The organism is Nesterenkonia rhizosphaerae (genome assembly GCF_039544555.1).
Taxonomy (GTDB): domain Bacteria; phylum Actinomycetota; class Actinomycetes; order Actinomycetales; family Micrococcaceae; genus Nesterenkonia; species Nesterenkonia rhizosphaerae.
This window is the reverse complement of sequence record NZ_BAABLW010000001.1, coordinates 1-57,671: the sequence shown is the minus strand read 5'-3', so window position 1 is coordinate 57,671 and position 57,671 is coordinate 1. Positions and strand designations below refer to the sequence as shown.

45 protein-coding genes and 1 pseudogene (1 of these 46 running past the window's edge) are annotated in these 57,671 nt (G+C 60.8%); 32 read left to right on the top strand and 14 right to left on the bottom strand.

Translation table 11 applies throughout. The features are described from left to right. The 5 genes from ABEA23_RS00225 to ABEA23_RS00205 all read left to right on the top strand — a co-directional run. Positions 1-331 carry the 3' portion of an OmpA family protein gene (locus tag ABEA23_RS00225; RefSeq protein ID WP_345476138.1) on the top strand. It extends 260 nt beyond the left edge of the window, so only the last 331 of its 591 coding nucleotides appear in the window; its start codon lies off the left edge, out of view; its stop codon occupies positions 329-331. A gap of 65 nt (positions 332-396) precedes the next feature. Continuing rightward, positions 397-1,152, top strand: a complete 756-nt coding sequence (locus ABEA23_RS00220) for a hypothetical protein (RefSeq protein ID WP_345476137.1) — start codon at positions 397-399, stop codon at positions 1,150-1,152. Beyond that, positions 1,145-1,738: an OmpA family protein gene (locus ABEA23_RS00215; RefSeq protein WP_345476136.1), complete on the top strand. Its 594-nt coding sequence runs from the start codon at positions 1,145-1,147 to the stop codon at positions 1,736-1,738. Before ABEA23_RS00220 ends, ABEA23_RS00215 begins: the two co-directional genes overlap by 8 nt. 64 nt (positions 1,739-1,802) lie before the next feature. Next, positions 1,803-2,561, top strand: coding sequence for a hypothetical protein (locus tag ABEA23_RS00210; RefSeq protein WP_345476135.1), 759 nt, complete (start codon positions 1,803-1,805; stop codon positions 2,559-2,561). Continuing rightward, the gene (locus ABEA23_RS00205) at positions 2,554-3,150 is read left to right on the top strand and encodes an OmpA family protein (RefSeq protein WP_345476134.1); all 597 of its coding nucleotides are present in this window, start codon (positions 2,554-2,556) and stop codon (positions 3,148-3,150) included. Before ABEA23_RS00210 ends, ABEA23_RS00205 begins: the two co-directional genes overlap by 8 nt. 52 nt (positions 3,151-3,202) lie before the next feature. Here the strand turns inward: ABEA23_RS00205 and ABEA23_RS00200 are convergent, their stop codons facing one another. Next, the gene (locus ABEA23_RS00200) at positions 3,203-3,781 is read right to left on the bottom strand and encodes a PDDEXK family nuclease (RefSeq protein ID WP_345476133.1); all 579 of its coding nucleotides are present in this window, start codon (positions 3,779-3,781) and stop codon (positions 3,203-3,205) included. A gap of 927 nt (positions 3,782-4,708) precedes the next feature. Here ABEA23_RS00200 and ABEA23_RS00195 point away from each other — a divergent pair. The 13 genes from ABEA23_RS00195 to ABEA23_RS00135 all read left to right on the top strand — a co-directional run bounded on the left by ABEA23_RS00195 (position 4,709) and on the right by ABEA23_RS00135 (position 18,496). Next, on the top strand, positions 4,709-5,680 hold the full coding sequence (locus ABEA23_RS00195; protein WP_345476132.1) for a hypothetical protein: 972 nt from the start codon (positions 4,709-4,711) through the stop codon (positions 5,678-5,680). A 65-nt stretch (positions 5,681-5,745) separates the two neighbouring features. After that, entirely contained in the window at positions 5,746-7,575 is a 1,830-nt protein-coding gene (locus ABEA23_RS00190; RefSeq protein WP_345476131.1) for a proline--tRNA ligase, read from the top strand. Between the two features lie 131 nt (positions 7,576-7,706). Next, positions 7,707-8,594 carry a TSUP family transporter gene (locus ABEA23_RS00185; RefSeq protein WP_345476130.1) on the top strand — a complete coding sequence of 296 codons (888 nt, stop codon included), beginning with the start codon at positions 7,707-7,709 and terminating at the stop codon, positions 8,592-8,594. Then, positions 8,522-9,070, top strand: a complete 549-nt coding sequence (locus ABEA23_RS00180) for a ribosome maturation factor RimP (RefSeq protein ID WP_345476129.1) — start codon at positions 8,522-8,524, stop codon at positions 9,068-9,070. The genes ABEA23_RS00185 and ABEA23_RS00180 overlap by 73 nt, the downstream gene beginning before the upstream one ends. A gap of 37 nt (positions 9,071-9,107) precedes the next feature. Further along, entirely contained in the window at positions 9,108-10,082 is a 975-nt protein-coding gene (gene nusA, locus ABEA23_RS00175) for a transcription termination factor NusA (RefSeq protein ID WP_044494262.1), read from the top strand. Positions 10,083-10,177: 95 nt separating this feature from the next. Beyond that, positions 10,178-10,420 (top strand): YlxR family protein, encoded by a 243-nt coding sequence (locus ABEA23_RS00170; RefSeq protein ID WP_044494264.1) that lies wholly within the window; start codon positions 10,178-10,180, stop codon positions 10,418-10,420. Between the two features lie 230 nt (positions 10,421-10,650). After that, positions 10,651-13,497: a translation initiation factor IF-2 gene (infB, locus tag ABEA23_RS00165; RefSeq protein ID WP_345476128.1), complete on the top strand. Its 2,847-nt coding sequence runs from the start codon at positions 10,651-10,653 to the stop codon at positions 13,495-13,497. A gap of 354 nt (positions 13,498-13,851) precedes the next feature. Next, positions 13,852-14,292: a 30S ribosome-binding factor RbfA gene (gene rbfA / locus ABEA23_RS00160; RefSeq protein ID WP_345476127.1), complete on the top strand. Its 441-nt coding sequence runs from the start codon at positions 13,852-13,854 to the stop codon at positions 14,290-14,292. Further along, positions 14,293-15,363 (top strand): tRNA pseudouridine(55) synthase TruB, encoded by a 1,071-nt coding sequence (truB, locus tag ABEA23_RS00155; protein ID WP_345476126.1) that lies wholly within the window; start codon positions 14,293-14,295, stop codon positions 15,361-15,363. A 269-nt stretch (positions 15,364-15,632) separates the two neighbouring features. Continuing rightward, complete coding sequence (locus tag ABEA23_RS00150) at positions 15,633-15,989, top strand: hypothetical protein (protein WP_345476356.1); 357 nt, start codon at positions 15,633-15,635, stop codon at positions 15,987-15,989. Then, on the top strand, positions 15,986-16,534 hold the full coding sequence (locus ABEA23_RS00145) for a hypothetical protein (protein ID WP_345476125.1): 549 nt from the start codon (positions 15,986-15,988) through the stop codon (positions 16,532-16,534). The genes ABEA23_RS00150 and ABEA23_RS00145 overlap by 4 nt, the downstream gene beginning before the upstream one ends. A gap of 8 nt (positions 16,535-16,542) precedes the next feature. After that, entirely contained in the window at positions 16,543-17,556 is a 1,014-nt protein-coding gene (locus tag ABEA23_RS00140) for a bifunctional riboflavin kinase/FAD synthetase (RefSeq protein ID WP_425577071.1), read from the top strand. A gap of 16 nt (positions 17,557-17,572) precedes the next feature. Further along, positions 17,573-18,496, top strand: a complete 924-nt coding sequence (locus tag ABEA23_RS00135; RefSeq protein ID WP_345476123.1) for a class I SAM-dependent methyltransferase — start codon at positions 17,573-17,575, stop codon at positions 18,494-18,496. Between the two features lie 154 nt (positions 18,497-18,650). Here the strand turns inward: ABEA23_RS00135 and ABEA23_RS00130 are convergent, their stop codons facing one another. Genes ABEA23_RS00130 through ABEA23_RS00120 form a run of 3 tightly spaced genes read right to left on the bottom strand, consistent with a single transcriptional unit; the run spans position 18,651 to position 21,470 of the window. Continuing rightward, positions 18,651-19,955 carry a TRAP transporter large permease gene (locus ABEA23_RS00130; RefSeq protein ID WP_345476122.1) on the bottom strand — a complete coding sequence of 435 codons (1,305 nt, stop codon included), beginning with the start codon at positions 19,953-19,955 and terminating at the stop codon, positions 18,651-18,653. Then, positions 19,955-20,428, bottom strand: coding sequence for a TRAP transporter small permease (locus ABEA23_RS00125; RefSeq protein WP_345476121.1), 474 nt, complete (start codon positions 20,426-20,428; stop codon positions 19,955-19,957). The genes ABEA23_RS00130 and ABEA23_RS00125 overlap by 1 nt, the downstream gene beginning before the upstream one ends. Positions 20,429-20,453: 25 nt before the next feature. Next, positions 20,454-21,470 carry a TRAP transporter substrate-binding protein gene (locus ABEA23_RS00120; RefSeq protein WP_345476120.1) on the bottom strand — a complete coding sequence of 339 codons (1,017 nt, stop codon included), beginning with the start codon at positions 21,468-21,470 and terminating at the stop codon, positions 20,454-20,456. A 693-nt stretch (positions 21,471-22,163) separates the two neighbouring features. Between ABEA23_RS00120 and rpsO the strand changes: the two genes are divergently transcribed. The 4 genes from rpsO (at position 22,164) to ABEA23_RS00100 (ending at position 27,413) form a co-directional block, all read left to right on the top strand. Then, complete coding sequence (gene rpsO, locus ABEA23_RS00115) at positions 22,164-22,433, top strand: 30S ribosomal protein S15 (protein WP_260072155.1); 270 nt, start codon at positions 22,164-22,166, stop codon at positions 22,431-22,433. Positions 22,434-22,697: 264 nt separating this feature from the next. Then, on the top strand, positions 22,698-24,953 hold the full coding sequence (locus ABEA23_RS00110; RefSeq protein ID WP_345476119.1) for a polyribonucleotide nucleotidyltransferase: 2,256 nt from the start codon (positions 22,698-22,700) through the stop codon (positions 24,951-24,953). 143 nt (positions 24,954-25,096) lie between these two features. Next, complete coding sequence (locus tag ABEA23_RS00105) at positions 25,097-25,741, top strand: trimeric intracellular cation channel family protein (protein ID WP_345476118.1); 645 nt, start codon at positions 25,097-25,099, stop codon at positions 25,739-25,741. Between the two features lie 94 nt (positions 25,742-25,835). Next, positions 25,836-27,413, top strand: a complete 1,578-nt coding sequence (locus ABEA23_RS00100) for a TIGR01777 family oxidoreductase (RefSeq protein ID WP_345476117.1) — start codon at positions 25,836-25,838, stop codon at positions 27,411-27,413. A gap of 40 nt (positions 27,414-27,453) precedes the next feature. Here the strand turns inward: ABEA23_RS00100 and ABEA23_RS00095 are convergent, their stop codons facing one another. From ABEA23_RS00095 to ABEA23_RS00085, 3 genes are all read right to left on the bottom strand, one after another. Next, positions 27,454-28,950 (bottom strand): FAD-dependent oxidoreductase, encoded by a 1,497-nt coding sequence (locus ABEA23_RS00095; protein ID WP_345476116.1) that lies wholly within the window; start codon positions 28,948-28,950, stop codon positions 27,454-27,456. A gap of 166 nt (positions 28,951-29,116) precedes the next feature. Next, a complete protein-coding gene (locus ABEA23_RS00090) occupies positions 29,117-29,779 on the bottom strand; it encodes a TspO/MBR family protein (protein ID WP_345476115.1) in 663 nt (220 codons plus the stop codon). A gap of 90 nt (positions 29,780-29,869) precedes the next feature. Beyond that, entirely contained in the window at positions 29,870-31,186 is a 1,317-nt protein-coding gene (locus tag ABEA23_RS00085) for an MFS transporter (protein WP_345476114.1), read from the bottom strand. A 275-nt stretch (positions 31,187-31,461) separates the two neighbouring features. Between ABEA23_RS00085 and ABEA23_RS00080 the strand changes: the two genes are divergently transcribed. Then, positions 31,462-33,045 carry an AbgT family transporter gene (locus ABEA23_RS00080; RefSeq protein ID WP_345476113.1) on the top strand — a complete coding sequence of 528 codons (1,584 nt, stop codon included), beginning with the start codon at positions 31,462-31,464 and terminating at the stop codon, positions 33,043-33,045. A gap of 75 nt (positions 33,046-33,120) precedes the next feature. Here the strand turns inward: ABEA23_RS00080 and ABEA23_RS00075 are convergent, their stop codons facing one another. Next, positions 33,121-33,600, bottom strand: coding sequence for a pyridoxamine 5'-phosphate oxidase family protein (locus ABEA23_RS00075; RefSeq protein ID WP_345476112.1), 480 nt, complete (start codon positions 33,598-33,600; stop codon positions 33,121-33,123). 139 nt (positions 33,601-33,739) lie between these two features. Between ABEA23_RS00075 and ABEA23_RS00070 the strand changes: the two genes are divergently transcribed. Genes ABEA23_RS00070 through ABEA23_RS00060 form a run of 3 tightly spaced genes read left to right on the top strand, consistent with a single transcriptional unit; the run spans position 33,740 to position 37,338 of the window. After that, complete coding sequence (locus ABEA23_RS00070) at positions 33,740-35,101, top strand: UDP-glucose dehydrogenase family protein (protein WP_425577070.1); 1,362 nt, start codon at positions 33,740-33,742, stop codon at positions 35,099-35,101. Positions 35,102-35,135: 34 nt separating this feature from the next. Continuing rightward, positions 35,136-35,855 (top strand): inositol monophosphatase family protein, encoded by a 720-nt coding sequence (locus tag ABEA23_RS00065; RefSeq protein ID WP_345476111.1) that lies wholly within the window; start codon positions 35,136-35,138, stop codon positions 35,853-35,855. Further along, the gene (locus ABEA23_RS00060; RefSeq protein WP_345476110.1) at positions 35,767-37,338 is read left to right on the top strand and encodes an N-acetylneuraminate synthase family protein; all 1,572 of its coding nucleotides are present in this window, start codon (positions 35,767-35,769) and stop codon (positions 37,336-37,338) included. Before ABEA23_RS00065 ends, ABEA23_RS00060 begins: the two co-directional genes overlap by 89 nt. A 24-nt stretch (positions 37,339-37,362) precedes the next feature. Here the strand turns inward: ABEA23_RS00060 and ABEA23_RS00055 are convergent, their stop codons facing one another. After that, complete coding sequence (locus ABEA23_RS00055; protein ID WP_345476109.1) at positions 37,363-37,782, bottom strand: hypothetical protein; 420 nt, start codon at positions 37,780-37,782, stop codon at positions 37,363-37,365. A gap of 681 nt (positions 37,783-38,463) precedes the next feature. Then, positions 38,464-39,348, bottom strand: coding sequence for a hypothetical protein (locus ABEA23_RS00050; protein ID WP_345476108.1), 885 nt, complete (start codon positions 39,346-39,348; stop codon positions 38,464-38,466). 262 nt (positions 39,349-39,610) lie between these two features. Here ABEA23_RS00050 and ABEA23_RS00045 point away from each other — a divergent pair, with 262 nt between their 5' ends. The 4 genes from ABEA23_RS00045 to ABEA23_RS00030 all read left to right on the top strand — a co-directional run bounded on the left by ABEA23_RS00045 (position 39,611) and on the right by ABEA23_RS00030 (position 47,494). Continuing rightward, the gene (locus ABEA23_RS00045; RefSeq protein WP_345476107.1) at positions 39,611-43,729 is read left to right on the top strand and encodes a glycosyltransferase; all 4,119 of its coding nucleotides are present in this window, start codon (positions 39,611-39,613) and stop codon (positions 43,727-43,729) included. Positions 43,730-43,805: 76 nt separating this feature from the next. Beyond that, on the top strand, positions 43,806-44,312 hold the full coding sequence (locus ABEA23_RS00040; protein WP_345476106.1) for a hypothetical protein: 507 nt from the start codon (positions 43,806-43,808) through the stop codon (positions 44,310-44,312). Between the two features lie 264 nt (positions 44,313-44,576). After that, the gene (locus tag ABEA23_RS00035; protein WP_345476105.1) at positions 44,577-46,481 is read left to right on the top strand and encodes a hypothetical protein; all 1,905 of its coding nucleotides are present in this window, start codon (positions 44,577-44,579) and stop codon (positions 46,479-46,481) included. Then, positions 46,478-47,494, top strand: a complete 1,017-nt coding sequence (locus ABEA23_RS00030; protein WP_345476104.1) for a hypothetical protein — start codon at positions 46,478-46,480, stop codon at positions 47,492-47,494. The genes ABEA23_RS00035 and ABEA23_RS00030 overlap by 4 nt, the downstream gene beginning before the upstream one ends. 235 nt (positions 47,495-47,729) lie before the next feature. Here the strand turns inward: ABEA23_RS00030 and ABEA23_RS00025 are convergent, their stop codons facing one another. After that, the gene (locus ABEA23_RS00025; protein WP_345476103.1) at positions 47,730-49,673 is read right to left on the bottom strand and encodes a hypothetical protein; all 1,944 of its coding nucleotides are present in this window, start codon (positions 49,671-49,673) and stop codon (positions 47,730-47,732) included. Between the two features lie 67 nt (positions 49,674-49,740). After that, the gene (locus tag ABEA23_RS00020; protein ID WP_345476102.1) at positions 49,741-51,015 is read right to left on the bottom strand and encodes a nucleotide sugar dehydrogenase; all 1,275 of its coding nucleotides are present in this window, start codon (positions 51,013-51,015) and stop codon (positions 49,741-49,743) included. A 920-nt stretch (positions 51,016-51,935) separates the two neighbouring features. Between ABEA23_RS00020 and ABEA23_RS14200 the strand changes: the two genes are divergently transcribed. Next, complete coding sequence (locus ABEA23_RS14200; RefSeq protein WP_425577069.1) at positions 51,936-52,154, top strand: ATP-grasp fold amidoligase family protein; 219 nt, start codon at positions 51,936-51,938, stop codon at positions 52,152-52,154. Positions 52,155-53,144: 990 nt separating this feature from the next. Here ABEA23_RS14200 and ABEA23_RS00015 read toward each other — a convergent pair. Both ABEA23_RS00015 and ABEA23_RS00010 read right to left on the bottom strand, forming a co-directional pair. Continuing rightward, positions 53,145-54,641, bottom strand: coding sequence for an O-methyltransferase (locus ABEA23_RS00015; RefSeq protein ID WP_345476101.1), 1,497 nt, complete (start codon positions 54,639-54,641; stop codon positions 53,145-53,147). 18 nt (positions 54,642-54,659) lie between these two features. Next, positions 54,660-57,095, bottom strand: coding sequence for a glycosyltransferase (locus tag ABEA23_RS00010; protein WP_345476100.1), 2,436 nt, complete (start codon positions 57,093-57,095; stop codon positions 54,660-54,662). Between the two features lie 190 nt (positions 57,096-57,285). On the opposite strand from ABEA23_RS00010, the pseudogene ABEA23_RS00005 reads away from it, so the two are divergent. Continuing rightward, positions 57,286-57,671: pseudogene (locus ABEA23_RS00005) on the top strand (glutamine--fructose-6-phosphate transaminase (isomerizing)); the annotation flags it as partial.

Sequence of the window (57,671 nt, the reverse complement as noted above, 5' to 3'; positions counted from 1 at the left end):
AGATCTGCTCTTCGCCGCCATGGAGTGGGAGCTGCCATCCCAGGCGGAATCCAGAATCAGCAGCCTGGTGGAGGACATACCAGAGGGTGCCGGTGTGGACGTGCATGGTCACACCGACTCCAACCCGGTACCTGAGGGCTACGACTTCGATAATCAGGATCTCTCTGAGAACCGAGCCCAGGCCGTTGCTGAGCTATTGGAACGGGAACGCCCTGATCTTGACCTGAGCGTCGAGGGCTTCGGGGACTCCGAACCTGCGATGGCAGAAGACCCAGATGATCCCTCCACCTACGCCGCCAACAGGCGCGTGGAGATCCGGTACGGCGAATGATGCAACTTTGTCCCTGATTGCTTCGACTTATAGATGACCACCCCACCAACGCCAAGGAGTGCGCCATGAGCTTCAAACTCTCCCACCAGACCATCATCGGGGCCGGAACCCTGAGCCTGCTGCTGCTCAGCGGCTGTTCCCCGGACGATTCCGCTGAATTCGCTGAGACCGGAAATGCCGAACCTGTCGATACTGCCGAGCAGGCCGGCACAGCTGAGGAGACTGGCGTCGCTGAAGATCAAGGCGCGGCAGATGAGGGCTCGGATCAGCCGGATGAACCGCAGGATGAGGACGATGCCGCCGAGGATGCTGCTGACTCCGCCACGAGCAGCGAAATGAGCCACTCGGACGCCCTGCAGACCATCACTTACCCGGCACAGGCCGTTGAAGGAGAAATCACCGCGGGTCTGCAGTCCCTGACTGTTGACGGTGAGACGATGCTCCTGGAGCTGACTTTCGTGGCTGATTACGACGATTCTTCCGGGACGATGACCTTCAACGAACTGCACGGTTTTGCAGATAGCCTTGGTAACGCGTACATCGCACCGGTTCTTCACGATCGGCAGAACACGAAGTCCTATCACGTGCTGACTACCGATAATCGCCGGATGGAGTCTTACCGGGCCAGCGCCTCCTTAGGAGACACCGCGTGGTCCTCTACCGTTAGGGATCGTGAGCTCTCTCCGGGAGAGACCTTGTACACGTGGGCCACCTACGCGGCACCCCAGGATGACATCGAGATGGTGAGCGTCTCATTCGACCGCACTGCCCCGGAGTTCCAGGATGTGCAGATCCAGCAGAAGGACTCCAGCGATGAGTAACCGCAACCTGCTGGCCCGCCGGGGTTTAGTCGGTCTGAGTGCGGGTGTCCTGGTTTTTGCCGCGACCGCGGGAGCCTCGGCAGATCCGGTGCAGGATCAACCTTCTGCCCCCGGAGATACCGACGGCGCAGACCACTCCAGTTTTGTGGTTGATATCAATGCGCCAGAGTTCGTCGTCGATATCAACCCGACTGACTTTGTCATGGAACTCGGCAACTCCGAGTCCGAGGATGAAGAGGTCATTGTCTTGGAGACGGACATTCTGTTCCCGGCCATGGAGTGGGAGCTTCCCGCTGAGGCCGGTTCCCGGCTGACTGAACTGGTCGAGGAAGTCCCCGAAGGTTCGCAAGTTCAGGTCCACGGTCATACCGATTCGAACCCGGTTCCAGACGGTCATGACTTCGACAATGAGGTGCTTTCGGGGAATCGCGCGCAGGCGGTTGCCGATTCGCTAGCGGAGTCTCGCCCTGATCTCACCCTGGAGGTAGCGGGCTTCGGTGAGGCTCAGCCTGCCGTCACCGAGGATCCTGAAGATCCCAGTACCTACGCCGCCAACAGGCGTGTGGAAATTCGGTACGGCGAATGATGCAACTTTGTCCCTGTTCTCCGCGACTTATAGATGACAATCCACCAAAGCCAAGGAGTGCGCCATGAGCTTCAAACTCTCCCACCAGGCCGTCGTCGGGGCCGGAACTCTGAGCCTGCTGCTGCTCAGCGGTTGTTCCCCGGATGATTCCGCTGAGTTCCAGGACGCGGACCCTGCTGCAGAGACTGCAGAAACCAGCGTGGAGCCAGACGAACCCAATACAGAGGCGGACTCCGAGGAAGAGCCTGGAGATGCCGCCCCAGGCGAGGACGAGGCAGAACAGTCCAGCGCCTCAACTGACTCGACCCTCAACCATGAAGACGCCGTTGACACCATCACCTACCCCATCGCCAGCAGCTCCGGCATCGAGGGCGAGATCTCCATGGGGCTTCATTCCTTGGAAGTCACCGACCAGGGCATGCTGCTGACTATGAGTTTTGTGCCGGATTATGACGACTCTGACGGGCCAGTACGATTCTTCGACGGACTGCACACCGCAGGAAACATCGACTCCTACCTGCTGCCGGCGGTCAACGACCGGCGAAACATGAAGGCCTACTACGTTCCCAACGCCGAGGGCGAGCACCTCAGCGGATGGACCTACTTCCGCACCGAACCGTGGGCCTCCTCTATGGATATCCACGTGCGTTCCGGGGAGACTGCGGTGCTCTGGGCTTACTACCCGGTCCCCGAAGACAAGGTCGACACTGTCGACGTCGCGGTAATGCCCGGCGTGCAGGACTTCCGGGACGTGCAGATCAACTGGGGCGACTACGAGCCGGGAGACTTCGGCAATGCTGCCGAGGTGGATGGTGATGAGTGAGACACGCGCAATCCGCCGTCTCCGGTCGGTGAGTGTGGGACTGCTCTCGGCAGCGCTGCTGATGGGCACCGTCGTGGGGGCCTCCGCTGACGACGAGCAGCCCTCTGGACCTCCTGAAGCGCCGGAGGGTATCGGCGCTATGGAAGATTTCGTCGCCCGCTACGACGGCGGGGAGTTCATCCGCCGCTTTGAGGGCGGCCCATTCATCGCCCGGCTCGGCTCCCGTGTGTCGGAGGAGACTGCGGTCATCGTTTTGGAGACAGACATCCTCTTCCCGGCGATGGAGTGGGAGCTGCCTGGGGGTGCTGGACCGGCGATCGCCGATCTCGCCGAGGAAGTCCCCGAAGGCGCGACTGTGGCGATCCACGGCCACACGGACTCCAACCCTGTGCCAGAAAGCTATGACTTCGATAACCAGGAGCTGTCAGAAAATCGGGCGCAGGCCGTAGCTGATGCATTGGCTGAGGAACGCCCGGACCTGCAGCTCACGGTTGAGGGCTTCGGAGACTCCAATCCGGCAGTGGAGGAGGATGAGGAGGATCCGTCCACCTTTGCCGCCAACAGACGTGTCGAGATTCGGTACGGCTGAGCAGCCTTGAGGTGAGAGGCGCCGTCGTCAGCTCCGGGTTGGCAGTACCGGGCTAGGCCAAGGACGCACAACGACGCCGCGGAACACCGGCCTCGTTGAGGATGCGGTCCAGCCGACGGGGATCCTGCAGGCTGGACCAATCCCAGCGGATGACGCGGTAGCCCAATCGGCGGATGGCGTCTTCGCGCTTCTTTTCCTTCAACACCGCCTCCTGAGCGGTCATTCCGAATGAGGCGGCTTTCAGGTACTTCTGATCGCCGTCGAACTCTCCTGCGATGCCGGCCGAGTCCCACATGAAGTCCACGTACGCGATTGTGCCGTCGTGGAGGGTCAGCTTGGTCTGGAGGTCCGGTGGATCGTAGCCCAGCTGATGGATCAGCACCCGAGAGAAGGACTCCCCAGGGTTTTCAGCCCGGGCGTCGGATAAGTCCCACGCGCGGCGTGTACGGCTGCGGGCCCGCATTGACGGCAGCACCTCCGCCCAGCGGTGAAGGTCTTCCTCAGTCCCGGCGCTGCGTAGGCGGTGACGGCCGGCGCGAAAGGCATCGATGAGCGCTACCGCTGCTGGCTGCGGCAGCCTGTGGATGGTGTCGAGCACCGCTAGGGTCAGCGGTTCCGAACGAAGCGTCATACCCTCGGTGCTAACGAGACTCAGCTCCGGAACGTCGAGCTCCACCAGAGCATCTGTATAGCGCTTGGCCGGCTGGTGTGGGTCTGAGATGCGATATGCCTGTGGGTATTGAACCGCACGGACAGGGAGACTCTGGAAGATTGAGGGGCGCCCCGCTGATATTTGGCTGGGGATGGGGAAGCCCGCAGCGGCGCAGAGTTCTCGAAGTCGACCTGATGGTGCCGACCCGGTCATTGATCGGGGCCGAGTCCTCCCGGTGCTGGAGTTTGTCCTCACCCGAACATCTACGTGTTGAGCAGGGTGGAGAAGGCTGATCCCGTGGAGCATAAGGGCCGTTTCCCGGCAGAACACGGTCCCGGGCTGCTGGAGGTTCTTGGCGGCAGCGGCAATGAGCGGCCGCTCCCAGGGCGGTGAACGCACCCATGCGAGTGAATCCAGGTACACACCACGCCTGATTCGGACCAGCTCGCCGTGGTCCACGGCTGCGCTGAGTGCATGTGAGTCAGGGGCATCGCCGTCGACTGCTGGGAGCAGGAGGGGAGACTTCTCAGTGACTAGACCCATCCTTCGACTATCGGGGAATAGTGGTCGGCGGAATAGATGCTTCTGGAATCTGTGGAAAACCACTGCGTCCATCGGCCTATTGAGGGAGTGCCAGGAATACCCGGGCTTCGGGGTTTTACCGCCCCGTATATGCCCGGGTAAATCTCCGAAGCTCGGGTAAAACGACCAGCATTGCGGCGACTGCGCCGCCGGCCGGTGCTGCACCCCTCACGCAGCGGAAACGGTGGAGGGGTGCCGTGGCAATCCGGCAGGGCGAGTGAAACGGTGGAGGGGTGCTGTGGCGGTCCGGCTGGGCGAGTGAAACGGCGGAGGGATGCCGTGCCTCCACCGGCAGCGGCGTCAGCCGCGCTACTGTGAGCGACGATGAAATCAACCCTGCGCGCCTCCACCGTGGCCCTGACCACTGCGGCCTTCACCGCCGCACTGCTGCTGACCTCCTGCGACGCCGAACGAGAGGCCCAGGAAGAAGCTCTCGGCGGGGGCCCAGTCAGCAATTCGGGCCAGATCCGCGCTTCAGCGCCGGAGCCCACCGGCAAGCAGCTGTCCCATGACCGGCTCCGCAGTGCGCTGGAAGAGCAGTTCGACGGCGCCGAGATCACTGACACCGACACCTACTGGGCCGACCAGCGCGACCTCAATCGTGAGCTGCAGAAACTCGCGGTCAGCCCCACCGACTGCAAGTCCTTCGTGATCACCTCCGCACTGCCGGTGCCCTCCGGATCGCTGACCGCAGTGGCCCGCAGTGAGAACCGGCAGCGCGCGGTCTACAGCTTTGAAGACACCGAAGCCGCGCAGTCCTACGTGCAGAATGAGCAGGAGGGACTAGCTGAATGCCGCGAGTACCGGGTGACCCGGGAACTCAACGATGAGCAGATCGAAGCCTCCACCACTCTGCGGCCCCTGGAAATACGCTCCGGAGCGGAAACCTCCTTGGCACTGCAGCGCCGGGTAGAGTCCGACGGCGACTCCGAACGCAGCGTCGGCGTGCTGCTGAGTCACGGCTCCCTGGTGGCGGTAGCTGTGGAGACCTTCGAAGAGGATCCCGACGAGGCAGAAATGGACCAGACCGTCGTCGAGCTGGAGGCAGAGGCCGCGGCGGTGCTCTCCCAGCTCACCGGAGAAGAGATCATCGCCCCTGAACCGGAACCCGAACCCGAGCCTGAGGAAGACGAAGACGAGACGGACGGTGCCGAGGAAGGCGGGTCTGAAGACTCCACCAGTGCAGAGGACTCCGCCGAGGAGAACGACGACGCCGCTGACCCGGATAGCAGCGAGCAGACAACAGATGAGCAGACAACAGATGAGACCGGCAGCGAAGAGAGCGGCGACGCCTAAGCCGTAGTACCACCGGTAAACTCGGACCCCAGAGACCCGCGCCACCGAAGAGAAGCGAGACCCCTGTGCCCACACGCCTTTCCCACCTGTTCCTGCGCACCCTGCGCGAGAGCCCCGCGGACGCCGAGGTGGCCAGCCACCAGCTGCTGGTGCGCGCCGGTTATATCCGCCGCGCAGCTCCGGGCATCTACTCCTGGCTGCCGCTGGGTCTGACCGTGCTGCGCAAGGTGGAGCAGGTGGTGCGTGAGGAGATGAACGCCATCGGCGCCCAGGAGGTGCACTTCCCTGCGCTGCTGCCCAAGGAGCCCTATGAGGCCACCGGCCGCTGGGAGGACTATGGGGACAACATCTTCCGTCTGCAGGACCGCAAGGACGCTGATTACCTGTTGGCTCCCACTCATGAAGAGATGTTCACCATGCTGGTGAAGGACCTCTACAGCTCCTACAAAGACCTGCCGGTCAACCTCTACCAGATCCAGACCAAATACCGTGACGAGGCTCGCCCCCGCGCCGGACTGCTGCGCGGCCGGGAGTTCATCATGAAGGACTCCTACTCGTTCTGCCTCAGCGACGAGGATCAGCAGGCCGCCTATGACGCCCACCGCGCCGCGTACCTGCGCATCTTCGAACGACTCAGCCTTGAGGTCGTCCCGGTTTCTGCGGTATCCGGCGCCATGGGCGGATCGGCCTCCGAGGAATTCCTGCACCCCAGCCCGGTGGGTGAAGACACCTTCGTGGAGTCACCGGCCGGATACCGCGCCAATGTGGAAGCAGTCACCACCCCGGCCCCTGAGCCCATCGACTACACCGACCTTCCCCCGGCCCAGGTCCATCTCACCCCCGGTACTGACACCATTCAAACGCTGGTCGACGCCGCCAACGCCAACCACCCGCGCAGCGACCGCGAGTGGACCGCGGCAGACACGCTGAAGAACGTCGTCGTCGCCGTGGTCACCCCCGAAGGTGAGCGCCGGCTGGCCATCATCGGAGTCCCGGGCGACCGCGATGTAGACCTCAAACGTGCAGAGGCCACCATCGGCACGCAGCTGAGCATCGCCGGAGAGGTGATCCTGGAGGCCGCCACCGAGGCCGATTTCGCTAAGAACCCGGGCCTGGTGCGCGGATACATCGGCCCCGGCCTGAGCCTGGAGGAACCTCAGCTCGGTGCTGCCAGCGACGACGAGCAGAAGCCTGCATCGGTCACCGGAATCCCGTACCTGGTGGACCCTCGCGTGGTCTCCGGCACCAGCTGGATCACCGGCGCCAACGAGCCGGACAAGCACGTTTTCGGGCTTGTTGCAGGACGGGACTTCAGCTGGGACGGCGTCATCGAATCCGTCGTCGTCCGTGATGGTGACCCGGCACCGGATGGCTCCGGACCGCTGGCTACCCGTCGCGGCATTGAGATGGGCCACATCTTCATGCTCGGACGCCGCTACGCCGAAGCACTGGGCCTGCAGGTCTTGGATGAGAACGGTAAGCGCGCCACCGTCACCATGGGCTCCTACGGCATTGGCGTGACCCGCGCGCTGGCCGCCATCGCTGAGTCGCATCACGATGACAAGGGGCTGATCTGGCCGGCAGCACTGGCTCCGGCCGATGTGCACCTGGTGGCCACCGGCAAGGGCACCGAGGTCTTCGACGCCGCCGAGCAGCTGGCCGCTGACCTGGAGGCCGAAGGCATCAGCGTGATCTACGACGATCGTCCGAAGGTCTCCCCAGGTGTGAAGTTCGGCGACGCCGAACTGCTGGGTGTGCCCACCATTATGGTGGTCGGCCGCGGCCTGAAGGATGGCAAGGTCGAGCTGAAGGACCGCCGCTCCGGTGAAGCCCAGGAGGTTGAACTGAGCGAGGCAGTCGCCGTCGTTGCTGAGCGCGTCAAGGCACTGCGCTGAGTACTGGGGCACCGCTGAGCACTGGAACAGAGCTCATTGCTGGAGCAGAGCTGATTGTTGAAGCAGGAACGATTACTGGCACAGGACTGAGCGCTGCAGTCGGGTTCGTCACTGATGCGGCACCACCAGCGATGATCCAGTCCCCCGGCGACCTGCTGAGTGTGGAGGTCGGCGGCGTCGCTCTGCTGACGCTGCTGCTGTTGCTGCTGGCCGGATTCGCCGCAGGCTGGGTGGACGCCGTCGTCGGCGGGGGAGGGCTGCTGCAGCTTCCTGCGCTGCTGATGGTCCCCGGGATCACCCCGGTGCAGGCGCTGGCGACCAACAAGCTCGGCTCCATCTTCGGCACCACCACCTCAGCCATCACCTATGCGCGCAGAGTACGGCCCAGTATGCGCACTGCACTGCCCATGGCCTTCGCCGCGCTGCTGGCCAGCTATGGCGGGGCGGTAGTGGCGGCCTCGCTGCCGGAGCAGATCATCCTGCCGCTGATCCTGGTGGCGCTGATCGGTGTGGGTGTCTTCACCGCGGTGAAACCCAATGTGGGGCAGCTGGAGAAGCTGCGGCACACCGGCATCAGCCACCTCTCGCGTGCGGTGCTGATCGGCATGATCATCGGCTTCTACGACGGCGTGCTGGGACCTGGCACTGGAACCTTCCTGATCATCGCGCTGGTCACCGTTCTGGGGTACAGCTTCCTGAACTCCTCCGCGCAGGCCAAAGTGGTCAATGTTGCCACCAACCTCGGGGCGCTGCTGTTCTTCGCCCCGGCCGGACATGTGATGGTGGTGTTGGGCCTGCTGCTGGGTGTTGCCAATATGCTCGGCGGCTACGTGGGCGCCCGGATGGCCATCGCCAAAGGCTCGAAGTTCATCAGAGTCGTTTTCCTGATCGTGGTTTTCGCTCTGGTGCTCAAACTCGGCTATGACGTACTGGCAGAATGGGGACCATGGCTGTTTCACCACGTGCAAGCTCTGACCGGCGCTTCCCAGATGAGCGCACCGCTGCCCTCGGCGCACTGATTGAACCGATTGCTGCCTCCCACGGGCTTTATCTGGAGGAACTGCAGCTGAAGCCCAGCGGTGCAGACACCGTGCTGCGCGTCGTCGTTGACTATGAGACCGGCACCGAACAGGTGGATCTGGACACTATCGCAGAGCTGTCCCAGGGTGTCAGCGAGGGGTTGGATAAGGATGATCCGCTGCCAGATGTGGACAGCTACGAGCTGGAGGTCAGCACCCCCGGGGCTACCCGCCCGCTGACCGAACCCCGGCATTTCCGCCGCAATATGGGGCGCCTGCTGGAGATCGAACGCGCCGGTGAACCGGTGCTCTCGGCGCGGCTGAAAGAAGTCGACGACGACGGCGTGACCGTGGCTGAGATCAAGCCCGCACCCAAGAAGGGGATGGTCCCCAAAACCGGCCCCGACACACACATTCCCTATGCGTCAATCACTCGTGCCAGAGTGCAGGTAGAGTTTTCACACACGGAAGAGTGACGTCTACAGGCGTAAACAGGTTGGACCGGAGGCACAAGTGGATATCGATATGAGCGCCCTGCGCATGCTCGTCAAAGAGCGTGACATTCCCCTCGAGAAGCTGATACCTGCCATTGAGCAGGCGCTCGTGCTCGCCTATCACAAGAGCCCTGGTGCGCTGCAGCATGCGCGCGCTGAGATCGACCAGACCACTGGGCACGTGGCGATCTGGGCCAAAGAGCTGGACGAAAACGGCCAGGTGATCGGTGAATTCGATGACACCCCGAACAACTTTGGCCGGGTGGCGGCATCCACGGCGCGTCAGGTCATCATGCAGCGCATCCGCGATGCTGAAGATGACCAGGTCCTCGGGGAGTTCAAGGGCAAAGAGGGCGAGCTGATCTCCGGCATCGTCCAGCAGGGCCGCAACCCGCACATGATCCAGGTGGACATCGGCGGGGTTGAAGCGCTGCTGCCCCCGCAGGAGCATGTCCCCGGTGAGCAGTACACCCACGGTTCGCGTCTGCGTGCCTTCGTGGTCGATGTCCACCGCGGTTTCAAGGGGCCTTCCATTACGCTCTCCCGCTCCCACCCGGGTCTGGTGAAGAAGCTCTTCGCGCACGAGGTCCCCGAGATCGCTGACGGCACCGTGGAGATCACCTCTATCGCCCGCGAGGCAGGACACCGCACCAAGATCGCCGTGCGCGCACACCAGTCCGGTATCAATGCCAAGGGTGCCTGCATCGGTGCCATGGGATCACGGGTGCGTGCGGTGATGACTGAGCTGAACGACGAGAAGATCGACATCATCGACCACGACGACGATCCGGCGACCTTCATCGCCAATGCGCTGTCCCCGGCCAAGGTGAGTTCAGTCACCGTCCTGGACGAGGCCACCCGGTCAGCTCGCGCCGTCGTTCCGGAGTACCAGCTCTCCCTGGCCATCGGCAAGGAAGGGCAGAACGCCCGCCTGGCAGCCAAGCTCACCGGCTGGCGCATCGACATCACCTCCGAGGGAGCAGATGCCGAATGAGGAGTATCGAGCCCAACGCGGCCGAAGCGAGCACTTCAGGCCTGAAGGCCGCATCACCGAGTGCCCGCCGTCGGACCTATCACTGGTAGACTCGTATGGTTCCTGTCCGGACCTGCATCGGCTGCCGCCAACGGGCCGAACAGGATGAGGTTGTCAGATTCGCTGCCGAGGGCGCCCAGGTTGTCCTGGATTCCGCCCGTCGCAAGCCCGGTCGTGGAGCGTGGCTCCACCCGCGGCGCGAATGCCTCGACGCCGCGCTGAAGCGGAAGGCGTTTAGCCGCGCATTCCGTCAGCAGGTGGCGACTGACCAGCTCAGCTTTGAGCAGCTGCAGCGCTGATATCCAGCGCAACAGCCGTCCCGAAGCTGAAACATAAATGTCCGTAAACGATGAAGGCGGGTTGGAAAGAGATGAACACCCGATGAGCACCGACGGATGAGCAGCCAGTGATGAACACTCTCGGCAACTCCGTCACGGAATCAAGCACGTATCACGGCCTGATCCGATGAGCCGCTGACATCAGCCCCGCTGATTCAGTGGGGCATCGCGCGGGCCAGACAAGGAGAACAGTGGCCAAGGCCCGCGTACATGAGCTCGCCAAAGAGCTCGGCATTACCTCTAAAGAAGCACTTGCAAAGCTCCAGGAAATGGGCGAATTCGTAAAGTCGCCCTCCTCAACTGTTGAGCCCCCCGTTGCGAAGAAGCTTCGCCAGGCATTCCCCCAGGCAGACAACAAAGCAGAGTCCTCTGCGCCGAAGCCGGCACCTAAGCCCGCTCCGAAGCCTGCCCCCAAGCCCGCGGCAAAGCAGGAGACCCCTGCGGCTCCGCAGGCCGAGAAGACCTCCGACGCCGCCCCGGCAGCTCCGGAGTCCACCGATTCTGCTCCGAAGCCTCCGGCTGCGAAGCCCGCGGCTGCCCAGGGTTCGGACTCAGCTGAGACCGATGCTCCTTCCGCTCCTGCGGAGAACACCGGTGCACCCAAGCCTCCGGCACCGAAAGCCCCGGCGCCGAAGGCTCCTTCACCGAAGTCCGCGGCACCGCGTCCCGGCGCCAAGCCCGGTGGTCCGCGTCCGGGGAACAACCCCTTCGGCGTCGGCCAGCAGTCGCAGCGTTCCGGAGGCTCCTCCGGTGGCGCTTCCGGCGGCGGCCCGCGTCCTGGCGGCCCCCGTCCCGGTGGTCCGCGTCCGGGCAACAACCCGTTCGCGCCCCGTCAGGGCATGCGCTCCGGTGAACGCACCGGCGGCCCGCGTCCAGGCGCACCGCGCCCAGGCGGCGGTGCAGGTGCAGGTGCAGGCCAGCGTTCCGGTGCTCCCCGCCCGGGCGCTTCTGAAGGCCGTCCCGGTCCACGTCCAGGAGCACCTAAGCCCTCGATGATGCCGGGCCAGGCTCCGGCACCAGCACCAGGTCGCGGCGGCCCAGGCGGCGGTCCTGCCCGTCCCGGCGGCGGTCGTCCCGGTGGCGGCGGCGGTCGTGGCCGCGGCGGCGCTGCAGGTGCCTTCGGTCGTGGAGGCTCCAAGTCCAAGGCTCGTAAGTCCAAGCGCGCCAAGCGCCAGGAGCTGGAGCAGAAGCACACTCGCGAGATCGGCGGTGTGCGCGTCCCCAAGGGTGACGGCACTACCGTTCTGCGGCTGCGCCGCGGCTCCTCCCTGGCAGACTTCGCTGAGAAGATCGGCGCAGAGCCGGCAGCGCTGATCACCGTGCTGATGAAGCTCGGTGAAATGGCTACTGCCAACCAGTCCCTGGACGAGGAGACCTTCGCGCTGCTCGGTGAAGAGCTGGGCTACCAGGTGCAGATCGTGTCCCCGGAGGACGAGGACCGCGAACTGCTGGAGACCTTCGACATCAACCTCGAGGACGAGGCCGCAGCAGAGTCCGAAGAGGACCTGTTCCCGCGTCCTCCGGTGGTCACTGTCATGGGTCACGTCGACCACGGTAAGACCCGCCTGCTGGATGCCGTCCGCAACTCGGATGTCACCTCCGGCGAGCACGGCGGCATCACCCAGCACATCGGCGCCTACCAGGTCCATGTGCCGCATGAGGGTGAAGAGCGTGCGCTGACCTTCATCGATACCCCCGGTCACGAGGCGTTCACCGCTATGCGTGCCCGTGGTGCCAAGGTCACCGATATTGCCGTGCTGGTGGTGGCAGCCGACGACGGCGTGATGCCACAGACCATCGAGGCGCTCAACCACGCCAAGGCGGCCAACGTGCCCGTCGTCGTCGCGGTGAACAAGATCGATAAGGAAGGCGCGACCCCGGATAAGATCCGCGGTCAGCTCACCGAATACGAACTGGTTCCCGAGGAATACGGTGGCGACACGATGTTCGTGGACGTCTCGGCGCGGAACAACGTCAACATCGATGCGCTGCTGGAAGCTGTCCTGCTGACCTCTGACGCTGCTCTGGAGTTGAAGGCCAACCCGGATAAGGAAGCCCGCGGTGTGGCCATCGAGGCCAACCTGGATAAGGGCCGCGGTCCTGTGGCCACCGTCCTGGTGCAGTCGGGCACCCTGAAGGTCGGCGACAATATGGTGGCCGGCACTGCTTTCGGCCGTGTGCGCGCCATGTTCGATGAGAACGGCGACACTGTGGAGTACGCAGAGCCTTCCCGTCCGGTTCAGGTCCTGGGTCTGTCCACCGTGCCACGCGCCGGTGACAGCTTCCTGGTCACCCCGGATGATCGCACCGCACGCCAGATCGCTGAAAAGCGTGAAGCTGTGGAGCGCAACGCTCAGCTGGCCAAGCGTCGCAAGCGCATCACTCTGGAGGACTTCGACCAGGCTGTGGCCGAGGGCAAGATCGACACCCTCAACCTCATCCTCAAGGGCGACGTCTCCGGTGCTGTGGAGGCCCTGGAAGATGCACTGCTGAAGATCGACGTGGGCGACGACGTGCAGCTGCGCGTCATCCACCGCGGCGTCGGCGCCATCACCCAGAACGACGTCAACCTGGCCACCGTGGACAATGCCGTCATCATCGGCTTCAACGTCCGGCCGGCGGAGCGGGTCACCGACCTCGCCGAGCGCGAGGGCGTGGACATGCGCTTCTACTCGGTCATCTACGCAGCCATCGATGACATCGAGGCCGCGTTGAAGGGCATGCTGAAGCCGGAGTACGAGGAGGTTGAGCTGGGCTCCGCGGAGATCCGCGAAGTCTTCCGTTCCTCCAAGTTCGGCAACATCGCAGGTTCGATCGTGCGCTCCGGTGTCATCCGCCGCAACGCCAAGGCACGCCTGGTGCGCGACGGCAACGTGGTGGGCGAGAACCTCACTATCGAGTCGCTGCGTCGCTTCAAGGACGACGCCACCGAGGTCCGCGAGGGCTTCGAATGTGGTATCGGCCTGGGCTCCTTCAACGACATCCGCGAAGGCGACATCATTGAGACCTGGGAGATGCGCGAAATCCCGCGTACCTAGCTGGTCCCGCCGGCGCGTGCACGCCGCGCTCGGCTCTCGGCTCACGCCGGACTTCACACCTAAAGCTGGTCCCGCGGGCGGGAGAAACCCCGCCTGCGGTCCTACTAGGTCGAGTGGTCACTTTGTCCGTCATAATCGGCTGAATACGGCGGTTTAGCGGACAAAGTGACCACTCACTTCTGGTCGTGGTGTTCTGGCTGCGCCGCCAGTATGAGGGTGGCGGAGATCCGCCCGCGTGGCCTCCGCCGGGACCTTCACCTAGAGATATTCGCCTTCACCACGTTCGGGGATCGCTACATGCGGTCCCCGAACGTGTTCTAGGCTGAGAACAGACGCTGACGAAAGGAGCGCACCATGGCAGATCCAGCACGCGCATCACGACTGGCCGCACGCATCAAGGTGATTGTGGCCGAGGCCCTTCGCCGTCGGGTCAAGGACGAACGCGCGGAGATGATCACCATCACCGACGCTCGCGTCACCAATGATTTACAGCACGCCACCATCTACTACACGGTGCTGGCCGAAGACGACGCCGCCAAGGCCGGTGCCGAAGAGGTGCTCGCCGCCAACCAGGGCGCGCTGCGTCACGAAGTGGGCCGCCAGCTGAGCATCCGGCTGACCCCCACCCTGGAGTTCATCGCCGATGAAATTCCGGAGTCCGCCGCACATCTGGAAGACATCCTGCGCAAGGCGCGCGAAGAGGATGAACGCGTCCGTAACCTGCGCGGGGATGCCGATCCGCTGGCTACTGATGCCTACCGCAGCCAGGGCGAGCCCGAGAACGAGGACCGCTGATTGGGCAAGCGGCAGAAGCCTGAAGAGCTGGAAGTCGGTTCCGGTCTTGTCCTGGTGGACAAGCCGGCCGGCTGGACCAGCCATGACGTGGTCGGCAAGATCCGCAAACTCGCCGGCACCCGCAAAGTCGGCCACGCCGGAACACTGGATCCCATGGCCACCGGCGTGCTGGTAGTGGGCATCAACCGGGCCACCCGACTGCTGACCCACATAGTGGGCGTGGACAAGACTTACACCGCCACTGTGCGGTTGGGGGAGTCCACCACCACCGACGACGCCGAGGGGGAGGTCCTCAGCACCCGCTTTGCCAATGCAGTGACAACTGAACGGATTGCTGAGGCTGTCGCTGCGCTGACGGGAGAGATCCAACAAGTGCCCTCCACGGTCAGCGCCATCAAAGTCGACGGCCGACGCGCCTATGACCGCGCGCGCAGTGGCGAGGACGTGGAGCTGGACTCCCGGCCGGTCACAGTTCACCGCTTTGATGTGCTCGATACCCGGCGCGTTGACGGTGGAAAGCTCGTTGATATCGATATTGAGGTCCGGGTCTCCTCCGGCACCTATGTGCGGGCTCTGGCACGTGACCTCGGTGAAGCGCTGGAGACCGGCGGCCACCTCACCGCCCTGCGCCGGACGGCCGTGGGTCCCTACAGCATTGATCAGACTCTGACCCTGGAGCAGCTGGGGGAGGACTTCGGCTATATCGGCCTGGCAGAGGCTGCCGCCCAGCTCTTCCCAGCCCGACAGATCTCTGCTGAAGAAGCTGAGCATCTGCGCCACGGACGCCGCATCACTGCCTCGGCCCAGTCCGAGGTCACCTACCCGGCACCACTGTTGCAGGACGCACCGGCCAAGCCCGACATCAAGGACACCCCCACTCCTGCGGTGCTGAAGTCCCGCCGCGAGGGACTCACCGCAGCATTCGACCCGGCCGGTGAGCTCATCGCCCTGCTGCGGGATATCCCGGCCAAACCGGGGGCGTCGTCGTCGCCGGATGCAGCCAAAGCGGCGGTGGCTGGACCCAAAGCCATGCAGGCCAAGCCCGAGCTGGTGTTCGCGCAGGCAGACTGAGCCCTCCGTGACGATGACGGCGCAGCGCAGCGCGGCAGCACAGTACAGGGCAGCGGAGCGGCTGAGCGCTGCTGAGCAGAGCAGCACAGCGTAGCGAATGCTCTTTACCATCCAGTTTTCACATTACCGCCCCGTATCCGGGATGGTTTTGTGAAAACCGCATGGTAAAACGAGACCACGGGGCACTGAGCGCGCGAGTGGTAGGAGTAGAATCTTGGGCGGCCCAATTCCGGGTCGGCCAATGCAACAAGGAGGCGCACGTGACCACGATGTTCATCATCGGGACCGTGATCTGCGCTCTCTCCACACTTATCTGCTGGGCCATGACCGCACTGCGCAGCCACCCGGCGGATTCCAGCATCATCAGCCTTGCCGCCGTCGAGCTCTACTTGGTGGTCTATTCGATCTACGCCGGAATCCGGCAGGCCACCGGAGCCTCCATCACTGGTGAGGCGTGGGAGTTCTGGGGCTATATTCTCACCGCGCTCTTGCTGCCGGTGGGTGTTTTCGTCTGGGCGATCATCGATAAAACCCGGTGGTCGAACCTGGTGATGAGTTTTGTGGGACTTGTGGTGTTTGTGATGGTGTATCGATTGGAAGAGATCTGGTGGGGGAGCGCCCTGTGAGCAGTGAGAATTCAGCGTCCCGGCAGCCCAACGAGGACGAACGCGTCCTCCCTCCGGTAGAACCGGGCTTCGACGGCGACCCCGATTCAGCTGAGCTGACCCCGCGCAATCGCGGCATCGGAATGCTCATCATCACCGCCTACGGCATCTTCGCAGTATCCAGCTTCGCCCGGGCGTTGTATCAGATCCTCACCGATTTCGAGACCGCCCGGGTGGCCTACCTGCTCTCCGGATTCGCCGCCGGTGTCTACATCCTGGCCACCCTGGCGTTGGCCCGCACCAGTGCGAGAGCGTGGGTGGTGGCGCTTATCGCAGTGCTGGTGGAGATGGCCGGGGTCCTCGGCGTCGGGCTGTGGACGTTCCTGGACCCGGAGCTGTTCAACCGGGCCACCGTCTGGAGCCACTTCGGTGAGGGATACGGCTATATCCCGCTGATTCTGCCGTTCATTGGGCTGTTCTGGCTGCTGCGCCACCGGCCCGTGCGCGCTAAGAACAGCGCCGTCGAGCAGACGAGCCGCCCTCCCCAAAGCACCGACTCAGCGTGACACGTAGGATGAATTCCGTGCAGATTTTCTACGGCCTGGAGGAGCTTCCCCCCGGACTGGGTGCCACCGCGGTGACCATCGGCAATTTCGACGGCGTCCACCAGGGGCACCAGCATGTGCTGGCTCAGCTCACCGGCGAGGCCGCCCGCCGCGGCGTCCGCTCGGTGGTGGTGACCTTCGATCCGCATCCGGCGTTTCTGCACCGCCCTGAGGCAGTGCCCGAGCTGCTGACCGGTCTTGACGAGAAGCTCAGCCGACTGGCCTCTTTCAGCGATGAGAGCAGCGGTATCGACGCTGTCCTGGTCCTGAAGTACACCGCGGAGCTGGCCGCACACACTGCCGAGGCGTTCGTGCAGAAGTACTTCGTCCAAGCCCTGCAGGCCGCTGCTGTGGTGGTCGGCCACGATGTGCGCTTCGGCCGGGGGAACTCCGGTGACTTCAGCACAATGACCCAGCTGGGACAGGCCAATGGCTTCGCCGTCGTCGGTGTTGAGGATTTTGATGCCACCGGCCCCGACGGGCGCCAGCTCAGCGCCCGCTGCTCATCCACCGCCATCCGTACCGCCCTGGCTGAGGGGGATGTGGCTGCTGCGGCAGTGATGCTGGGCCGCCCCCACGCGGTGGTGGGCGAGGTGGTTCACGGAGAAGCCCGGGGCCGTGAGCTGGGATTCCCCACCGCGAATATCTCACGGGACTCCGAAGGGATGATCCCCGCAGACGGTGTCTACGCCGGATGGCTGACCGACACCCACGGTCAGCGCTGGCCGGCGGCGATCTCCGTGGGATCCAACCCCACCTTCGAGGGCGTAGCACGAGTGGTCGAAGCCCATGTCATCGATCGCGAGCAGGACTCCGTGGAGGACTTCAACCTCTATGGTCAGCGGATGCGCGTGGAGTTTGTGCAGCGCCTGCGCGGAATGGTCGCCTATGAGGGCGTGGAGAAGCTGATCGCTCAGATGCGCGAGGATGTGGACCAGACCCGCCAGATCCTGCGCACTGCCGGGACCCCGATCACCCAGTAATGCCTGAGGCGCTGCGGTGACTGAAAGCCCTGACCCGGGCGCTGAGCCCGGGCATATGCCGAATCAGCCTGTACCTAACAGGCCGAAGCAGCGGCCGGTCGGTCAGGATCTGCTCACCGACCCGCAGCGGCGTCGTCGTCTGGGTGCCGCCTTTGACCAGAACCAGTCGTTGACCCAGGCAAGGGAGTACGACGCCGTCCGCCCGCGGTATCCGCATCAAGCAGTCACCGCGATCCTGCAGCTAGCGGAGGCTTCAGCGCATTCGGCCCCGGTGATTGCCGATCTTGGCGCAGGCTCAGGGATCCTGACGCGCGAGCTGCTTGCTGCCGGTGCCCACGTGCATGCGGTGGAGCCCGGCGCGACCATGCTGCAGGTGCTGATGGAAACGGCCGCCGATACGGCTGAGACTGCAGCTGTCGGCGAGTTCGACGGCCCGTTTTCGGGCCGACTGTTCACCCATCAACGACCGGCAGAGGACACCGGACTGGCCGCGGCCAGCTGCGACGTTGCCGTCGCCGCCCAGGCGTGGCACTGGTTCGACCCCGAGCGGATCCAGGACGAACTGCGGCGGATTCTGGTTCCCGGCGGGGCGGTGGCCGTGGTGGGCAATTATCTGGACACATCCGATCCCTGGGTGCACCGGCTGACCCGGATCATGCGCGCCGGTGATGTCTATCGCCCGCAGTGGCAGCCTCGGCTGGAGGCCCCACATTTCAGCCCAGTGGAGACTGACACGTTTCGGCACAGCCGCAGCATCACCCCGGAGGAGATCCTGCGACTGGCCACCACCCTGAGCAGTTGGCTGGCCGCCGATGACGCGCAGCGGGCTAGGCGTCGGGAGAACCTGAACTGGTACCTCTTCGAGCACCTGGGGCACAGCCAAGGGCAGGAGCTGCAGCTGCCGTATCTGACCACGCTGCATACCGCCCGGCTGCGCTGAGGTGGCGAACGTGGAGCAGGCGGGGAGATCTGCGTTCGGTGGCGCAGTTGGACTATATCTGCAGCGCCTAAGCGCTTGAGATGCGGTCAAACTGCGCCACCGTAAGAGGTCCGCTGACATCACGGACTTATTCGCACACTTTGTCCTAGCTGGGCTATTCAGCCCCGAGGACCCCGGGCAGCCAGAGTGAAAGCTCCGGGATGAAGACGATGACCAGCAGCGTGACCACCAGTGCCGCGAAGAACGGCAGCAGGCGGCGCACCAGCGGCTCAATCGGAGTATCGCCCACCTTGGAGCCGACGAACAAGGTCACGCCCACCGGCGGTGTGATGGTGCCAAGTGAGAGGTTGAAGGTGACCATGATGCCGAAGTGCACGGGGTCCACGCCGAACTCGGTGACAATCGGCAGCAGGATCGGCACGAAGATCAGGATCGCCGGGGTGGGATCCAAGAAAGTGCCGATGATCAGCAGCGCCACCATAATGATCAGCAGAATTACTGTAGGGCTGTCGGTCAGACCGAGCATCAGATCCGCCAGCGCGCTAGGGATGCCGGAGATCGCCATGGCCCAGCTGAGCACCGCGGAGACGCCCACCAGCAGCAGCACAATGACCGTCGTCTTAGTGGCCGTCAGCAGAATCTCCGGCATATCGCGTACCTGCACGGACCGGTAGATCATCGACAGCAGCAGGCTGTAGACCACGGCGATCGCCGCTGATTCGGTGGGGGTGAAGAAGCCCACAAGGATGCCGCCGATCACCACCACCACCATGAAGATCGCCGGCAGCGCCCGGGCCAGTGTGGCCACAGCCACCGGCAGGCTCAGCTTCAGGCTCTGTTTCAGCTCCGGATCCCGCCGGGTGTAGAGCCACACGACGACGGCGCAGGTGAGCATCCACAGCAAGCCCGGAATGTAGCCTGCGGTGAAGAGCGCAGCGATCGAGGTGCCGGAGACAAGTGAGTAGATGATGAGCGTATTGCTCGGCGGAATCAGCATGCCCGCAGGCGCTGAGGCCACATTGACCGCTGCGGCGAAGGCGGGGGTGTAGCCCTGTTCCTTCTGCCGCGGGCTCATCACGGTTCCGACTGCTGCAGCAGAGGCCACAGCTGCACCGGAGACTGAGCCGAAGAGCCCGTTGGCCACCACGTTCGTCTGCGCCAGGGAACCGGGCATGCGGCCCACCATGACCTCAGCGGCGTCGATCAGCCGGCGAGCAATACCGCCGTTGTTCATGATGGTGCCGGCCAGGATGAACAGCGGGATCGCCAGCAGCGTGGTGGAGTTCATTCCCGCAGTGAGACGCTGGGCGGCCACGAAGGTCGCCGAATCCAGGCCGATCACCACAGCAATGGCCAGGAATGCGGCCAGACCGATAGTCACCGCGATCGGCACTCGGGCCAACAGCAGCACCGCAATGAGGACAACCAGGACCAGGCCTGAGACAACTGCAATATCCATCAGATGGCCTCCGTCGATTCGTTGTCGCCGGCGGTCTCACCGGTGCGGATGGCTTCCACCGCGTGACGCAGCGAGATCAACGCGATCAGGACGCCGCTGATGGGCACCACCAGGAACATCTGCCCGGTGGAGAAGGGCAGCCCCGGAATGGCCTGGGTCCAGGTGATCTCCACAGCACGCACACCACCCCAGATCAGCAGCAGCACAGCGAAGGCGAAGCTCATCAGGTTGACGAAGACCTCCAGGCTGCGGGTGCGGTCAATCTTCAGCAGCTTGGTGAAGAAGTCGATGGCGATGTGCTCGCGCTCCGCGAACATCCACGCAGCTCCGGCGAAGACCAGCCAGATGAAGGCGTACTGGGCAGCAGGTCCTGTCCAGGCGGGGGCGTCGTTGAGTATTTGACGGGCGAAAACCTGCCACACCATGACGATGAGCAGAAAGGCGAAAAGCCCGGCGCAGACAGGCCTGAGCACAGAGTTCAGTATCGAAATCACGGGTTCAGCCCTCGTAGTTCTGGATGCGGTCGAAGAGCTCTCGCACCTCGGGATCTGCCAGCTCGTCCTCGAGCATCTCGGCAAGCCCGTCCGTGAAGGCCTGCTGGTCGACCTCGGTGAAGGTGCTGCCCTGGGCTTCGGCGTCGTCAGCGGCCTCCTCGGTCAGCTCCACCCACATCTGGGTGTGGTGATCCACCGTTGCCTGCCACTCCTGGAGGAAGGTCTGCCGGTCCTCTTCGGTCATGCCGGTGAAGACCTCGGAGTTGATGACCACATAGTCGGTGCCCACCTGATGAGCGGTCAGCGCCACATGCGGGGCCACCACGTTGTGGCCGGTGGTCATATAGGAGATGAGGTTGTTCTCGGCGCCGTCGAGCACTCCGGACTGGATGGCGGTGTAGACCTCGGCATAGGACAGCGGAGTAGGGTTGCTGCCCATTGCCGAGAGCATGTCGATCATCAGATCCGATTCCTGCACTCGAATCTTCTGCCCATTGAGATCATCGGGCTCGGTGAAGGGGCCGTTCTTGGTGTAGACATGCCGCTCACCCTGGGTGAAGCCGCCCAGCACCGTCAGATTATTGGGCTCCTCCAGGCTGGTGAACAGGTCACCGAGGATCTCTTCATCAGAGAGCACCGCCATCTGGTGATCGATGTCCTCATAGAGCAGCGGCAGGGCCAGGGTGCGGAAGTCACGGTTGAGGTTCTCCAGCAGCGTTCCTGACGCCACCACCATGTCCACCGATCCTTCGCTGACCAGCTGGACGGTCTCCTGCTGATTGCCCAGTGCAGCGTTGGGGTAGACGCGGATATCCCACCGGCCATCGGTGGCGTCCTCCAGTCGATCGGAGAAAGCCTCCAGCGCGATGTAGCTGGGATGGTCCTCAGCCTGGTCGAGGGCGAAGATCATGGTCTTGCCGGTCTCGGGGGTGCCCTGCAGCCCGTAGGTGCAGCCGGTGGCAGTCAGGCCCAGGGTGCAGGCGATGACCGCGGCTGCGGCAGTGAAGCGTGGTTTTGTCATATGGGGAATAAATGCCTATCTGAAATGTGCGACACCTCACGCTAGGGTGTCGGCTGTCACCTCGTCCAAGGCCCGAAGTGCATAGGTTCATGCGCCAGCGGCATATGACATTGTCCGAACGGTCAGTTCAGCCGTTTAGGCGGCACTGCGTCTCACCTTAGGTAGGGCATCTGGGCACATGGCTTGCCTGCCGCCTGCGCTGATTCTGCGAACGCGAAAGTGAGCGGTGAGGTCTGCGTTCGGTGGTGCAGTTGGACCATATCTACGGCGCTTAAACGCATAAGATGCGGTCAAACCGCGCCACCGTAAGAGGTCCGCTGGCATCGCGGCCTGATCCAATCGATCCATAGGGGGACGAGCGGTCGCGCTTCGATCTACGGTCACGCATTTTGACGCTAGTTTGGGCCGATTTCGGGTGAACTCGCCCTGAGATACCGTCGTAATGCGTGACCGAACGGGAGCGCGGCCACTGGGCTGCCTGGCCATAGCGGAGCCGCCGCGCCGTCGTACATCACCCGGGCATGGCCTGCAGCACCTCCCGCGCTGGCCTGCTGATGCTGCGGCGGTGTAGACTTGATCGTTGCTGTGCTGCAGTCCGCGGTGGCCGGCACCGGTCCCTGGCCGAATCTGTTGAATCAACGGAGGACGCAAAGCCCGGATTCTGAACGCGGCACAAGAATAAGGAGCTTTTCCATGGCTTTGGATCCCGCTGTCAAGCAGCAGATCATCGAGGAGTACGCCACTCACGAGGGTGACACTGGTTCACCCGAGGTTCAGGTGGCAGTGCTGACCCGTCGTATCACCGACCTGACTGAGCACCTGAAGATGCACAAGCATGATCACCACACCCGCCGTGGTCTGATGATCCTGGTCGGTCGCCGTCGTCGTCTGCTTAAGTACCTCGAGTCCAAGGACATCGAGCGCTACCGTGCGCTGATCAAGCGCCTCGGTATCCGCCGCTGATTCCGTCAAGGACAAGCTTCAGCGTCAAACGCTGAAACCAAGCATGAAACGGGCAGCTCCATACATTGGGGCTGCCCGTTTTGTATGCGAGACTAAGAACAGTGCCTATGAGAGCACCGATCATTGTGTCCGGTCCTCGGTAGTGGCCTCCGGAAGGCGTGAGACACCCGCGTCCGTGGGCTTCGATCGAAGACCGTCACATATGGCAACACCGCTCTCATGGGTACTGCGAAACAGCAATCAACATGAGAGGAATCCCTACCAATGCAGGGACCTGAGGTTCACTATTCCGAAGCTGTGATCGACAACGGTCGCTTCGGCACCTCCACTATCCGTTTCGAGACCGGCCGTCTGGCTAAGCAGGCCGCCGGCTCCGCACTGGTCACCTTTGACGAGGAGACCACGCTGCTCTCGGCCACTTCGGTGGGCAAGCACCCTCGTGAGGGCTTTGACTTCTTCCCGCTGACCGTGGACGTCGAGGAGCGCATGTACGCTGCCGGCCGCATCCCCGGCAGCTTCTTCCGCCGCGAAGGCCGTCCCACCACTGACGCCGTCCTGGCTGCCCGCCTGATTGACCGCCCGCTGCGCCCCGCCTTCAAGAAGGGCATCCGCAACGAGGTCCAGGTGGTGGAGACCGTGCTCTCCATCAACCCCGATGACCTCTACGACGTCGTGGCCATCAACGCCGCATCCATGTCCACCCAGCTCTCGGGTCTGCCGTTCTCCGGCCCCATCGGCGGTGTGCGTGTGGCACTGATCGACGACGGCAACGGCGCCCAGTGGGTTGCCTTCCCCAAGCACTCCCAGCTGCAGACCGCTGTGTTCGACATGGTGGTCGCCGGTCGCATCGTCGGCGATGACATCGCGGTGATGATGGTCGAGGCTGAGGCCACCGACGACTCCTGGAAGCTCATCAAGGAGCAGGGCAAGACCGCTCCCACCGAGGAGATTGTGGCTGAGGGCCTGGAGGCCGCCAAGCCGTTCATCAAGGTGCTGTGCGAGGCTCAGGCCAACCTGGCTGAGCGTGTTGGCAAGGAGCCCATCGAGGTTCCGTTCTTCGTGGACTACCAGGACGACGTCCTGGAGGCCGTGAAGGCCAAGGCCGAGGAGCGCCTGTCCAACATCTACCAGATTGCCGATAAGCAGTCCCGCGAGGCAGCTGACGCCGAACTGAAGGCTGAGCTGGTCGAGGAGCTCGCCGGTGAAGGCAAGGAGTTCGAGGGTCGCGGCGGCGAGATCGCCAAGGCACTGGGCTCAGTGACCAAGCAGGTCATCCGCCAGCGCATCCTGCGCGACCAGGTCCGCATTGACGGCCGCGGCCTGACTGACATCCGTCAGCTGACCGCCGAGGTCGAGGTGCTGCCGCGCGTGCACGGCTCCGCCATCTTCGAGCGCGGCGAAACCCAGATCATGGGTGTCACCACGCTGAACATGCTGAAGATGGAGCAGACCATCGACAGCCTGTCGCCAGAGACCACCAAGCGCTACATGCACAACTACAACTTCCCGCCCTATTCCGTGGGTGAGACCGGTCGTGTGGGTTCCCCGAAGCGCCGGGAGATCGGCCACGGCGCTCTGGCTGAGCGCGCCATGGTGCCGGTGCTGCCCTCGCGTGAGGAGTTCCCCTACGCGATCCGCCAGGTCTCCGAGGCGCTGGGCTCCAACGGCTCCACCTCCATGGGCTCGGTCTGCGCCTCCACGCTGTCCCTGCTCAACGCAGGTGTGCCGCTGAAGGCACCGGTGGCCGGCATCGCCATGGGTCTGGTCTCTGACGAGGTCGACGGCGAGACCCGCTATGCAGCCCTGACCGATATCCTCGGCGCCGAAGATGCCTTCGGCGACATGGACTTCAAGGTGGCCGGAACTTCCGAGTTCATCACCGCTATCCAGCTGGACACCAAGCTCGACGGCATCCCGGCCTCGGTGCTCACCGCAGCGCTGAAGCAGGCACGTGAGGCTCGTCTGCACATCCTGAGCGTGCTCAACGCCGCCATCGACACACCTGATGAGATGGCAGCCACCGCGCCGCGCATCATCTCCGTGAAGGTCCCGGTGGACAAGATCGGTGAGGTCATCGGCCCCAAGGGCAAGATGATCAACCAGATCCAGGAAGACACCGGCACCGACATCTCCATCGAAGATGACGGCACCGTGCTGATCGGCGCCACCGACGGTGACTCCGCTGAGGCCGCTCGCGCAGCCATCAACGCGATCGCTAACCCGCAGGTCCCTGAGGTCGGCGAACGCTACCTCGGCACCGTGGTGAAGCTGACCACCTTCGGCGCCTTCGTCTCCCTGACCCCGGGCAAGGACGGTCTGCTGCACATCTCCGAGCTGCGCAAGCTCAACGGCGGCAAGCGCGTGGACGACGTCGAGGATGTCCTGGGCGTGGGCCAGAAGGTCCAGGTGGAGATCACCAAGATCGACGACCGCGGCAAGCTCAGCCTCGCCCCGGTGGTTGAGGAGGACTCCGCGGAGACCACCTCGGTCAACCAGGTCAACACCGAGGAAGACGCCTGAGTCTTGCTCACCTAGTACCAGGCAGACACCGGATCACCGGAGTCTGAGCTGATAGGCCGATGGCCGGGTTCCTGTTTTCAGGGGCCCGGCCATCGGCGTGCCGGATGCGGTGACGCCTCGGGCGTGAGCTGGAAGGAAGAGAGATGACAGTAGCCCAGGTACTGCTGGCTCTTGAACTGATCGGCACCTTTGCCTTCGCAGTCTCCGGGGCGCTGCTGGCGGCGAAGAAGGGCTTCGATATTGTCGGCTCCCTGCTGCTGGCCGGGCTCGCCGGTCTCGGCGGCGGCGTCATCCGTGACCTCATCGTCGGGCAGGGAGTCCCCACCGCCTTCGCCGCACCGCTGTATCTGATCCCGGTGGCAGCCGCCGCACTAGCTGTCTTCTGCCACCTGATCCGCGAGGACCGACTGCGCCGGACCCTGCTGGTGTTTGACGCCGTCGGGCTCTCCCTGTTCTGTGTGATGGGCTCCACTATTGCCTATACCGCAGGCCTGAACCCGGTGGCAGCCACCCTGCTGGGTGTGATCACCGCCGTGGGCGGCGGGGCGCTGCGAGATATTGTGGCCAATGAGGTTCCGCAGATCTTTAATCCCGACGGCGTCTACGCGGCTCCTGCTTTCCTCGGGGCAGCTGCGACCACTGCGGCACTGTATTGGGAAGTCTTTGACGGATTCGCGGCAGTGGCCATCGCCTTGATGGTCTTCATCATCCGGATTCTGGCGCTGAAACTGCGCTGGCGAGTACCGCTTGCGGTACTGGGACTACCCCGAAAGGCCAGCGGCGAGTAGATTCAGCATAGGTGCAGCACATCTTGTCGCATCGGCGTAGTGAGTAACACTCGGGGTGTTGTGACGGGACTTCCCGGGTGGGAAGGAGCATGACATGCCGGTATTTGAACGCGAGACCTATCTGCCTTTCGCCCGGCATGACGTCTTCAGCTGGTACTGCCGCCCGGGCGCGCTGACCAGGCTGCAACCACCCTTTGCCGGCAGCGTTGTCCAGGAACCGCCCGAAGGGCCGGTGGACGGCGCAGAATCTGTGATCACGCTGAATCCCCCGGGGCTGATGGGCAACAGCGCCAAGGCCGGTATCGATTTACTGGGCACCCTGCTTCCAATGAGCCCGCAGGCAGCGGTGACCTGGCGATCCCGCCATGAGGATTACGAGCATGACCGCGGCTTCAGCGATGTCATGGTTGCCGGACCGCTGAAGTCCTGGCGGCACCAGCGACGGTTCGAAGACTCCGGTGAGGGAACCCTGCTGAAAGAGCGGATCAGCTATGAGCTGCCGGTGCTGAAACGGCTGCCACGAGCCGCCCGTCAGATGACCCAGCAGCGTTTTGAGAAGGAACTGGAGAGGATCTTCACGTTCCGGGAGCACCAGACCATCCAGGACCTTGCCTTCCACCAGTCTCACGGTTCACTGGCCACCCAGCAGCGGCATGAGCGCAGCGATACCCAGGCGTGGCTGGAACCTCACGAGGACTCCACCCACGCACGCATCAACGTGGTCGCTGTCTCCGGGGCTACCGGCATGATCGGCACCCAGGTCTGCGCGCTTCTGGGCGGTGCTGGGATTGAGGTGCGCCGACTGGTGCGCCCGGAGTCAACCGCAGGATCAGCCGAGCGCGGTGATAGCCAACCCAGTGACGACACCGCCATCCGCTGGGATCCCGAGGCCGGAACCATTGATGCGGAGGCGCTGGCGGAAGTCGACGCGGTGATCAACCTGGCCGGGGAGCCGCTGGCGGCGAAGTTCACGCCGGAGCATAAGCAGAGAATCCAGCGCTCCCGGATCCGCGGCACCCGACTGCTGGCCGAAACCCTGGTCCGCCTGGAACAGGCCGATGATCGGGGACGGGCACTGATCAGTGGTTCCGCCATCGGCTGGTACGGTGCCACCGGCGCTGACCGCACCCACACGCGTACTCCACTGCATGAAGAGGATCCCGCCGGCACTGACTTTCTGGCCAGCGTGTGTCAGCAGTGGGAAAAGGAAGCCGACGCCGCAGCCGGCGAAGGGGTGCGTGTGGTGACCGTGCGCACCGGCATTGTGCAGTCCCCCTCCGGTGGCGCGCTGGCGCGTCAGCTGCCGCTCTTCGCCGCGGGTCTGGGCGGGCCGCTGGGCCGCCGACAGGTCTTAAGCTGGATCAGCCTCGATGACATTGCCTCACTGATCGTGCACCTGACCCTGGACTCCCGCGCCCACGGTCCGGTCAACGCGGTGGCACCGCACCCAATCAACGGAGCCGACTATGCCCGCACACTCGGAGCGGTGCTGCGCCGCCCGGCGGTGCTTCCAGTGCCGAGCCTGGCGCCCCAGCTGCTGCTGGGTAAAGAATGCACCCGCGAGATGGTGCTGGCTGATCAGGACGTCAGCGCAGAGAAGGCGCTCAGCCTCGGCTTCGGCTACCGTCACCCGAGTCTGGAACAGGCGCTGCGGCATGTCCTGGGCCGCTGAGCCGCTCACCTGGAGGCACTGACGGCGGCCGTCGTCGTCGTTAGTCTCCGGTCTCCAGGTTGCTGACCGCCGGGCCCTCCAGCAGGGTGCCGTCCGCGGCGAACCGTGAGGCGTGCAGCGGGCAGTCCCAGCTGCATTCAGCATCATTCCAGTTCAGCACGCCATGCATATGCGGGCAGATCGCGGAGACCTTCCGTGTGGTGCCGTTCACCGTGGAGACACCCACCGGTTTGCCGTGAACGCGGCCGACGACGCCCTGACCTTCCTCTGGGGCCTCATCCGGTAGGGAGTGCAACTCCGCAGAAGCCCAGTCCCCGGCCATCCGGGCACCGATGGTGAGGTTGTCCTTGACCCCGGTGAGCACCCCGCTGACTGTGGCAGAGCGTTCGGTGAGCACCTGAGCCCACGACATATGGCCACCGAGAATCTCGCTGGAGATCGCCAACGCCGCGGCGACACCGTTGGTCATACCCCATTTGTTGTAGCCGGTGGCCAGGTAGATGTGCCCACCGCCGCGGGGCAGCTTGCCGAAGAATGGCACATAGTCAGCCGGCCGGTAGTCCTGAGCGGACCAGCTGTGGGTCAGTTCCGCGCCGGGGAAGTGCGCTGTGGTCCAGGCCCGCAGATCATCCACCGCCCCCTGGTGGTCACTGGTGCGCCCGACGACGTGGCCGTTTCCGCCTACCAGCAGCAGCTGCTCACCGTTGATATCGGCGGTGCGGGTGCTGCGGCTGGGGGAGTCGACGCTTAGGTACATGCCCATCGGGATGTCCTGGTCCTGCGGGACTCTGAACGCCATCGCATAGGAGCGGTGGCCTTTGAGCTTGGCGAAGTACCCGCCGCGGTCAAGCACAGGGGCTCCGGTGGCCAGGACCAGCTGATCGGCGTGTAAGTCTCCGGCGGTGGTCTGCACCTGGACGGGGGCGTCGTCGTCGCTGGTGGCATCAGTGACCCGCACGCCTTCGAAGATGACCCCGCCGCGTTCCCTCAACTCCACGGTCAGCGCATCGAGGACCTCAGTGGGGTGGATCTGGGCCTGCTCCGCCAGGGACACGGCCCCGGCTACCGGATGCGGCAGCTCGGTGTCATTGGTCCAGACGGCGTGAAGTCCGGCATCTTCGGCGGCCTGAAGTTCCTTCTCCAAGGCGCTGATGCCCTGCTTGCCGTTGGCGTAGATCAGCGAAGTCCGCCGCTGGTAGCTGATCCCGTTGTCCTCCAGGTGGCGCAGCAGCCAGGCCTGGCCCTCCCGGTTGGCTTCCACATAGGCCTGCAGCACCTCATCGGAGTGGTGACTGCGGATGCTGGAGAGGTTGGTGCCCTGCAGCAGCGAGACTTTCGCGGTGGTGTTGCCGGTGGCCACTGCACCCACAGTGCGGGCCTCAACCACCGCCACCTGATGACCTGCCCGGGCCAGCAGTACCGCCGTGGTCAGCCCGGTGAGCCCTGCTCCGGCTACCACGGTGTCATAGCGTGCCCCTGGGGTCAGGACATCTGCAGAGGGACTGACAGGATGGGTATCGAGCCACAGCGAACGCATGGTGGAGTTCCTTCGTCTTAAGGTGCAGACGGTCCGACGTCGTCGCGGACCTGTTTCAGTTGTCTCTGGCGCCGGCCTGGTGCAGGTCCGGGTGCCGCTGCTCCCATCCTGTGAGGCGGACCTGAGTATCAGCCGAGTGCGTGCCGCCTGCTGTCCAGGGACGACTTCAGTTCATCAGGGCGATGTAGAAGTTCAGTGTGGAGGCGTAGAGAACCCAGGCCAGGTAGGGGATCAGCAGGACCCCCGCTGCGCGGCTGATGGGCCAGAAGGCGCGGATAGTCAGTCCGATCATGATGATCAGCACCAGGATCAGTGCAAAAGCTGCCCATAGCGCTGCCGTCCCCCACAGCGGGTAGCCGCTGAAGAACAACGGCGACCACGCACCGTTGAGAACCAGCTGGACGGCATAGACCACCAGCGCTGGCCAGACCCGGACGTGGTGACGTTGCCGCCAGATGAGCCATGCGGCAACACCCATGACTATATAGAGGGCGGACCATACCGGGCTGAAGAGCCAGTCCGGTGGGTTCCAGGGCGGGGTCTGGGCGTTGTCGTACCAGCCGTCGGTATCATCGGCGATCAGTCGGCTGGCCCCGAAGCCGATCAGCACCGGTACGGCGATCATCACCGCCAGCCCCAGAATCTGCGTCACCGCCGAGTCCCGCCGCGCGCCGGAATGGGATTCTTGCCGGGCACCGCTGGGGGCGGTCTGGTTGTTCTGTGCAGCCCGATCCTGTGCAGCCCGGTTCTGTGCAGCGCTGTTGTCCTGGGGAGCCCGGTTCTGTGCAGCGCGATTCCGTGCAGTGCGGTTCCTTGCCGCGTCACTCATCAGTCGTCTCCTGACAGGTCAGCAGCGGCGCTGACCTGTTTTTATCCTGACGGTGCCAGGTGGATACAGGCTGAACGGCCTAGGCCGTGATTACCGGCTGCGGCTGAGGAACCAGTTCACCACTGCGGCCACCAGGATCACACCGGCGGCAAGAAGCGGAACCAGCGCAGCCACGGCCGTGCCGTAGTTCTCCGCCAGCGCTCCGGTGATCGCCGAGGCAGCTGACTGTCCCACCACAATGCCGGTGGTAGCCATGGACATTGCCGTGGCTGAGCGGCCCTGCGGGCTGCGCTGGGCCACCAGGCTGAAGACCGTCACCAGGGTGGGGCCAATGCCGATACCGATCACCAGCAGCGCCACCATCAGCAGCAGAAGCTGGGGCTCAGCCGCAGCGGCAGCGATCCGCATGCCCACTGCGCCCACCAGGATCAGCGCAGCAAAGGTCAGCCAGCGGGCACGCAAGCTGAATCCGGTGGGGAACAGTGCGGCACCTAGGGCGAAGGCCGCTGAGCCCACACCCATGGCGCTGTAGGCCAGCCCGGCGCGCTCGGCGTGGCCAGCATCATCCATAAAGGAGGTCAGCGAGGTCAGAGTGGAGCCGAAGACCAGCCCAATGCCCAGCACGCCCACCAGTACCACCAGCAGGCCGGGGGAGAACAGTGCTCGGGTAGGCGCGGGGGCGACGTCGTGCTCTGTGTGGTGCGGCACCGCCCGGGAAGTGCGGTGCAGTGCGAAGGAGGTGACGAAGATGGCAGTCAGCACCGCAGCACCAATGATCGGTGCGGCAGGTCCCATGGCTGCAGCCAGCAGGCCCACCACCAGCGGGCCGAAGACGAAGGCCACCTCATCGACTGCTGATTCATAGGCCATGGTCCCGTTGAGGGTCTTCTGCTGACGTGCTGCAGGCAGCTGGCCGGTGATGATGCCCACCAGTCGGCTGCGGGACATGGGCGGCACCTGCGGAGCACTGGCGCCGATAAGGAAGGCAGCGCTAAGGACGGACCAGGAGCCCAACGGGCTGTAGGCGGTCCAGGCAAGCAGCAGCAGCGCAAGGCTGTTGGCCACGCCGGCGGCCAAGACCACCGGACGCTGGCCCCAGCGGTCGGCGGCGGCGCCGATCAGCGGGCCGAAGCATGCGGTGCCCAGTCCCACCATGGCAGATGTCAGGCCACCGAGGCTGATGGAGTCGCGGGCGGCCACCACCAGGGTCAGCACGCCCACCACCATCATGGCGTAGGGGAAACGGGCGATCAGGGCGATGGGGAAGTAGGTGGGCCCCACGGCTTCGCGCAGGGTCTGCGGCTGAAGCGGGGCGGAATGGGAGGAGGAGGAGGGGGAGAGGGCGGCGGCAGCGGCGGGCTCGGGGTGCTGACCGGCTTCGGCCGGGCGGTTCATCTCAGATGACATAAAATGTGTAACTCCATTGGCGGTTGGTGGGTTCATAAGTGCCGCCTTGTCCGCGCAGAGAGCCGGACAGGTAGATACACGCTGGGGCCATAGCTGAGTGAACCTCTTCAGCGCAGAGTGCGGTGATCCGCAGCCGCGTGGGGAGCGCATATGGCCAAATCCAGCGCTCTATCCTACCGCCCACCGGTGATATCACGAAACGTTCAGGCATTGACCAGGATGCTTTCATCGTCGAGGATGCTCCGGGACAAGCACACCACGAGAGGACATCAATAATGAGCAGCACCGCGGACACCACCGACGACGACCTCGCGCGTCCCACCGGTCCGGGTAAGCGCGGTATTCTCCAGCGTTTCCTGGACGGTATCGAGTTCGCCGGCAATAAGCTTCCCCACCCGGTGACGCTCTTCGCCGGACTGGCGCTGCTGATTGTGCTGCTCTCCTGGGCGCTGTCCCAGGTTGGTGTCTCCGTGGAGGACCCCATTGAGGGCGGCAGTGTGGAGGTCTTCAACCTGCTCTCCGGTGAGGGCATCGAGTGGATGTTCACCTCCATGGTGGATAACTTCCTGGGCTTCGCTCCGCTGGGTGTTGTGCTGGCCACCATGATCGGCATCGGCATGGCCGAGCAGACCGGGCTGATCGGCACTGCGCTGCGCACTTTCATCTTGTCTATCCCGCGGACCCTGGTGACTTTCGCCATCGTCTTCGCCGGCATCATGTCCTCGCTAGCCTCAGATGCTGGCTATGTGGTGCTGCCGCCGTTGGCGGCCATCCTCTTTGTGGCGCTTGGCCGTCACCCGCTGGCCGGCATTGCCGCAGCGTTCGCGGGCGTCTCGGCGGGCTTCAGCGCGAATCTGCTGCTTTCTGGAACAGACGTGATGCTCGGTGAGCTGACCATTGAAGCTGCTGGCACTGTGGATCCGGAGTACGCCGAGGGTATGAACCTGGCGATGAACTACTGGTTCATCATCGCCTCCACTGTGGTGCTCTCGATTGTGGGCACCTTGGTGTCGCGTTTCATCGTCGAACCGCGCCTGGGTTCGTGGAAGGGCGAGGGCGTCGTCGAAGGTGAAGACCGTGAGTCTTTGAAGGTCACCACCGTGGAGAAGAAGGGCCTGATTGCCGCTGGTATCGCCCTTGTGGTGACGGTTGCTGCGCTGCTTGCGTTGATCATTCCTGAGAACGGCCCGCTGCGCGGTGACGACGGCGGGATCGTGCAGTCGCCGTTCATGAACTCGCTGGTCGTGGTGATTATCGCGGCGTTCTTCATCCCTGGCTTGGTCTACGGCATTGTGACCAAGGTGGTCCGCAATGACACTGACGCGGTCAACCACGTCTCGAAGACTCTGGCCGGTATGGGCATGTTCTTGCTGCTGGCGTTCACCGCTGGTCAGTTCATCGCCTACTTCAACCAGTCCAACCTGGGGCGTGTGGTCTCTGTGGTTGGCGCTGACGCGCTGCAGTCCATCAACCTCACCGGCTTCCCGCTGGTGCTGGCCTTCATGCTGTTTGTCTCGGTGGTGAACCTGTTTGTGGGTTCGGCCTCGGCCAAGTGGGCGCTGCTGGCTCCGATCATGGTGCCGATCATGATGCACTTGGGGATTTCGCCGGAGTTCACTCAGGCTGCATACCGTGTGGCGGATTCGGCCACTAATATCCTATCTCCGCTGCTGCCCTACTTCGCCATTGTGATTGTGGTGGCCCAGCGCTATGACAAGCGTTTGGGTATCGGTTCGCTCATCTCGGTGATGCTGCCGTACTCCATCGCGTTCATGGCGGTGTGGTCAGCAATGACCCTGGGGTGGATGTGGCTTGATGTGCCGCTGGGCCCGAACGCCCCCGTCTACTACGCACCGTAAGCGCTGAAGGGCCCGGGCCTGACTCGCAACAGCTGAGTGCAGGCTCGGGACCTCCACGTGTGGTTCAGTGGATGGTCACAGGTTCACCCTGCCGTGGTCTCCCATGTCTGGAGTATCTTCGCTGCTGAGTGAGGACTTCACCAGCTTCACCAGCGCGCTGGCCTTGCCAGGTCCCTCCCAGTACTGGGCGGTATCCGGGGTGACGCACAGAAGAGCGGCGTCGGGGTCGTCCGCGCCGTCGCTGAAGTATGCTTCGGCTCCGAGGTCATCCAGCTCAGCCTTCTTCTGAGGGTCAGTGACGAGAGCGGCGGTACCGGCTACAGAAACCCAAGTCTTATCCGCGACGAAGCCGAGATTGACGTGGCCGTCGCCCAGGACGTCGTCGATCTTTTCGGAATCCACCGGCGTAAAGAACCAGAACCGGTGATCCTCATCAATATGAGATACCGCCATAGGCCGGGATACCAGACGACCCGTGGAGTCCACGGTGGTGAACATGCAGGTCCCTATGTCCTTGAGTGTGGCGATCAAGTCCTCAGGGGTGTGCTGAGCCATAGTCTCCTCCTGTGATGTGGTCGGAAGGCGAGTGTAGGCAGCTGCTCCTGATTGGTGGCTTTGCGGTGCCCGGTAATTGCCCGAGATCAAGGCGCCGGGGCCCGATGCCGGGCAACTTGTTACCTGACAGGCATCTATGATGAGGTGCGTGACTTTGAATATCAGTGTTATTGGTACCGGTTATCTGGGAGCGACCCATGCTGCATGCATGGCCGAGCTCGGCTTCAGCGTCGTCGGCGTTGATGTCGACCCGGAGAAGATCGATTCCCTCTCCCGCGGTGAGCTGCCCTTCCACGAACCCGGCCTGCCGGAACTGATCCGCAAACATGTGGATTCTGGTCGCCTGCGCTTCACCACCGATATGTCCGAAGTCGGAGCCTGGGGTGATGTGCATTTCATCGCGGTAGGCACCCCGCAGGTCAAAGGCGGCACCGGCGCTGATCTGACCTACGTGGATGCCGCCACCACCTCCCTGGTGCGCTCCATCACTAAGTCCGGTGCCCTGATTGTGGGTAAGTCCACTGTCCCGGTGGGTACTGCTGCCCGGCTCTATGACCTGGTGCAGGAGCAGAAGAACCCCGGTGTGGAGCTGTCTTTGGCATGGAACCCAGAGTTCCTGCGTGAGGGCTTCGCGGTAGAAGACACCCTGCGTCCTGACCGTCTGGTGGTAGGCACCCGAGCTGCAGCTGATGAGGCGAAGCTGCGTGAGGTCTACGCCGAAGCCCTGGGCCGGCAGACCCCGTGGGTGTCCACTGATTTTGAGACCGCTGAGCTAGTGAAGGTCGCTGCTAACGCCTTCCTGGCCACCAAGATCAGCTTCATCAATGCTTTTGCTGAGGTCACTGAGACTGTTGGCGGTGATATCACCACCTTGGCTGATGCGATCGGTTTCGATGACCGGATTGGCCGTAAATTCCTCAACGCTGGTGTGGGTTTCGGTGGCGGCTGCCTGCCTAAGGACATCCGTGCCCTGCAGACCCGTGTGGCGGAGCTGGGTCTGGATCATTCCATGAAGTTCTTGGATGAGATTGATCAGATCAATCTGCGGCGGCGTAAGAAGGCTGTGGCTCGGGCCTTTGAACTGCTGGACCAGGATGTGGTGGGTAAGAAGATCGCGGTGCTGGGGATTACCTTTAAGCCGCTTTCTGATGATGTCCGTGATGCTCCTGGCCTGGATGTGGCTGCCCGGTTGTTCAACGCTGGTGCTGATGTTTATGTCTATGACCCTGAGGGCAATAAGAACGCAGCAAAGCGCTACCCGCGTCTGGGGTATGTGGATTCCCTGGCTGAGGCGGTCAAGGACGCTGAGCTGGTGGTGCTGACCACTGAGTGGAATGAGTTCAAGGCGCTGACCCCGGGTGATCTGGAGGATCTGGTAGCTGCTAAGCGGTTCGTTGATGCCCGTAATGTGCTTGCTGCTGCTGAATGGGAAGCCGCAGGGTGGACCTTCGCTCAACTTGGACGCAAATTCAGAGAGAGCGACGTTCGCTCCACGCACTGATGGCCTCCGGACGCCAGAAGATAGACTGCGCAGGATGACTGATATTCGGAGTGGCACCCGCAGCGTTCTTGAGGGAGCCTCTGATCTGATCACCGAGCTGCTTCCCAAGCTGGATTCTCTAAGGTCAGATGTGACCTTGAAGAACGACGGAACTCCGGTGACCCAAGCGGATCTCCTTCTGCAGCAGGCGTTGCAGCGCTATCTGTCGTCCCATATGGAAGACCTCACCTTCGTCGGGGAGGAAGGACAGTGGGACCCGGACGCCGAACCCCAGGGATGGACAGCCGTGGTGGATCCCATCGACGGCACAGAGAACTTTGCGTCGAACCTGCCGGAATGGGGAGTCGCGGTTTCGATCTTCCGGGGCCCCAGGCATGCCGGAAGCATGATCGTACTGCCGGACCTGGGCAAACGTCTGATCACTGGCGACACCGTTACTTACGCATCATCACGCATCACTGCGTTCTCATCTGCAATCAGCGATGAGTTGGTGGAGCAGCTTGCCAGAACACCGCAAGCTCGCGTGATGGGTGCCGCGGTCTACAATCTCTACGGGGTCTGCACAGGACGTCTGGCCACCTTCATCAACCCCGTGGGCGCCTACTCGTGGGACCTGCTCGCTGGGGTGCAGCTCGCCTTGGAACACAACTGTGAGGTCTATATCGATGACGAACCCTACCGCGGAGGCTATCTCTACCCTGGCCGCAAGTACCGCCTCGAGATACACCACCGACACGATCGTCATCCTCGGTAAAGGACCCTCCGCGGACCTGGTGCATACCCGGGTCTTCAACAACGCAGTACTCATCGGCATCAATGATGCCGAGCGCATCCACCCCACGGACATCACCATCTTCTACGAAGATTGGGTGGGGGAGTCGGTTGCAGAAGACGGGTTCCGCTCAGCGACCTACGTGACTTCCACCGACTTCGCCGCGCCGGGCCGGGACATAGTGAAACTGCCCTTCCGCGCTCTGTCCAACGACGCTGAAGATCAGATGCTCCTGCGTTTCCAGGATCGATCCGAAGTAGCGATCGAAGAAGCGATGTTCCTCACTGCCTTAGAAATTGCGCGTGCAATCGCTGACCATCGCGGACGCCAGCAGACTGTCTATATGGTCGGTTTCGACTTCACGCCGGACGCCGGGTTGGCCCGAGCCGCTGCCTCGCAATACCGGCCGCAACTCTCCAACCGCCGCCGGGCAGGCATGGAACTGCAGGAGTTCATCCTGCGCAATGCGCTTTATACGCTGAAGGACTCCAACCTAGATGTGCACCACGTAGGCACCCGGGAGTTCTCCGACCTAACCCCAGAACTGCTTAACGAGCGCTTTCAGGTTACGGTCAAAGAAGCCGCCGAGCTGCCAACGACGGAGCCTGAGACTGAGATCCCGGCAGTCGAGATCACCGCGGAGATCACCACCAACCACTTCGGGGACTTGGATCGTTTAGAGAAGCTGGTGCGTGCCGCCCACGCTGCGGGAGCGGATTGGGTGAAGGTCCAAAAGCGCGATGTGGAAACTTTCTACACGCCGGAACAGCTGGCCAAGCCGTATAAGTCCCCCTTCGGGACTACCTTTGGCGATTACCGCCGCCAGCTGGAGCTGGACAAAGCCGGATTCACTTTCCTTGATGAGCTGACCAAAGACCTAGGCATCAAATGGTTTGCCTCCGTACTGGACAAGCCGTCCTTCCAGTGGATGACAGGCGAGCTGGATATACCGCTGGTTAAGCTTCCCTCCACCATTTCCAGGAAGAAGGACTACCTGGAGTACGTGGCCAACAATTACACCGGCTCACTGGTGATCTCCACCGGAATGACGGACAAGGCTTACGAGGATTGGCTGATTGAGACCTTCACCAAACAGGACACTCTGTACCTGTTGCACTGCAATTCGGCGTACCCCACACCGGATGAACACACCAACATAGGTGTAGTGCGTCATTACGCCGAACTAGCACAACAGCAGGCGTCCAAGCCGGGTCCACGTATTGTGCCAGGCTACTCAAGCCATGACTTTGGCTGGATGGCTTCAGCGCTAGCTGTAGCTGCGGGTGCCGGCATGGTGGAGAAGCACGTGAAGCTGGGTAACACCGAGTGGGCGCATTTTGATGCGGTTGCTGTGGATCTCACCACCGACGCGTTCAAGGAGTATGTTGATGCGGTCCGGAAGGCGCAGCTTCATGTGGGCTCCACCGAGAAGAAGATCACCGCCAGCGAGCACCACAAGTACTAATCTCAAGTGGTTCGAGGATGTGGGCTAGGGACGCTGCGACAGCATCTGGTCTAGGATCGCCACACCTACCCGTCGTTCTCGTCCGTAGGCCGGATAGATAAACTCCGAAAGATCTGCCCCAGGATCGACGTCGAGGACTACTGCCTCGTCTGCGGAGTCAAGACTCGGAGTGATGATATCCACCGCCGTAGCGGAGAGTCCGGGGAACGCCCACATGGCATTTACAGACAGATCAAGCAGACCTGGGGCAACAACCTCGAGTACATCGATGCTCAACCCGCCCCCGCCGTGGAGGTCCGCTAGTGGCTGTAAAACTTGTAAAGAACCCTCGTGCGGTACGTAGTCCGGGGACACGGTGAGACCCGAGATAAACTCCTCGTCCAGAGTTGGTAGTTGTTCCTTGAGGTATCCGCACTGTTCGCGTCTCCGCAGTTCCTGCTCCAAGAGACCCTGAGTACTCGTTTGCCCATCGCCAGTGACGTAGAGCGGAACTCTGACTACTGCAGCTGCAGCCTTTTCCCCTACAACATAAATGCGCAGCAGAAGCCCTCGTGTATGGGGCTCGACGTCGATTTGCCTGTCAACGAGGCGTAGGTTGTCCAAAGCGCGGAGAGCTTTCGCCCACGCGAATTCGAACTGGGCGGGATCCTGGACGATACTAGTACCGGCCTGTTGAGCCCTTCGTGCTGTAGGCCTGATGACTGTAGGCCCATTAATCGCAGCACTATGCCGGTGGGCGGCTTGGTCCTGACTGTGCTGAAAAACCTTGCTCGACTGTACCGGTACTCCGGAGGCCATAAGGTACTGGCGCAACCGTTGTCTCGAGTGAGTTGCTTGGCGTGCCTGGTGGCTTACTAGCGTCGTGTATTTCCCGTCGATTCCGCCGATCGTTTTTCCCGAGCGTGTAAGGACATAGGCGGGCAAAGCGTTCGGGGGGGTGAGTTTTGTGGCGGTGACTTTTCTCCGCTTGCGCGCGTCCACAATTAGTATGCCTCGCGAACCGAGCGGCTTCTCCCAAGTATTGAGCTCACTTCGGCGCGGCTCTACCGCATCGCGGATAAAATCTTCCACGGCCGATGTGTGGCGCTGCTCAGCTGGCGAGGAAGTGGCGTGGCGGGTCATGCCCTACAGAATAACTGCCGGACTCGCGAGCAGGTCGTGGGCCCGAACCACGGCATCGCGGAAATGCCCCCTGCTGGGAGGTTCATGACCCTGGGGTCCGTCGTAAAGCTCGAAGATGAAGTTGTCCCGATTTGGGCTGTTCGTGATGGCCTCACGAAATGGTGCGAAGTGATTCTTCACATGGTGGGGGTCATTGCGGTTTTGCAGGAGGAGGGCTCTATTGGCCCTAGGCTGCGCGTATTGCTTGAGTACCGATGTTCGTGGTCCAAGCGCCTGGGACCATCGTTTGCGCGAGCCTTTGTCAGGAATCAGCTGGGGTACTATCCGCTTGAGATAACTGGCTTGTGCCGGCCAGTGGTATTTCGCGATATCCGTCTGAGGGTTGAACGCCACGGCCATGCTCCCTGGCACGTATGAGGACACCTGGAGGCTCGCAAAGGCTCCGCCAGAGGAGCCTGCGAGAATCAGGTGTGAAGCTCCGGTCGCTTCAGCTGCTTGAGCGAGAACGCTGGCTAGCACCGGGAACAGGTCAAGACTCTCCGAACCCAGGTACCAGCCGAGCTTCAGCTGGGGGTCGATGGACAACGTCGGATCTGAGAAGTAGATGGCGCTGTACTCCGTGTTCTGCAGAGTACGTAGCCACTCGAAGCGAGGTAGGTGATGGTGACCAGGCACCATCATTCCGTGAAAGACCGCAATGATTGTGTCACTCTTCTTGTTTACCAAGAGAGTCTCAAGCAAAACGTCCTGCTCTATGGTTACCAGATAACGAACGCCCCCAACGCCGGTATGAGGGCGGAACGAACTTAGACTTGGGACAGTTGCAACAGGAACGTTTACTGCTCCGTTTTCGATCTGTTCTGAGACAAGCGGGGAGGGAAACTTCATACGGTGTGCTTTCTTCGAGGAGAAGGTGGTCAGACCACGAGGAGACTCTATCGCTCTGCAGGGTTCCCGCCCCTGATCCTGCAAGCAAAGGAGAGTGCCAGACTTCAGGGCGACTCCTTCTCATGGGGAGTGCAGATATTGCGTCAGTCAACACTCCAGGGTCAGAGGACAACGAGGAAGCCTAAGATTCGGAGTCGCCAGACGGCAGCCTGGTAATCTGGTCGCTGGTTTGCTGGCCCATAACTCCTCTGATCGCAGGTCAATGAAATTCAAAGTCGTCAATTTCCAGGCTGGCCGCATTAGCGGCTGGTTCTATGACTCCGAGGCGGTGCACTCCGGTGCTCCCGTGCTCGATCTGCGGATCGATGGCGAAACCGTCGACACCCTGACTTGCAATATCTTCCGTGGTGAGCTCCCAGAAAGTGACTTTCTCACGCGCAACGTGGGATTTCTTGGAGCACTGCCTGCCAGCTGGTGGACCGGCAGTTCCTACCGGGTGCAGTTGGTGCACCGCGCCTCAGACCAGCTACTGCATGAGGAGGTGCTGGAGGCTCCTGATGCAACGGTAGATGAAGCAGGCGGGTTGAATGGTCAGTTTCTCATCAGCTCCCGCGCTCAGGTGGCTGGCTGGGCCGCTGTGGGGGATGATTCCACGCGTGTTCGCATCGTGGTCGATGGGCAACTAGTTGAAGACGCGCGCGCGGGCGCACTCTCCTTACCGTGGAGGCGTGACAGGTTCAACCTGCAGGGTCCCGTCGGTCGATTCTTCGGGACTCAGCTTCCGGGGGAGTTCTTTGACGACGAAATGCACGACGTCAGGGTCTTCGCCAGAGACTCCAGGAACTTATGGATCTCGATAGCTCAACAGCGGCTGCTGTTGCCGTCCAGCGAGCGGGAATCAGCTGAACGCGAGCGGACCAGGATTCGTGACAACCACCCTGAACCTTCCGACGCCTGGTTACGGCAGCCCACAATCAACGACAACATCAAAGTCGAGCAGCTGAGCGTAACGGGCACCTACGCCTGCGTAAGTCTCAGCGGTGATGTGACCAACCGCAGGGCCGTCCTGCGCATAGGTGAGAGTGAAGCGCTACTGCAAGCCATCACACCTACCGATAATGATGAGCTTCCTCGCAAGTCACTCCATTATTTCGCGGGAGCGATTTCGGTTCAGGAAGCCTTGAGCGGAAGTTTCGAGCTCCATCGTTCTGGAACTGACCTCAACTCAAGTTACGACCTCCACATGGGTGACGTCACCGGCAGGCAGCCTCAGGGAATGTCAGAGTGCATCTCCATCGACGTCGACGGAGAGCTCCTTACCTCGGAGGTGCGGCTCGATGGCGGCACCCTGACAGGATGGGCGGTCCATACCGCTGCGGTCGATGCTCCCCTGGATCTGGTGCTTGAAGAAGTCACCGGCCAAGAGACTAGCGAACTAGCGCGGACGCAGAACACCATGCGGAACAAACAGGCGCGTCTTGAGACAGGGCTTAGGCAAATCGGATTCGCGCTCGTTCTCCCGGCGCGAGTACTTGAACCCGGACCGTTCCATTTGCGACTGAAAGCGCTACACGCCGGTGGGGAAGAGATCCTCTGGGAGTCTTGGCGTTTCAAGTTAGCCGACGAACAACTGCTAGAGCTCGCCCTGGAGGCATCTACTGGGCGACGTGCACTTGCCCTCCTGAGCAGTGCGCGACGAGCAGGTCGAGAAGAGTTCGTCCGGATGTTCTTGGCGCGCTTCGCGGAGGCAAAATCTGACATCACCTTGACTGATGTAGAAGACGCGATTATCGAGTACCGCGATCCGCGTCCTGAGACCCTTGAGCCTTCCTCCGGCGCAGTCTGGTACTGGGTGAAGGAGCTTCGCTCGAATCCCGGTCGGATCCAGTGGTTTACACAGAACGCCATCCGGAACCGGAACGGCGGTGTGCGGGACGTCTTGGCATATGCAGCTTCGAAAGGACGCTACGACTTCGGACAGCTCCACGGTTTGCTCGAGTCCTGCCGCTCCCCACAGTTCCGAGACGAAGCGGTACAGGCGCTTGCAGACCACTGGAAGACCGCAGTGCTGTCGCTGGCTCGCTTCCTCTACGCCGCGCCGCGAGACGAAACCGATCACCTGGATTCGCTGACCTTGTATTCCCTGGTTGAGTCGTGGCACGGTATCCAGGACGTCGTGGGTCCGGATCGTTCCTTCTATGGTGATCTCCTGCGATGGCGGGGCGAACTTTCGGAATCGGCGAGGGTCCTGAATGCGAGCGACCCGGATGACGACCATGACTACTCGCAGCAGCTTCTCAGCCTCAACGCGCTGAACCCGAGTCACTCAGACGTTGCGCCGCGGGCGTGGCTCGATCGCTTCAACGAAATCCTCGAGGCCGGCGGAGCGGCACCTGTCGAGCTGGCTGATGCGAAGCTTAGCTTCTATGCTTTGCGCTCGGGATGCGCTCCCAGAGCACCTCTCGCGGACTCTGATCCTTTGGTCAGCGTGATCATGCCCATCTACGAGCCCACCGCCGCGCTCGACGTCGCCGTGGAGTCGCTGTTGCGGCAAACCTGGCGGAATCTGGAAATCATCATGGTGGACGATTGCTCTCCGGTCATAGATGCTGAGGGCAGCCCCACCCAGTACCGGAAGAGATTGCAACGCCTGGCTGCTCGGGATGACCGCATTCGCCTTGTGTTGAACGAGCGGAACCGAGGTGCCTACTCGGCGCGGAATGACGGTTTGGATTTGGCACGCGGTGAGCTGATTACCATCGCAGACAAAGACGACTGGCATCATCCTCGACAGCTCGAACTCCAGGTCAGGGATCTCCTAGCAGATCCGGACAAGATCGCCAATATGACGAACTGGGTGCGTGTTGACGAGAGCCTAAACTTTCGGCTTCGCTCCGCCACGGGACGGGTGATTTATCCGTCGATGCCCTCACTGATGTTCCGGCGGAATCCAGTCTTCAAAGATCTGGGTTACTGGGACACTGTCAGGAAGTCAGGTGACTCTGAGTTCAAGAGCCGTATAGAGAACTTCTACGGTGTCACCATTGAACCGATCGTAAAAGCACCCCTGGCGCTGGCATTGATGGAGGGCGGTAACCTCACCCAAGATGATATGGGCGTTGGGTACCTTGCACCGGACCGTAGGGCATACCTTCGTGCATACAAGCGGTGGCACCGATCAATTCGGGAAGAGCGCGAATCGGCCTTTATGCCGAAGGAGTCGCAGAGACGAGCCTTTGTAGCCCCTCACATGTACCTTCCGGGGAGCGGGTCCGGGGGTGGCATTAAATACGATGTCGTCTTCGCCTCAGAATTTGGATTCCTTGCAGGCAATTCCACGTCGCTTTTCACAGAGATTTCGGTCTGCTTGAACGCAGGTCTCAGAGTAGGAGTTCTGCCCTTCCAGAACGGCCTGATTCCCTCCGCAGCTAAGCGTCAATTCAATCAAAAGGTGGATGATCTGGTCTTCTCTGGCCAAGTTGACAGACTGTCCCATGAAACTGATGCGGAAACGGACCTACTGGTCATCCGCTGGCCCACGGCAGTCCAAGTTGTTCCGGACCGGCGAGCCGGCCTTAGGGCCAAGCGCGCTGTCGTGGTCGCTAATCACCCGCCTTTTGAACCTGGCGGACGTCGTAGCTATGACATTGGTGTTGTCACCCGGAACGTAGAACATCTTTTCGGACTTCGTCCCAGCTGGGCACCGCAGAGTGAGCAGGTCGGAGCTCTTCTCCAGCCCCTTATGCCAGACAGTGACCTGGAAGATTTCTCTTGGAAAGGGATCATCCGTATTAAGGATGCCGCGCAGCGCAACCGGTTCCGAGAGGGTCCTCCCGTTATAGGGCGCCACGGACGCGACGACGTGGTTAAGTGGCCCTCTGACCGGGACGTGTTTAGCGCGGTTTATCCGGTTGACGGAACTGCGAACGTTTGCATCCTGGGTGGTGCAAAGATCCCTGTACAAAAAGGCTTCCTTCCCCGGGGCGCCCAGGGGTGGGAGGTATACGCATTCAACGAAATCGAAGTCGACGAGTACCTGCGAGAAAAATTAGACTTCTTCGTCTACTTCCATTCCGAAGGCTGGCTCGAAGCGTTTGGTATGGCGATCCTGGAAGCTATGAGCTACGGGGTCGTCTGCGTGCTACCGACGCACTTTGAACAGGTATTCAAAGATGCTGCGGTTTATGCCAAGCCGAGTGATGTTCAGGACGTCGTCCAGCATATGTGGCACCCGGAGCGTTACCGTGAGCAGCAGCGGAACGCCCTGCGGTTCATTCAGAACGAATGTACTCCAGATGCATATATCCGCCGCCTCCGGCGACTCGGCGTCTATGCGCAACCTGCAGTCAGCACCGAAGCAACAAGCACTATAGGAAGGTAATGAGGAACTTATGGCTGGACCGTTAAAGCTGAAGCCCGCCCAGTGGGGGTTTGCCGCAGCTCTTGCAGTCGCCTTAGTGAGCCTGGCGATGTCTGCCGCCTTCCTGGTGACAGACCGCGTCGTCGAGGCAGCTGTTGTTCTCCTGGCCGGAACACAGCTATTGGTGCTTGGAGCGGTCTGGTTTGCCTACCGTGCCAGCACCCGCGTCACGACACTCAAACGGCAGACGGGCGGGCTGAAGCGTGAATTAGAGGGGCTCCGGAAAGAAGTCAGTGACCTGCGCAGAAAAGAAGAGGGGTGGCATGAGCTGACCCGGAAGCGTCTGCGGCAGAAGCACAACAGCCTAGAACGGATGCTCCAGAAGAACCGGGAGCTGCATGAGGTGACACGTAAACGGATCCGAGAGAAGCAGAGCGCGATGTACAAGTACATTGCAGGACGAACAGAGAAGCTCGAACGGCTGCACCAACAATCACTCCAGCAAGCGGCTCCTACTTACCAAAATCCAGCCGTTAAGAAGACTAAGCAGGACCAGCCTGCGTTACGTAACGCCCTCTTTGCTCTCCTGGAGAAGAACAACTAGATGAATACGCGATATGACACGGACGTCATTCACATCACTGACTTTCGGCTTCCTGGCGGGACCACCCATAGCGTGGCCGAAGAAATCCGGGCTCAGGCAGATGCGGGATTTCGAACACACCTTGTACATGCTCCTAGTAACTTGGTGGGAAAGGTGGCTGGATGGAGCGAAAACATCCGGTCAGTCAGCAGGCACCCGCACGTGAAGGTGGCCAGTGATCACAGCCGTCTGCGGGCCCAGGTCATCATTATCCGACATCCGAGCGTGATTGAGCAGACCCCCGCACTTTTCTCCAACATCACCGCGGACAAAGTGGTCCTCGTAGCTAATAACGCTGCAGTGGACGGGTCGGGAAACTACCACTATGACGTGGCCCGAGTCGATAAGAAGCTTCAAGCGCTCTTCGGCGTACGTCCAATGTGGGCCCCGATTGGTCCGGTCGTCGCCGATACCATCCGCCAACAAGGCATAGACGTGAATCTGGTGGATGAATATTGGCTGAATCTGCTTGCTATGCCAGAGGCTGCATTGGAGCGCGAGGGCTTCGTAAGTGACCGGCCAGTTATCGGAAGGCACTCACGTCCGCAACCGGCTAAATGGCCCGCACAGGCGGAGGAAATTCTAGCTGTCTATCCGGATGACGAATCGGTCCAGGTGGAAATCCTCGGGGGCAGCAGCGCAGCCGCCAAAGTCCTAGGGTCCACTCCGGCCTCGTGGAACGTGATTCCTTTCGGGGGAGAGAACCCTCGTGATTTCCTTCAGCGGATCGATTTCTGGGTCTATTTTCATCATCACGATCTCCGCGAAGCGTTCGGAAGAGCGGCGATGGAGGCTCTTGCCGCCGGCGCAGTTGTGATCCTCCCGGAGTACTTGCGTGAGACCTACGGTGATGCGGCCCTTTATGCATCCCCTGAAACAGCCATGGACGTGGTACGCGCTTACTACGACGATCGTGCGGCTTTTTTGGAACAGTCCCGTAAAGGACAGGCATTCGTTCGCAAGTTCGACCCTTCGCTCCATGGTAAGCGACTGCGCGACCTAGGCATCGTGCCCACCGCGGAGGAGAGTGGTCGTGCCATTCGTGTGCCGAAAATTGAAATGAACCGTAAGCGCCGGATCCTCTTCGTGACCAGCAATGGTGCCGGAATGGGGCACCTTACTCGCCTGCTCTCCGTAGCAACGCGACTGCCGGATGACGCGGAACCGGTTTTCGCTTCGCTATCCAGTGCGGTCGACATCGTGGGCCGCTATGGAATGCCGTACGAGTACATCGGTTCTAGGGATGGCTTAGGTATGGAGTCCAGGACCTGGCGACGCTACTCGAGAGAGCGATTCAGAATCCTTCTGGACGAGGTGGCCCCTGATACGTTGGTCTTTGACGGGACGTGGCCCTATCCCAGTTTCCGCGAGGCATTTGGAGAGCGTGCTCAGCACGCAGTCTGGATGCGCCGACCCATGTGGAAAGAAGACACCACAACGCGCCCTCTTAGCTGGGCTTCCGAGTTTGACGCAGTCATCGAACCAGGAGAGCTGGCAGAGTCCTACGATGCCGGACCTACGACTGACCTCAGGGACGCGGTGAAGATCGCTCCAATTACATTACTCTCCGAGAATGACCTCCTATCGCGCAGCGAAGCCAGACGCCGTCTGGGCTATAACGAGGACGACAAGGTTGTCCTTATCACCCTCGGTGCAGGGAATATCAACGACATCGGTTCTCTACAGGAGACGGTCCTGGGCTGGTTCGCCAACTATGCCCCGGGGTGGCGCGTGGTGATGACAAAACCCCCGATCGCCCACGGTGACTCTCTCCACGGAGTCGAGACCCTTCAGGTATATCCGCTGGCGGAATATACCAGGGCGTTTGATTTCGCCGTCTCTGCAGCGGGCTATAACGCTTTCCACGAATGGACCCGAGGAGCACTGCCGACCGTTTGGATTCCTAATGACGCGACTCGCACCGATGACCAGGTAGCCAGGGCGCGTTGGGCCGCAGATCAGGGCCTTGGGTTGCATGTACCGGATGATCAACCGCAACTCCTCGAAATGGCTCTGGCAAAAATGACCGACTCTGCAAATCTGATTGATATGCATGAACGCCTCGCTGGCATCAGTAAGACTAACGGCGGTGCGCAGGCTGCGGCCCTACTGATGGGAGAGACACTGTGATTGACATACAAGAATCGTGGAGCCACAGTCTGGAGGACGTTGTCAGCGAATATACGCGGCGTCATTTTGTGCGGCGCAAGCCATTGGGCTTCACCCCGAAGAAGGTCCGCAATCCCGAGGCTTACCTGCAGGTCCCCGCAGTGTTGGTTGTAGCCAGCGCTTCCACGAGACATTTGCATAGAGCTCTCTTCGAATCGATCGAGTTGCTGGAGAAGGCGTCGGGGGCCTTTAAAGTCGCGGTTTTCGCCGAGGCGGGTTCGGAGAAGATCACGAAGGCATTCGATTGGGCTGTTGAACACGTCTTCTCCGAACACGCTTGGTGGGGCATGTCAGATCGTAATTGGTTGAAAATGGCTTCGGAGCGGCTAGAGTGGGCCCAACAGATGTATGGGGCATCGTATGTGGTGGCTGCACGTTCGGTGCCTGAGGCTACAGCCGAAATTGCCCGGCTGGGCGTCTACTTCAATGTGGACAAAATAGTAGTAGCCTCAGCCCAGGCCCATTTGGAGGCGAGCGCCCCGCAGGTCGAACAAGGGCACTCATGGATCCGCGGGTGGTGGCATACTCTGCCTCAGGGACCTTCGGAGCATAGGTTCGCTGGGGGAGCTTTTGATGGCTTCCGTCTGAGCATCAACGCCCGAGGAAGCGCGATGACGCTGGTGTCTAGCGGAAGCGCGCATTCCTCCCTTGTGTTGGAGGCCGAACACCGAGGGTGGAATTCAGTTGTACTTCATCCCAGCGAGGGCTCGAAGGAGACATTCGAGCTTGCCCTACGACGTGCGGTCACGAGCGCCTTCAGCCAGACTTCCCAGGTGTTCCACGCAGTTACAGCGGCTCTTCCCCTCAAGAGTGCTAACTTAGGCGCCGGAACAATCGTTCATTCTGAGCGGACTGGATGGACGCTGGCTGACCGACAAGGATTCTCGTTCGTTCGCTCCGGAGTAACGGATGTGGCCCGGGCTATGGAGCACTTGGGGGAAGCTATTGCACTCAGCCAGGCGATGTACGACTAGACTGACGGGCGCTTAGTGTGGCTCATCTCTCTCCCTCGTGAGAGGTTCTGATCTGCGTTCCACACATCCGTGAAACTGCTTGGTAGGACGCGAGACGATCCGGTCGTACCGGACATTTTCTCTAACCACGGTGAAGCGAAGTAGGCATAGCAGCGCCTAATCCTGGAATGTTCGCTCTTCGGACGAGGCTCCTGGCCGTGGACGGTATTTGTGCCTGTTGATTAAGACCAATCAGTCAGGTCAAGAGAACGGAGACCCGTGGGTCGTCCTTCAGCGCTTTGAAAACCGCGTATGGGGTCCGGTCGCCGAGATGGGACTCTGCTTCGTCCAGGAGCTTGCTAAGACTATCTAGATCTGCGGTCTTCGTGTATAGCCGCGCGAGAGTGGAAACGGCATTACGGTGATAGAACGCAACGAGTGATTTTCGAAGCTCCGTTTCAGCGTCTTCATATTCATTATTAAGCAGATGCTCTCGACCCCTTTCTCCGTGCCAGATGTAACTCCCCTCCGTAGGCAGCTGCACATATGGGACTGTGTTTTCTTCAATTATGGGCACGATGAAGTCCTTGAGCACGCCGTACACCTGAAGAGTGTGTAGGACCGCGTGGCCGCTGTAGGGAATCTCCACGTAATTGCCGTGCGGGTAAGCAGGACGAATGACTCCATCGATGAAGGTCACGTCCTCCTCTCGTTTCGGGTCGAAAATGATGACGGGAGTGTGTTGTGAAACCGGAACCTCGGTGACCGGACGGTGCGTAAAGATGAGGTTCTGGTGCTTGCTTCGGCTGATAATGGAATGCGCTGAATTCTTGGGAGCGGATGCGACTATGGAAGCGTTGACGCTCCCGCCGTAATACGTTGCGGCGTAGCCTCCGAGAGAGCCTCCGTAGGTCACCACTCTGTCGTATCCTCGCGTATAGGGCAGTACGGCGGCCCGGAACGCCTCCAGGGATAACTCCTGATACTGGCTTTGCTTTCTCTGCGCGACGTAAAGGTAATCATATCCCTGCTTGTCGGCAAAAACAGAGCCAAAGCCTGTGCTAGCTAGTCCCGAACTAACGGTCCCGAAGCAGATGAGGAGAAGCCTTGAGGGATGTTCAGCCCTTCGGAGTGTGATCCTATAACCCGGCTGACTGGCCAGGGTTAGAGAACCACCAGGAGGGATTCGTTCTTTTGGGTTGACATGGTCGTAACGCTTGTAGGTGCCAGCGCTGGCTACCGTTTCGGGCGCACCAGTCAGCCAAGTTTCGGGGAACGGAACCCACCACGGTTTCTTCCCCTTCTTCGCCAGCTGTCGCTCAGCATTCATTTCGAGCGCTCTGAGTTCTTCGTGGCGACCTTGTTGAAAAAGTAGGTGAGCAAGAGGACGAACCGCGTCCTTGGTGAATCGCAGATTTAGAGAACGCCAGAGGTGTCTTTCCCCTTCGGCTACCTGACCCTTGTGTTTGCTCAGGTCCTGTCCATATTGTGCATGCCAGATGTAGTTTCCTTCTGTCCTGAGCCGCACGGGTGAGATTTCATCCTTCTCGAGAATGTTCTTGATAAAGCGAGAGAGTTCACCAGAGAGCCGGAGGGAGGCGAGGACATTGTGGCTTGCGTAGGGCACCTGCACGAGTCGCGCATGAGGATACGCCGGCAGGATGAGTTCGTCTATGAACGACTGATCATCGGGCAGTTTGGGGTCATAGATGATGATCGGAGGTCGCGCCGAGACGGGGTTGTCTACGATCTCCTTATGCGAAAAGGGTAGATGTCGGAAGTTGTTGCGGCGAATCAGGGGATGCGCGGAGTTATGGGGAGACACCGCGACAATTTGCGCATTGATGACCCCGCCGAAGTACACCGCCGCATAACCACCCAATGAGGCGCCGTATGTAAAAACGCGCTTGTAATGCGAGCTATAAGGCTTAACTATCTCTTCGAAGTCAGCTAGAGAAAGATCCTGATATTGAGACTTCTTCCTTTGAGCTACAAAGATGTGGTCGTACCCCATGCGTGCTGCGAAGTCCGTGCCGAATCCGCTAGACGAAATATCCGAGGTAATGCTATCGAAGGTGATTAGTAATGTGTCGCTCGCTTTTTCAGCGCGGTGGAAAGTGAGCCGATGTCCTGGCCAGTCCCGGAGGGTCATAAAGGAACCTCGTTCAGGAAATCGGGGAGCAGGTTCTAAGGCAGTCATCAGGAGCTAAGTCTACGGGGTCCCCGCCTTGCAAACTGGGAACCCCGTAGGCCCTGATACTCGTTCTTTAGAGCGTATGTGCTCCAGCTAATCCTGCTGCGGCGCCGCGGGTGTCAAAGAAGAGCTTCGATTTAGAAATCAGCTGCTCCACATCGTAGGCGGCATGGTCCTGTAGGAGGACTACAACATCTGCCTCCCCGAGAGCCTCATCGAGGTCAGGAACGCAGCGAAGGTTACCGGACTCCAGGCGCCACTCCTCAACAAGCGGGTCGTGGAACAAGACCTTGGCCTTTTTATCGCGCAGTACGTTAGCGACCGGTACGGCAGGGGACTCACGCTGGTCGGCAATGTTTGGTTTATAAGTCACGCCCAGTAGTAGAACCTTGGATCCGTTGAGCGCTTTGCCTTCGTCGTTGAGCAGGTCGGCAATACGACCGCCGACGTACTGCGGCATAGAATTATTGACTTCCTGGGCCAGTTCGACGAACCGGAACTGGTAGCCAAGAGTTTTCTTTACCTGGAAGCTCAGGTAGTTCGGGTCGATTGGGATGCAGTGGCCGCCCACACCGGGGCCGGGGGTGAATTTCTGAAAGCCGAAGGGCTTGGTCGCTGCGCCACGTATGACTTCCCAGATGTCGATACCAAGATCGTGGCAGAACCGCGCCATCTCGTTGACCAAAGCGATGTTCACGTGACGGTAGGTGTTCTCTAGCAACTTGGCTGTCTCAGCCTCTTTGGCGCCAGAGAGAGGGACCACGGTGTCAACGAAAGATTCGTAAAACGAGACAGCTTTCTCCGTAGCTACAGCCGTAAGTCCGCCCACGAGCTTGGGAGTGTTCTTAATTCCGTAGTGCAGCGAGCCGGGGTCGACTCGTTCGGGTGAGAACGCGAGGAAGAAGTCCCGCCCATGGAGATTGCCTCCACCCTCGAGGATGGGAAGTACTACGTCTTCTGTCGTGCCCGGATAAGTCGTTGACTCCAGGATGACGGTGGCCCCGGGTTTCAGATAATCGGCGATGGTGCGCGTGGCAGCTTCGACTGCGCGAAGATCCGGCCCGCCTCCCTCATCCAGTGGCGTGGGAACGCAGATAACCACGAAATCAGCTTTCGAGATGCACTCCGGCGAGCTGGAAGCTTCATAACCGTTTGAGAGCATCTTGTGAAGATCATCGTCACTGAGATCGTCTACGTGGGAAACACCAGAGTTCAGAGCTTCCACTCGATCTGGCGAGATCTCGAAGCCGTAGACCTTCGCCCCTGTATCGCTGATTGCCTCGGCGAGGGGGAGGCCTACGTAGCCTTGCCCAATGACTGTAACGACCTGCTGGTCAGTCTCTGCCACGTGTCCACCTTGTATCTCGTAACTGGTTGTCTAACTGCCACCTGGATTCTATACGTCAAGTCAGGAGTACTGTCCTAAGAGCTAGTGTTCAGCTCGAACATTCTCGCCGCCCAGCCTGGTGCGTCACGCTCAACCACGAGATTAAGGAACTTCAGCGATAGCACGAGGAATGACTACAGGGCAGAAATAGAAGCCAAAATGGGTTCTAACTCGGAACTCGCCGCGAAGGTTGCGGACTATGGTCATGCTCTCACAGAGAGAATTACACCACTATCTAAAGGTTCGAAGCTGGCTAGCTCGCAAGCTTCATTATCACAGTTGACGGGGCTGGTGTCCGTCGCCGCGCCTCGACCGATCAAATACCCTGCAGTCGTACGCGATCTTGATATCCCAGTAGGCGAGGCAATTTCGTTCTACGGCGAGCTTATGTTACGCGGAATAGCAGCCTGCGAAAGCAGGGGTAAATACACTCCGCTGGTCCTTAATGATAAACGAAGAGCTTATGAATTCGTGGATAGTCTTGGGGTGAGGCGTCCCTTGAGTTGGGCCCCCTTACCTCTCTCGAGAATTCTTCTGCAGGAAAATGTCGTTATCAAGCCGACCAACGGAGCTGGTTCGAAGGGGTGTTATCTGGCGCTAGGTTCTGAATGCTGGAGGTACATTAAGAACGGGGGTATCTTTGAAGGGGAGGCGTCGCTGAGGGGGCACATGAAGTCCCTAATGAACTCCAATTTAAACAAGTGACCCCTAAGTAATTCTCGGTTCTGCGAAAAAATTACTTCAGAGCATCCGCAACAGCTTGAGTCGGCGCGGGACCTGAACTTCTACGCCTTTTTTGGCGAGATAGCGCTCGGTACGGAAATTGTTCGCTACCCTGGGACGAGAGTCGGCTATTTCCTTCCTGGAAGCAATGAGAAAATTTGGCCCTTGAGTCTGACGAGGACTACTTGGACGGCCCGGGCGGAGGTGCGGGCGAGCTAGAACTGGTTAGAGCCATCTCTAGCGAGCTCCCACTGCTTTTCATGCGTATCGATATGTTGCGCTCCCATGAGGGGCTAGACTTTGGTGAGTTCGTTCCTCGGCCCGGTCCAGTTTCGTTTTTCAGCGCACACTGGGACCGAGTGATGGGTGAGATGTGAAGGCTGCTGAAGCCCGGCTGACAGGTGATCTGTTGTCGGGCTCAGAATTTTCTGTGTTCAAAGCGCTCTCTAGTAAAATCTTAGTGCGCGAAAGGATCTTGGCTCCAACTGACTGCTTCAGAAAGACACTCGAGAAATATGTTTTTTTGGGGGGGATTGTGACGCTCTGGGCCATGGTATTCTTTGAATCTAATTCGTTCGCGGTTGGGGGATGTGTCTATTACCTCCTTAAACGGCGTGTAATGGTCTTTATAGTGAGAAACGTCGTTCTTGTTCTGGACGTATAGGACCCTAGTTTGCTGCGGCTTAGTATATCGTCGAACTGCCGAAGCCCGGTCGCCTAACGGGACCGACCAGTCGCCTGCAGGCAGTTTATCGAATCCATCAGGTGCCAAGTGAGGCATAACATGGTCGACAAATCTTTTTTGCTGAGTCGTGCTGCCGTTAACGGTGTATCGAGAAATGGCGGTTTGCGGGCTGAAAGGTAGTGCAACACTGTAGGGAACATACGGCGCGAGTTGTAGACTAGCGAAACCACCGCCGGACGAACCGAGTATGACTATATGTTTGACTCGAAGAGCATCGACGGTTTTATTTACCCACTCGGCCAGTAACGGGTAGAGATCCATGTCGGCCCATCCAACGTACCAGGCCAAGAGCAGTTCTTCGTTTAATAACAAAGTCGGATCTGAGAAGTAGAGGCTGTTGTAGGGTGTGGAATTGAGGGTTCTTAGCCATTCGAAGCGCGGGAGTTTGTATTTCCCCGGGACCATCGCTCCATGCAAGGCGACAACGAGAGTGTCACTGCCTTTGTTGAGAAGAAGCGCGTCCAAGTCGATATTTTTTGCCTCGTCCAGAGGCGCTTGATAACGGACAGCACCTAAGCCTGGGTGGGGCGAAAACCTACTGGGTTCGGTTAGTCGCCGGGTTGGGGCGTTTGCGGCGCCTTGCGCCAGGTCTTCAGGATGGATTGGGGTGTGGTGCGGAAAACTAACCATTGTGCACCTCTCTAGCGAGCACCCCAAGACGGCTCACTCCGTAGTCAATTCTCTCTAAGTCGGGGAGATCTTTCGCCCAGGCATCAAGGACCTCACGTTCGTCCTCCCGCTCTGCGTCATCAAGAACGATAAGGCACCGGGGTGACAGTTTAGAGATTAGGTGGGGTACTGCCGGAAGCCGTGCATCCTTCCCAGAAGACGCGGGGGGACCGTCTACTACAAGCAAGTCGATGTCTTTGAGGTCTTCGAGAGCCGTTGTTTGGTACCAGCGGTACACCTGTTTGTTGACTTGAATTTCTTCTAAGGGGGCGGTCCGGACCTCGGCGGTTGAGTGGAGTCCGTGCCGGTGCACGCTGCTGCGAGTGATTTCCGCGAAATGTTCATCATGATCGATAGACACAACCTTCCCTCCGTAGGACTCGCATAGGTAACCCAGCCATACGGTCGAGGTGCCTCCACCGAGTTCAACGATGTTCTTTGGTTGCCGGTTTCGGACGAGGTCGCTGAGGTGTAGCAACGCTCTCGCGTCCATAGCCCAACGCCCCGAAGGGGGGAGAATCGCGCGCGGTTGGATCTGGGGCAGAAGTTGCATGAGGGATTCGACCTGGCGGGTTTCTTCGCGTACTGCTACTTGGACGCGGCTCATCAGGCGATCGCGACTGCGGGCGAGAGCTGATTCAAAGTTGGCGATGAGTGTGTGGTTCTCGTCTTCCTGGACGGCGTCTTGTTTTAGGAAGCACTGGAGTTTTTTCTCGAGCTCGTGACTTTTTTCGCCGAGGTTCGTCACCTGGGCCGCGATGTCATGTACGGACGCACCATGAACGCGGAGGGTGTCGGCTAGAGCATGCAGATGTCCCTGGAGGCCTTCCCACCGGTCGTGCTGTGCCAAACGTTCGCCCTCGTAGGCTCCGAGGAGTCGGCGTTCACTCTTCTCAACACGAGCTTCCATCGATTCCAGCGCAGGGGCCACCGGTGATACGTCAGCGCGGACTCGGTTCATAAGGCGCTTCTGAGACTGCGTCAGTTGTTCTTTGAAATCGACGAACTGATGATCTAGCTCTCTGATAGCGCCCGAAATCTCTGGGAGGTCGTTGCGAAGACGAGTCAACGCCTTGCGAGAGTATTCGGCACTGTCCTTGGAATGCTCATGTGTGCTTTTCAAGACTGGAAGTAACTGTGAGCTAAGGCGTTGAACGCTGTCCCTCAGTTCACTGGAAATGTCCTGTGACGAGTCCGCTGCGTGGTCTGATAGTTGACGAGCTAGCTGCTCTGTTCTTTGGGCGGCGCGCTTACTATCCAAACTACGCTTAGCCGCACGGTTGGTAACAACAGTCGTCATAACCGTTGTCCAGCCCACCAATGCAATTAAAAGCAAACCCGCAAGGGCCGCCCACTGCCATGCTTCGAGAAGGATCAGCGCCGACCCTACGAGCAGACCCAGCAAGAGAACCCCCGCGTTCAGTCGCTGTATTGGAGAGAGAGCTTTCATAACACCTGTTCTTTCTGATTAGCGCTGGTCCTGCGCGAGAATGCTCTGAATGAGGGAAGCGTAGCCCTTGAAGCTAAATCGCTCCTCGACTATCTCCATGGCCCGGTTCGCTTGCTTAACGAACTCGACAGGACGCTCGTGGTAGTAGCTCACAAGCTCCTCCACCTGATCGGGCGCAGCATATATCGCAGCGTTCCCGAAGGTCTCTTGGAAGTGAGCAGGGAGAATTGTGACGCACCCAGAAGCCAAAGCTTCGAGGACAGCGCGCCCGAAAGCGTCGTAGGCGGCTGAGTGCTGAAAGTAGACGAAATAGTCGAGGCTGTTGAGGAAGGCCCTTACTGGCATCTCATTGGTCTCGAATATGACCCATGACGAGGGCGCGCGCGAGGCCCCGGTTACTTTGAGCGCAGCTCGTGCGCCACCCATGACCCGGACGTCGAATTTGCCGTGGCTGGGGTACGCCGCCTCTAGGTCTGCCGGGTCCTCAGGCCATTTCATTGCATTATCGCGCGAATGACGGCCCAGAATAGGGCGGTCTCCGCGGAAATACGAGCGATCAGCGCGCCAGAGGTCCGTGTCGATAATGCCTGGGATGTCATACTCTGCGATTTCGTCCGGATCGAGTAGACCGTCCAGCGCAGACCGAACCGTAGGGCCCTGGGGTGCCCATGTTCCTCGGGTGCCGAATAATCGCTCTGCATTATCTGCACATTCCACAGGGATGTACCGAATATCAGAGCCATCGCGCTCGGAAGGTGCTTGGTTGGCCAGTATGATTAAACGTTCTACGCTTGCCGAAATAGGAGTATCTGGAGGGAACTGCAGAATTGGCGGGTAGCGCAGGACAAGAAGTTTGAGATTTGCTTTCTCATCAGGGAGAAGCTGCGTAACAGCGCCCTCGTTGATCAGCTTCTGTACAGGGGCACAGAGCTTCTTGGCACTGCTAGCCATGAAACGAGTGGCTTCCAAATGCATGACAGCAATCTGTAGGTCCTGCTGCCGAAGCGCTTCAATCTCATTCAACATGGAGATTTGAGGTCCGCCGAGCTGCCTCCAATCGCCTACAAAAACAACGTCATATTCGGGGTGACGGTTGTCCGTGCGAGTTCGCTCTACCTTGAACCGCTCGGGAATGAAAACTGGTGGATCTTCGCCAGGGCGAATCGCAAGTTCCTCTTCAACGGCGGACTCGTGCCACTCAACATAAGAGGACCAGAACGCCCGGCGTGCGGGATGTTGCCAACCAGCTCGGAAATCTCCTCGCGAAAGGGAGCTGGCGAGGATTCGCATAAAGATCAACGGTTCTTTGAGCAGCTTAACCTCTTTGCCGGTGAACCTGCTGATACGGTGGCGGAACTCGTTGTCTGCAGCTTTTCGAGCGTCCAGATAGCCACCGAGCTTCTCGGCGATCTCTTGTTTCACCATTAAGGTAGGAGCGCTCTGGATGAAAGGGTTATATCCCGGTCGCATCCTTACCAGGTCTTCGTTCATAGTGATGGCAAAAGCCTGTACAGCAGGTAGCGCGGGGTCTGCTTCGAGCGTGCGGACTTGTCGCTCGATGCGATGGGGATGTGACCAGTCATCCGCGTCCTGGCCCGTGATGTATTTGCCCTGTGCCTCTGAAATCCCTACATTTCGCGCCCGGTAGGTGCCCCCATTATTTAGGAGTCGTATAACTCGGACACGGGGATCGAGAGAAGCGAGCGCGTCAAGGGTGTCGTTATATTCTGAAGGGGAGCCATCGTCAACTACAAGCAGTTCGATGTTCCTCCAACTTTGTTCAATAATCGATCGTGCTGAGACCAGAACACCATTCGGGTCAGGATGATAAGTCGTCATAATGACTGTTACTAATGGGCCGTCTTCGATCGCGGAGAGTTCGGTTGCGGTTTCTAGCCGGTCGAATGGCTTTTGGTCGATGTCATCGTTGAGCCGGATTTCTGCCAGGCACTTGTTGCGGAGTGGGGCGTTAAAAGCTTCGAGCCATGCAGTGTGAAGAGACGGATCCTGTCGGAGGAACGGATTTTTCAGGTCTGTTTTAAGATAACCGTAGTAGAGAGCCTGAAGGTCAGGGTTCTGTTCAATAAGTCGTTCCGCGTCCTCGTACTGGCTTTCCTGGGTAAGAAGCTCCACGTGGAGTTTGTGGAAGCGCCGGTAGTCGACGGTTTTGGGAAGAGCAGCGTTCATCACTTTGAACGCTCTAAGTGCAAACTCGAGATCTGTGTCATGGCTTTGCTGCAGTGCACACACTCGGGCCAGTTTTGCTGTCCATTCGGGGTCCAAACCCTGAGTCGAACCGGCTAGAACGTTCTTAACGAGCTCATCGCATTCTAATCGGCCGTCGCTTGCGGCGTGAGCCAATATGGCACGCATCGCCGTTGATTCTGTCCGCAGCGCAGTGGCCTCGAGGGCTACCCCTCGAGTTGCAGCCTTGTCAACGTAGTCGCTCAGCATGGCCTTGCGAGTAATAGCGCGTGTCTCTGTGGTAGTGGGCCCTCCAAGCATGAGTGGAATTCTAGCCTGCTCTCAGGTTTTCATAAGGAAGAGGTCCCTGCGAAGTTGTGCATGGGTTTCGCTCCAAGGGACTATATGGGACTTAAGCAACTTAAGTGACAGCTACGCCTCCGACGGTACCCTGGTGTGCATGTGTGGAATTGTTGGCTATATCGGCCTGCCTGAGAAGACCAGTGAGCATGCTGCCTTAGATGTGCTGCTGGAAGGTTTGCGGCGTCTGGAATACCGCGGGTATGACTCCGCTGGTGTGGCCACCGTTGCTGATGGTGTGATCGAGGGCCGGAAGAAGTCCGGGAAGCTTGTGAATCTGGTGGCAGAGATTGATGCTGCTCCGATGCGTCCAGCTTCTATCGGTATTGGTCATACCCGGTGGGCGACTCATGGTGGGCCCACTGATCAGAACGCGCACCCACATTTCGGTGATGAGGGCCAGCTGGCGGTGATCCATAACGGGATCATTGAGAACTTCGCTGAGCTGAAGGAAAAGCTGCTGGCTGCCGGGGAGGTCTTTGAGTC

Excerpts from the sequence above, each read along its gene's own strand:
- ABEA23_RS00090 (WP_345476115.1), bottom strand. The coding sequence starts at position 29,779 with ATGAGTGACGCGGCAAGGAACCGCACTGCACGGAATCGCGCTGCACAG.
- ABEA23_RS00070 (WP_425577070.1), top strand. The coding sequence starts at position 33,740 with ATGAGGTGCGTGACTTTGAATATCAGTGTTATTGGTACCGGTTATCTG.
- ABEA23_RS00220 (WP_345476137.1), top strand. The coding sequence starts at position 397 with ATGAGCTTCAAACTCTCCCACCAGACCATCATCGGGGCCGGAACCCTG.
- ABEA23_RS00120 (WP_345476120.1), bottom strand. The coding sequence starts at position 21,470 with ATGACAAAACCACGCTTCACTGCCGCAGCCGCGGTCATCGCCTGCACC.
- ABEA23_RS00180 (WP_345476129.1), top strand. The coding sequence starts at position 8,522 with ATGGCTGTTTCACCACGTGCAAGCTCTGACCGGCGCTTCCCAGATGAG.
- rpsO (WP_260072155.1), top strand. The coding sequence starts at position 22,164 with ATGGCTTTGGATCCCGCTGTCAAGCAGCAGATCATCGAGGAGTACGCC.
- ABEA23_RS00080 (WP_345476113.1), top strand. The coding sequence starts at position 31,462 with ATGAGCAGCACCGCGGACACCACCGACGACGACCTCGCGCGTCCCACC.
- ABEA23_RS00105 (WP_345476118.1), top strand. The coding sequence starts at position 25,097 with ATGACAGTAGCCCAGGTACTGCTGGCTCTTGAACTGATCGGCACCTTT.
- ABEA23_RS00100 (WP_345476117.1), top strand. The coding sequence starts at position 25,836 with ATGCCGGTATTTGAACGCGAGACCTATCTGCCTTTCGCCCGGCATGAC.
- ABEA23_RS00200 (WP_345476133.1), bottom strand. The coding sequence starts at position 3,781 with ATGACGCTTCGTTCGGAACCGCTGACCCTAGCGGTGCTCGACACCATC.
- ABEA23_RS00210 (WP_345476135.1), top strand. The coding sequence starts at position 1,803 with ATGAGCTTCAAACTCTCCCACCAGGCCGTCGTCGGGGCCGGAACTCTG.
- ABEA23_RS00050 (WP_345476108.1), bottom strand. The coding sequence starts at position 39,348 with ATGAAGTTTCCCTCCCCGCTTGTCTCAGAACAGATCGAAAACGGAGCA.
- ABEA23_RS00060 (WP_345476110.1), top strand. The coding sequence starts at position 35,767 with ATGACGAACCCTACCGCGGAGGCTATCTCTACCCTGGCCGCAAGTACC.
- rbfA (WP_345476127.1), top strand. The coding sequence starts at position 13,852 with ATGGCAGATCCAGCACGCGCATCACGACTGGCCGCACGCATCAAGGTG.
- ABEA23_RS00170 (WP_044494264.1), top strand. The coding sequence starts at position 10,178 with ATGGTTCCTGTCCGGACCTGCATCGGCTGCCGCCAACGGGCCGAACAG.
- ABEA23_RS00025 (WP_345476103.1), bottom strand. The coding sequence starts at position 49,673 with ATGACTGCCTTAGAACCTGCTCCCCGATTTCCTGAACGAGGTTCCTTT.
- ABEA23_RS00195 (WP_345476132.1), top strand. The coding sequence starts at position 4,709 with ATGAAATCAACCCTGCGCGCCTCCACCGTGGCCCTGACCACTGCGGCC.
- ABEA23_RS00185 (WP_345476130.1), top strand. The coding sequence starts at position 7,707 with ATGATCCAGTCCCCCGGCGACCTGCTGAGTGTGGAGGTCGGCGGCGTC.
- ABEA23_RS00110 (WP_345476119.1), top strand. The coding sequence starts at position 22,698 with ATGCAGGGACCTGAGGTTCACTATTCCGAAGCTGTGATCGACAACGGT.
- ABEA23_RS00015 (WP_345476101.1), bottom strand. The coding sequence starts at position 54,641 with ATGAAAGCTCTCTCTCCAATACAGCGACTGAACGCGGGGGTTCTCTTG.
- ABEA23_RS00205 (WP_345476134.1), top strand. The coding sequence starts at position 2,554 with ATGAGTGAGACACGCGCAATCCGCCGTCTCCGGTCGGTGAGTGTGGGA.
- ABEA23_RS00010 (WP_345476100.1), bottom strand. The coding sequence starts at position 57,095 with ATGCTGAGCGACTACGTTGACAAGGCTGCAACTCGAGGGGTAGCCCTC.
- ABEA23_RS00130 (WP_345476122.1), bottom strand. The coding sequence starts at position 19,955 with ATGGATATTGCAGTTGTCTCAGGCCTGGTCCTGGTTGTCCTCATTGCG.
- ABEA23_RS00065 (WP_345476111.1), top strand. The coding sequence starts at position 35,136 with ATGACTGATATTCGGAGTGGCACCCGCAGCGTTCTTGAGGGAGCCTCT.
- ABEA23_RS00095 (WP_345476116.1), bottom strand. The coding sequence starts at position 28,950 with ATGCGTTCGCTGTGGCTCGATACCCATCCTGTCAGTCCCTCTGCAGAT.
- ABEA23_RS00085 (WP_345476114.1), bottom strand. The coding sequence starts at position 31,186 with ATGTCATCTGAGATGAACCGCCCGGCCGAAGCCGGTCAGCACCCCGAG.
- ABEA23_RS00140 (WP_425577071.1), top strand. The coding sequence starts at position 16,543 with ATGAATTCCGTGCAGATTTTCTACGGCCTGGAGGAGCTTCCCCCCGGA.
- ABEA23_RS00215 (WP_345476136.1), top strand. The coding sequence starts at position 1,145 with ATGAGTAACCGCAACCTGCTGGCCCGCCGGGGTTTAGTCGGTCTGAGT.
- ABEA23_RS00150 (WP_345476356.1), top strand. The coding sequence starts at position 15,633 with ATGTTCATCATCGGGACCGTGATCTGCGCTCTCTCCACACTTATCTGC.
- ABEA23_RS00075 (WP_345476112.1), bottom strand. The coding sequence starts at position 33,600 with ATGGCTCAGCACACCCCTGAGGACTTGATCGCCACACTCAAGGACATA.
- ABEA23_RS00045 (WP_345476107.1), top strand. The coding sequence starts at position 39,611 with ATGAAATTCAAAGTCGTCAATTTCCAGGCTGGCCGCATTAGCGGCTGG.